Source organism: Xanthomonas sp. NCPPB 3442 (assembly GCF_056725145.1).
Window position 1 is genome coordinate 2,923,834 of record NZ_CM161514.1, and the last position, 56,728, is coordinate 2,980,561.

The 56,728-nt window shown below is 65.2% G+C and carries 48 protein-coding genes, 1 tRNA gene, 3 other RNA genes and 3 pseudogenes (2 of these 55 running past the window's edge); 24 read left to right on the forward strand and 31 right to left on the reverse strand.

Annotated elements, in window-relative coordinates; translation table 11 throughout:
• Together AC1POX_RS12745 and AC1POX_RS12750 are read right to left on the reverse strand one after the other, a co-directional pair.
• A protein-coding gene (locus AC1POX_RS12745) for an adenine phosphoribosyltransferase (RefSeq protein WP_014090366.1) crosses the window boundary here: on the reverse strand, window positions 1–284 show its 5' portion. The gene continues 277 nt to the left of window position 1, outside the view; 284 of the gene's 561 nt are visible here — the first part of the coding sequence; its start codon is at window positions 282–284; its stop codon lies beyond the left edge, outside the window.
• A gap of 94 nt (window positions 285–378) precedes the next feature.
• Window positions 379–1,935 (reverse strand): protein adenylyltransferase SelO, encoded by a 1,557-nt coding sequence (locus tag AC1POX_RS12750; protein ID WP_372356227.1) that lies wholly within the window; start codon window positions 1,933–1,935, stop codon window positions 379–381.
• A gap of 281 nt (window positions 1,936–2,216) precedes the next feature.
• Here AC1POX_RS12750 and AC1POX_RS12755 point away from each other — a divergent pair, with 281 nt between their 5' ends.
• The gene (locus tag AC1POX_RS12755) at window positions 2,217–3,092 is read left to right on the forward strand and encodes an alpha/beta hydrolase (protein WP_014090368.1); all 876 of its coding nucleotides are present in this window, start codon (window positions 2,217–2,219) and stop codon (window positions 3,090–3,092) included.
• Window positions 3,093–3,305: 213 nt separating this feature from the next.
• On the opposite strand, the gene AC1POX_RS12760 is transcribed toward AC1POX_RS12755, so the two are convergent.
• Entirely contained in the window at window positions 3,306–4,004 is a 699-nt protein-coding gene (locus tag AC1POX_RS12760) for a glutathione S-transferase (RefSeq protein WP_011347740.1), read from the reverse strand.
• A 171-nt stretch (window positions 4,005–4,175) separates the two neighbouring features.
• The gene (locus AC1POX_RS12765) at window positions 4,176–4,385 is read right to left on the reverse strand and encodes a cold-shock protein (protein WP_008576153.1); all 210 of its coding nucleotides are present in this window, start codon (window positions 4,383–4,385) and stop codon (window positions 4,176–4,178) included.
• Window positions 4,386–4,937: 552 nt separating this feature from the next.
• Here AC1POX_RS12765 and AC1POX_RS12770 point away from each other — a divergent pair.
• From AC1POX_RS12770 to AC1POX_RS12780, 3 genes are all read left to right on the forward strand, one after another.
• Window positions 4,938–5,486: a YaeQ family protein gene (locus tag AC1POX_RS12770; protein WP_005923173.1), complete on the forward strand. Its 549-nt coding sequence runs from the start codon at window positions 4,938–4,940 to the stop codon at window positions 5,484–5,486.
• Window positions 5,483–6,664 carry a BaiN/RdsA family NAD(P)/FAD-dependent oxidoreductase gene (locus AC1POX_RS12775; protein WP_008576149.1) on the forward strand — a complete coding sequence of 394 codons (1,182 nt, stop codon included), beginning with the start codon at window positions 5,483–5,485 and terminating at the stop codon, window positions 6,662–6,664. Before AC1POX_RS12770 ends, AC1POX_RS12775 begins: the two co-directional genes overlap by 4 nt.
• 216 nt (window positions 6,665–6,880) lie before the next feature.
• Complete coding sequence (locus AC1POX_RS12780) at window positions 6,881–8,950, forward strand: GGDEF/EAL domain-containing response regulator (protein ID WP_008576147.1); 2,070 nt, start codon at window positions 6,881–6,883, stop codon at window positions 8,948–8,950.
• A 99-nt stretch (window positions 8,951–9,049) separates the two neighbouring features.
• Here AC1POX_RS12780 and htpX read toward each other — a convergent pair whose 3' ends face one another.
• On the reverse strand, window positions 9,050–9,928 hold the full coding sequence (gene htpX / locus AC1POX_RS12785) for a protease HtpX (RefSeq protein ID WP_008576145.1): 879 nt from the start codon (window positions 9,926–9,928) through the stop codon (window positions 9,050–9,052).
• Window positions 9,929–10,025: 97 nt separating this feature from the next.
• Between htpX and gluQRS the strand changes: the two genes are divergently transcribed.
• From gluQRS to AC1POX_RS12805, 4 genes are all read left to right on the forward strand, one after another.
• Entirely contained in the window at window positions 10,026–10,925 is a 900-nt protein-coding gene (gluQRS, locus tag AC1POX_RS12790) for a tRNA glutamyl-Q(34) synthetase GluQRS (RefSeq protein ID WP_014090371.1), read from the forward strand.
• 82 nt (window positions 10,926–11,007) lie between these two features.
• Window positions 11,008–11,748, forward strand: a complete 741-nt coding sequence (gene phbB, locus AC1POX_RS12795; RefSeq protein WP_014090372.1) for a beta-ketoacyl-ACP reductase — start codon at window positions 11,008–11,010, stop codon at window positions 11,746–11,748.
• 159 nt (window positions 11,749–11,907) lie between these two features.
• Window positions 11,908–12,483 (forward strand): polyhydroxyalkanoate synthesis repressor PhaR, encoded by a 576-nt coding sequence (phaR, locus tag AC1POX_RS12800; protein WP_031423057.1) that lies wholly within the window; start codon window positions 11,908–11,910, stop codon window positions 12,481–12,483.
• A gap of 56 nt (window positions 12,484–12,539) precedes the next feature.
• Window positions 12,540–12,614, forward strand: a non-coding RNA gene (locus AC1POX_RS12805) — sX9 sRNA.
• Window positions 12,615–12,667: 53 nt separating this feature from the next.
• Here AC1POX_RS12805 and AC1POX_RS12810 read toward each other — a convergent pair.
• The 6 genes from AC1POX_RS12810 to AC1POX_RS12835 all read right to left on the reverse strand — a co-directional run bounded on the left by AC1POX_RS12810 (window position 12,668) and on the right by AC1POX_RS12835 (window position 20,364).
• Window positions 12,668–13,642, reverse strand: a complete 975-nt coding sequence (locus AC1POX_RS12810) for a TraB/GumN family protein (RefSeq protein ID WP_372356228.1) — start codon at window positions 13,640–13,642, stop codon at window positions 12,668–12,670.
• A 33-nt stretch (window positions 13,643–13,675) separates the two neighbouring features.
• Window positions 13,676–14,611, reverse strand: a complete 936-nt coding sequence (locus AC1POX_RS12815; protein WP_372356229.1) for a DUF1684 domain-containing protein — start codon at window positions 14,609–14,611, stop codon at window positions 13,676–13,678.
• Entirely contained in the window at window positions 14,611–16,488 is a 1,878-nt protein-coding gene (mutL, locus tag AC1POX_RS12820) for a DNA mismatch repair endonuclease MutL (RefSeq protein ID WP_014090376.1), read from the reverse strand. Before mutL ends, AC1POX_RS12815 begins: the two co-directional genes overlap by 1 nt.
• A gap of 138 nt (window positions 16,489–16,626) precedes the next feature.
• Window positions 16,627–18,309, reverse strand: coding sequence for an N-acetylmuramoyl-L-alanine amidase (locus AC1POX_RS12825; protein ID WP_372356230.1), 1,683 nt, complete (start codon window positions 18,307–18,309; stop codon window positions 16,627–16,629).
• Window positions 18,310–18,379: 70 nt separating this feature from the next.
• Window positions 18,380–18,880, reverse strand: coding sequence for a tRNA (adenosine(37)-N6)-threonylcarbamoyltransferase complex ATPase subunit type 1 TsaE (gene tsaE, locus AC1POX_RS12830; protein ID WP_218533656.1), 501 nt, complete (start codon window positions 18,878–18,880; stop codon window positions 18,380–18,382).
• Complete coding sequence (locus AC1POX_RS12835) at window positions 18,877–20,364, reverse strand: NAD(P)H-hydrate dehydratase (protein ID WP_372356231.1); 1,488 nt, start codon at window positions 20,362–20,364, stop codon at window positions 18,877–18,879. The genes tsaE and AC1POX_RS12835 overlap by 4 nt, the downstream gene beginning before the upstream one ends.
• 24 nt (window positions 20,365–20,388) lie before the next feature.
• On the opposite strand from AC1POX_RS12835, the gene queG reads away from it, so the two are divergent.
• Window positions 20,389–21,456 carry a tRNA epoxyqueuosine(34) reductase QueG gene (queG, locus tag AC1POX_RS12840; RefSeq protein ID WP_011347753.1) on the forward strand — a complete coding sequence of 356 codons (1,068 nt, stop codon included), beginning with the start codon at window positions 20,389–20,391 and terminating at the stop codon, window positions 21,454–21,456.
• 123 nt (window positions 21,457–21,579) lie between these two features.
• Window positions 21,580–22,917, forward strand: coding sequence for an exodeoxyribonuclease VII large subunit (gene xseA, locus AC1POX_RS12845; RefSeq protein WP_122273002.1), 1,338 nt, complete (start codon window positions 21,580–21,582; stop codon window positions 22,915–22,917).
• A gap of 292 nt (window positions 22,918–23,209) precedes the next feature.
• Here the strand turns inward: xseA and AC1POX_RS12850 are convergent, their stop codons facing one another.
• From AC1POX_RS12850 to AC1POX_RS12860, 3 genes are all read right to left on the reverse strand, one after another.
• Entirely contained in the window at window positions 23,210–24,472 is a 1,263-nt protein-coding gene (locus tag AC1POX_RS12850; RefSeq protein ID WP_014090381.1) for a virulence factor, read from the reverse strand.
• A 496-nt stretch (window positions 24,473–24,968) separates the two neighbouring features.
• The gene (locus tag AC1POX_RS12855; protein WP_228729617.1) at window positions 24,969–26,798 is read right to left on the reverse strand and encodes a formylglycine-generating enzyme family protein; all 1,830 of its coding nucleotides are present in this window, start codon (window positions 26,796–26,798) and stop codon (window positions 24,969–24,971) included.
• Window positions 26,790–26,865, reverse strand: a non-coding RNA gene (locus tag AC1POX_RS12860) — sX9 sRNA. Before AC1POX_RS12860 ends, AC1POX_RS12855 begins: the two co-directional genes overlap by 9 nt.
• Window positions 26,866–27,072: 207 nt before the next feature.
• Between AC1POX_RS12860 and rnd the strand changes: the two genes are divergently transcribed.
• Window positions 27,073–28,164, forward strand: a complete 1,092-nt coding sequence (rnd, locus tag AC1POX_RS12865; protein ID WP_046935119.1) for a ribonuclease D — start codon at window positions 27,073–27,075, stop codon at window positions 28,162–28,164.
• 201 nt (window positions 28,165–28,365) lie between these two features.
• On the opposite strand, the gene ligD is transcribed toward rnd, so the two are convergent.
• Both ligD and AC1POX_RS12875 read right to left on the reverse strand, forming a co-directional pair.
• On the reverse strand, window positions 28,366–30,984 hold the full coding sequence (gene ligD, locus AC1POX_RS12870; RefSeq protein ID WP_372356232.1) for a DNA ligase D: 2,619 nt from the start codon (window positions 30,982–30,984) through the stop codon (window positions 28,366–28,368).
• Window positions 30,985–30,998: 14 nt separating this feature from the next.
• The gene (locus tag AC1POX_RS12875; RefSeq protein WP_008576119.1) at window positions 30,999–31,175 is read right to left on the reverse strand and encodes a DUF3606 domain-containing protein; all 177 of its coding nucleotides are present in this window, start codon (window positions 31,173–31,175) and stop codon (window positions 30,999–31,001) included.
• Window positions 31,176–31,394: 219 nt separating this feature from the next.
• Here AC1POX_RS12875 and AC1POX_RS12880 point away from each other — a divergent pair, with 219 nt between their 5' ends.
• On the forward strand, window positions 31,395–31,796 hold the full coding sequence (locus AC1POX_RS12880; RefSeq protein WP_372356233.1) for an H-NS histone family protein: 402 nt from the start codon (window positions 31,395–31,397) through the stop codon (window positions 31,794–31,796).
• Window positions 31,797–31,888: 92 nt separating this feature from the next.
• Window positions 31,889–31,964: transfer RNA gene (locus AC1POX_RS12885), tRNA-Ala, on the forward strand.
• 263 nt (window positions 31,965–32,227) lie between these two features.
• Here AC1POX_RS12885 and AC1POX_RS12890 read toward each other — a convergent pair.
• Window positions 32,228–33,178 (reverse strand): hypothetical protein, encoded by a 951-nt coding sequence (locus AC1POX_RS12890; RefSeq protein ID WP_372356234.1) that lies wholly within the window; start codon window positions 33,176–33,178, stop codon window positions 32,228–32,230.
• 34 nt (window positions 33,179–33,212) lie between these two features.
• Window positions 33,213–33,716 (reverse strand): annotated as a pseudogene (locus tag AC1POX_RS12895) (IS3-like element ISXc8 family transposase); the annotation flags it as partial.
• Window positions 33,717–33,781: 65 nt separating this feature from the next.
• Between AC1POX_RS12895 and AC1POX_RS12900 the strand changes: the two are divergent.
• Together AC1POX_RS12900 and AC1POX_RS12905 are read left to right on the forward strand one after the other, a co-directional pair.
• Window positions 33,782–33,949, forward strand: a pseudogene (locus tag AC1POX_RS12900) (transposase); the annotation flags it as partial.
• Window positions 33,950–34,023: 74 nt separating this feature from the next.
• Window positions 34,024–35,132, forward strand: a pseudogene (locus AC1POX_RS12905) (IS3-like element ISXca2 family transposase).
• A 166-nt stretch (window positions 35,133–35,298) separates the two neighbouring features.
• Here AC1POX_RS12905 and AC1POX_RS12910 read toward each other — a convergent pair.
• Together AC1POX_RS12910 and AC1POX_RS12915 are read right to left on the reverse strand one after the other, a co-directional pair.
• Entirely contained in the window at window positions 35,299–36,162 is an 864-nt protein-coding gene (locus AC1POX_RS12910) for a nucleotidyl transferase AbiEii/AbiGii toxin family protein (protein ID WP_372356235.1), read from the reverse strand.
• Window positions 36,159–36,764 carry a type IV toxin-antitoxin system AbiEi family antitoxin domain-containing protein gene (locus AC1POX_RS12915; protein ID WP_062794306.1) on the reverse strand — a complete coding sequence of 202 codons (606 nt, stop codon included), beginning with the start codon at window positions 36,762–36,764 and terminating at the stop codon, window positions 36,159–36,161. The genes AC1POX_RS12910 and AC1POX_RS12915 overlap by 4 nt, the downstream gene beginning before the upstream one ends.
• A gap of 225 nt (window positions 36,765–36,989) precedes the next feature.
• Here AC1POX_RS12915 and AC1POX_RS12920 point away from each other — a divergent pair, with 225 nt between their 5' ends.
• The 6 genes from AC1POX_RS12920 to AC1POX_RS12945 all read left to right on the forward strand — a co-directional run bounded on the left by AC1POX_RS12920 (window position 36,990) and on the right by AC1POX_RS12945 (window position 41,454).
• A complete protein-coding gene (locus AC1POX_RS12920) occupies window positions 36,990–37,646 on the forward strand; it encodes a hypothetical protein (protein WP_372356236.1) in 657 nt (218 codons plus the stop codon).
• Window positions 37,643–38,848: an XRE family transcriptional regulator gene (locus AC1POX_RS12925; RefSeq protein ID WP_372356237.1), complete on the forward strand. Its 1,206-nt coding sequence runs from the start codon at window positions 37,643–37,645 to the stop codon at window positions 38,846–38,848. The genes AC1POX_RS12920 and AC1POX_RS12925 overlap by 4 nt, the downstream gene beginning before the upstream one ends.
• Before the next feature lie 16 nt (window positions 38,849–38,864).
• Window positions 38,865–39,113, forward strand: coding sequence for a hypothetical protein (locus AC1POX_RS12930; protein ID WP_372356238.1), 249 nt, complete (start codon window positions 38,865–38,867; stop codon window positions 39,111–39,113).
• A 20-nt stretch (window positions 39,114–39,133) separates the two neighbouring features.
• Window positions 39,134–39,595 carry a hypothetical protein gene (locus AC1POX_RS12935; protein WP_372356239.1) on the forward strand — a complete coding sequence of 154 codons (462 nt, stop codon included), beginning with the start codon at window positions 39,134–39,136 and terminating at the stop codon, window positions 39,593–39,595.
• Between the two features lie 293 nt (window positions 39,596–39,888).
• Window positions 39,889–40,065 carry a hypothetical protein gene (locus tag AC1POX_RS12940; protein WP_008576117.1) on the forward strand — a complete coding sequence of 59 codons (177 nt, stop codon included), beginning with the start codon at window positions 39,889–39,891 and terminating at the stop codon, window positions 40,063–40,065.
• Between the two features lie 282 nt (window positions 40,066–40,347).
• Entirely contained in the window at window positions 40,348–41,454 is a 1,107-nt protein-coding gene (locus tag AC1POX_RS12945) for a sensor domain-containing diguanylate cyclase (protein ID WP_031423069.1), read from the forward strand.
• A 42-nt stretch (window positions 41,455–41,496) separates the two neighbouring features.
• Here AC1POX_RS12945 and AC1POX_RS12950 read toward each other — a convergent pair whose 3' ends face one another.
• Together AC1POX_RS12950 and AC1POX_RS12955 are read right to left on the reverse strand one after the other, a co-directional pair.
• On the reverse strand, window positions 41,497–42,006 hold the full coding sequence (locus AC1POX_RS12950; protein WP_011347768.1) for a chemotaxis protein CheW: 510 nt from the start codon (window positions 42,004–42,006) through the stop codon (window positions 41,497–41,499).
• Window positions 42,007–42,017: 11 nt separating this feature from the next.
• On the reverse strand, window positions 42,018–43,676 hold the full coding sequence (locus AC1POX_RS12955; RefSeq protein ID WP_277572703.1) for a methyl-accepting chemotaxis protein: 1,659 nt from the start codon (window positions 43,674–43,676) through the stop codon (window positions 42,018–42,020).
• 312 nt (window positions 43,677–43,988) lie between these two features.
• Between AC1POX_RS12955 and AC1POX_RS12960 the strand changes: the two genes are divergently transcribed.
• Window positions 43,989–44,594 (forward strand): DNA-3-methyladenine glycosylase, encoded by a 606-nt coding sequence (locus AC1POX_RS12960; protein ID WP_372357176.1) that lies wholly within the window; start codon window positions 43,989–43,991, stop codon window positions 44,592–44,594.
• On the opposite strand, the gene AC1POX_RS12965 is transcribed toward AC1POX_RS12960, so the two are convergent.
• Window positions 44,534–48,928: a DEAD/DEAH box helicase gene (locus AC1POX_RS12965; protein ID WP_372356240.1), complete on the reverse strand. Its 4,395-nt coding sequence runs from the start codon at window positions 48,926–48,928 to the stop codon at window positions 44,534–44,536. The genes AC1POX_RS12960 and AC1POX_RS12965 overlap by 61 nt on opposite strands.
• 189 nt (window positions 48,929–49,117) lie before the next feature.
• Between AC1POX_RS12965 and AC1POX_RS12970 the strand changes: the two genes are divergently transcribed.
• Both AC1POX_RS12970 and AC1POX_RS12975 read left to right on the forward strand, forming a co-directional pair.
• Window positions 49,118–49,194: non-coding RNA, sX9 sRNA (locus tag AC1POX_RS12970), on the forward strand.
• 76 nt (window positions 49,195–49,270) lie between these two features.
• Window positions 49,271–49,651 carry a DUF3301 domain-containing protein gene (locus AC1POX_RS12975; RefSeq protein ID WP_008571309.1) on the forward strand — a complete coding sequence of 127 codons (381 nt, stop codon included), beginning with the start codon at window positions 49,271–49,273 and terminating at the stop codon, window positions 49,649–49,651.
• Between the two features lie 193 nt (window positions 49,652–49,844).
• Here the strand turns inward: AC1POX_RS12975 and AC1POX_RS12980 are convergent, their stop codons facing one another.
• The 8 genes from AC1POX_RS12980 to AC1POX_RS13015 form a co-directional block, all read right to left on the reverse strand.
• Entirely contained in the window at window positions 49,845–50,177 is a 333-nt protein-coding gene (locus tag AC1POX_RS12980) for a hypothetical protein (RefSeq protein ID WP_372357177.1), read from the reverse strand.
• A 190-nt stretch (window positions 50,178–50,367) separates the two neighbouring features.
• Entirely contained in the window at window positions 50,368–50,808 is a 441-nt protein-coding gene (locus AC1POX_RS12985; protein ID WP_008571311.1) for a ClpXP protease specificity-enhancing factor, read from the reverse strand.
• Between the two features lie 78 nt (window positions 50,809–50,886).
• Window positions 50,887–51,522, reverse strand: a complete 636-nt coding sequence (locus tag AC1POX_RS12990) for a glutathione S-transferase N-terminal domain-containing protein (RefSeq protein ID WP_005915265.1) — start codon at window positions 51,520–51,522, stop codon at window positions 50,887–50,889.
• A gap of 416 nt (window positions 51,523–51,938) precedes the next feature.
• The gene (locus AC1POX_RS12995) at window positions 51,939–52,697 is read right to left on the reverse strand and encodes a cytochrome c1 (RefSeq protein ID WP_014090392.1); all 759 of its coding nucleotides are present in this window, start codon (window positions 52,695–52,697) and stop codon (window positions 51,939–51,941) included.
• On the reverse strand, window positions 52,690–53,949 hold the full coding sequence (locus tag AC1POX_RS13000) for a cytochrome b (RefSeq protein ID WP_008571315.1): 1,260 nt from the start codon (window positions 53,947–53,949) through the stop codon (window positions 52,690–52,692). Before AC1POX_RS13000 ends, AC1POX_RS12995 begins: the two co-directional genes overlap by 8 nt.
• Window positions 53,949–54,593, reverse strand: coding sequence for a ubiquinol-cytochrome c reductase iron-sulfur subunit (gene petA / locus AC1POX_RS13005; RefSeq protein ID WP_011347774.1), 645 nt, complete (start codon window positions 54,591–54,593; stop codon window positions 53,949–53,951). Before petA ends, AC1POX_RS13000 begins: the two co-directional genes overlap by 1 nt.
• Before the next feature lie 506 nt (window positions 54,594–55,099).
• Window positions 55,100–56,083, reverse strand: a complete 984-nt coding sequence (locus AC1POX_RS13010) for a lytic transglycosylase domain-containing protein (protein ID WP_033478438.1) — start codon at window positions 56,081–56,083, stop codon at window positions 55,100–55,102.
• A gap of 190 nt (window positions 56,084–56,273) precedes the next feature.
• On the reverse strand, window positions 56,274–56,728 hold the 3' portion of the coding sequence (locus AC1POX_RS13015; protein WP_372356241.1) for a helix-turn-helix transcriptional regulator. Its footprint extends 511 nt past the window's final position; the window shows 455 of its 966 coding nt (coding positions 512–966); its start codon lies off the right edge, out of view; its stop codon occupies window positions 56,274–56,276.

The window sequence follows — 56,728 nt, forward strand, 5'->3', positions numbered from 1 at the left end:
GGCTTGCGCACCGGCACGAAGCCGGTCCGCAGTTCGCGCGCCAGGGCAGCGCCCAGAATGAAACCGCGCGCCTCGATACCCAGCACCGCATCCAGCGGCGTGGTGCGCCACGGCTGCGCCATTTCGTCCAGCGCAGAGGCGAAATCCGGGCCGTCCGACAGCAACGGGGTAATGTCCTTGAAGACGATGCCCGGCTTAGGGAAATCGGCGATGTCGCGAATCCGCTCTGACCAATGGTTGGGTCCGGAAGTCGTGGTGCCGGCGCAGCGGCTGCAGTCAGTCATGAGGGCGGTGGCGTGGTGGCCGGTGGAGTTGCGCCTATTCTAGGCTGCGCACGCCATCCACGCCGGATTTACGGCATACCTGCATCTGAGCGCGTCAGGAACTGCACGACAGCATCGAACACCCGGCGCGATCGCGTGCCCAGTCCGGCCGCCGCGCCGCAAATGCGTCGCGCCCGGGCTGATCGTCGTAAGGGCGGCGCATGACTTCCAGCAACTCCTGCACCCCGGACGGGTCACCCTGCTCGGCACGGTCGATCGCCTGCTGCGCCAGATAATTGCGCAACACATAGCGCGGGTTGGCCAGGCGCATGCGCGCGCGCCGCTCTTCCGGCAACAGCGGATCCTGCTGCAGGCGCGCGGCATAGCGCTGCAGCCATTGCTGCAGCTGCGGCGCATCCGCCAGGCGTTTGTCTTCGTCGTAAAAGGCGTCGCGCAGCTGCGCGGGGTCCGGATGTTCGGGCGACAGGTCGATGAGCCCACGGAAGGTCAGCGTCATGTCCATCTCGGATTCGCGCATCAGGGCGCGCAGCGCGTCGATCAGCTGCAGATCCTCGTCGCGACACTCTGCCAAGCCCAGCTTGGCGGCGGTGTCGCGCCGGTCGCACGCCAGGTAGGTATCGCGAAAACGATCCAGCCCATATTGCAGCAGGGCCTGGTCGGCAAACAGCGGCGCCAGCGCCTGGGCAAGCCGGCCCAGGTTCCAGTAGGCCACTTGTGGCTGGGTGCCGAAGCGATAGCGCCGCCCCTGCGCGTCGGTGGTGTTGGGCGTCCAGTCCGGGTCATAGTCGTCGACCCAGCCATACGGGCCGTAGTCGATGGTCAGACCGAGGATCGACATGTTGTCGGTATTCATCACCCCATGCACGAACCCGACCCGCATCCAGTGCGCCACCATCACCGCGGTACGCTCGCAGACCTGCGCAAACCAGTCGGCGTAGAGCGCCTCGCTGGCACCGGCCAACGCCGGGAAATCGCGGGCGATGGTGAAATCCACCCACTGCTTCAGCAATGCGATATCGCCGCGTGCGCTGGGCAATTCGAAGTTGCCGAAACGGATGAACGAAGGCGCCACCCGGCACACGATCGCGCCCGGCTCGCGCTGCGGGTGGCCGTCGTAGAACATGTCGCGCACCACCGCCTCACCAGTGCCGACCAGGCTCAATGCACGCGTGGTCGGCACGCCCAGATGATGCATGGCCTCGCTGCACAGGAATTCGCGGATCGACGAGCGCAATACGGCGCGCCCATCGGCACTGCGCGAATACGGCGTCGGGCCGGCACCCTTGAGCTGCAATTCGTAGCGCCCACCGTCAGTTCCGATCGCCTCGCCCAGCGAAATCGCCCGCCCGTCGCCAAGCTGTCCGGCCCAATGCCCGAATTGATGCCCACCGTAGTTGACCGCCCAAGGCTGCATTCCCGGGTACAGCGCGTTGCCGCCGAACACCTGGGCGAACTGCGCACTGGCGATCTCGGCCGCCTCCAGGCCCATCACCTGCGCCATCTCCGCCGAATGCGCGATCAGGTACGGAGCGGCGACCGGCGTCGGCAAGACTGACGACCAGGCCGCGCCCACCTCGCGCCGGCGCGCCCCCTCTTCCGGGTCGCCAGGCAGCTGTTGACGCAGACGATTATCGAAGTGCAAATGTGTCATGCCGGCAAGCCTAGGCCACCGGCGGTGAACCTGACATGGGCGAAGCCGCATCCGGCGCTGCGTGCGTACCGTATCTTCACTCGCTTGGCGTGTGCCGAGCGGGCTCGTCCTGCACATGCTTGCGACGTGCGATAGCGGCTAATGGCCGCCGGCTGCCGATCAGATGCGAACCAGACAGAGGCGAACGTTGCCGGGACGCCACTCTCTGGTCTGCACTTGCCGGCCTGTTGCGTCCGTGCCTGGTCCCCACCACCCTTCCTGCCCCCGTACCGATATTGCCCATGCCTTCGCGCGCTTCCCGCTGGTTCCGTCCTGCCCTCCTGTTGCTCGGTTCGTTGACCATGACGGCCTGCAGCAGCGTCTTTTTTGGTGGCATCAATGCCGCATCCAGCCGATCGGGCATCGTCGAGCATCGCGACCAGGTGTTCGATTCCGCGCACGGCCTGGCGCTGGATGTCTACCAGCCGCGCGGCGCAAGCGACGCGCCAGTGGTGGTGTTCTTCTACGGCGGCACCTGGAAGCGCGGTTCACGCGCCAACTATCGCTGGGTGGGGCGCGCACTTGCGCGCCAGGGCGTGGTGGCGATGGTGGCCGACTACCGCAAGTATCCGCAGGTCGGATTACACGGTTTCATGTCCGACGCGGCAGGCGCCACCGCATGGAGCTACCGCCACGCGCACGAGTACGGCGGCAACCCGAATCGCCTCGCGGTGATGGGTCATTCGGCAGGCGCGCATATGGCCGCGTTGCTTGGCACCGATGCCCGCTGGCTGCAGGCGCAAGGTCTCAAACCTCACCAGTTGTGCGGCGTGGTAGGCCTGGCCGGGCCGTACGACTTCATGCCGATGACCGATCCCGAATTGGTCGAAATCTTTGGCGATGCGCCGGCAGCGCAACGGCAATCGCAACCGGTGCGTTACGTCGGCGGCGACGAACCGCCCATGTTGCTGCTGCATGGCGATGCCGACCGCGTGGTCGAACTACAGAACAGCGTCTCGCTGCAGCAGGCGCTCAAGCGCGAAGGCGGCAGTGCCGAACTGAAGGTCTACCCCGGCATGGGCCATCTCGGCATCCTGCTGGCGCTGCGCAAATCGCCCGAGCGCTCGCAGGTGCTGAACGATACGCTGCAGTTTGTGCGCCAGTGCCGGGTGCCCTGAAGCGCAATCCGCCCTGACGTCGCTGGGGATTGAGTGACTGCTGCGAACGGCTGATGGGCAGCGATACCGACGACTGTGTCGCTGGGTAGCCATTCGGATCCGGAATGAGCGGAATACATCGCGATGAGAGACGCCATGTCGTAGCAGCAGACAGCGGGCGAAACACAGTCCCGCCCACCTACTCGCACCCCGCTCTCCCTACTCCCCGATGCCTCAATTGGCCGGCTTGCTTCCCATCAGCTCGAACGGGCCGCCTTTCTTCAACGCAGCCTGATACGCCGGACGCGCTTGGATCCGCTGCAGAAACGCGTGCAAACGCGGGTATTTCTCCAGACCGCCGCCGCGTGCGGCCGCCGCCTGTACGGGGAAGCTCATCTGGATGTCGGCGGCGGTGAAGCGTTCGCCAGCGAACCAGTTGCCGGCCTGCAACGACTGCTCCATCCAGTCCAGATGCAAGGTGAGCTGCGGCCCGACGAAGCCCGACATCGCCTTGTCCACGATCGCACGTGCGATGGGCTTGGCGAAGAACGGCATCGGCGCGCTGCGGATGCGACCGAAGATCAGCGTCATCAGCAACGGCGGCATCGCCGAGCCTTCGGCGTAATGCATCCAATAGCGAAACTGCAGGCGCTCGGGCGAATCCAGCGGCCGCGGCGATGGCGACAGCGCGCACTCGGTGTCGTAGCGCTCGGTCAGGTACTCCAGGATCGCCCCAGATTCGGCCACCACCAGATCGCCGTCGACCAGCACCGGCGATTTGCCCAGCGGATGGATCGCGCGCAGCGCCGGCGGCGCCAGCATGGTCTTGGGGTCGCGTTCATGGCGCACGATCTGGTAAGGCAGCGCCAGTTCTTCCAGCAGCCACAGCACGCGCTGGGAACGGGAATTATTGAGATGGTGGACAGTGATCATGAGATAGCTGCGCGCGGAAAGCGCACATCCTACCGATCCAGGCGTCGTCGCTGTGCGCAAGCAGCGCCTGGTGGACGCGCCAGCGAGGCTGACCGCCTGTCGTGCAGACAATAAAAAACGCCAGCCGCTTGCACGGCCGGCGTTTTTGGCAACCCTAAGGTTGCAGGCGGATTAGACCGCCTGCACCTGGTCAGCCTGCATGCCCTTCTGGCCCTGCACGGCGACGAAGGTGACCTTCTGGCCTTCCTGCAGCGACTTGAAGCCGGTGCCCTGGATGGCGCGGAAGTGCACGAACAGGTCCGGGCCGCTTTCCGGGGTGATGAAGCCGAAGCCCTTGGCATCGTTGAACCACTTCACGGTACCGCTCTGACGCTCTGACATTTACTAACTCCTGAACTATTGATGGATAAATCGCAGCGTCCGAAAAGCCGGAGCTGAGACTGAGTTGCAGGCGTTGGTAAAGCGGAACGATGAAGCGAGATCTGTAACGATCCGGCTGCACCAGGCCACGATTCACGGTGACCCTTGCAAACACAGTGCGTGCACAGTACTCGTGTTTTCTGCAAAAAGCGACACCCTGCGTCAAATCTTTTGCAGTCGGGTCCAATCCGACGGCCTGTCGGGACTGTCCCCATCCCAATTGGCCGGATGCCACTGCCTGACGCCCCCACAGCTGCGCAGATCATGGGGGCCGTTAACGACACCTGCCCGGCCATGGTCCGCGACGTCCTGGACCGCGCCTCAGCGCCTGTCGCCCCGCCGTGCCCCTTGCAGCCAACCGGCCTCTGAGCCAGGCCCACCCTGCCCTTGCTCGTACCATCCAGCTGTCAGCCAGCCCAGACCCGGCCGACAACGCACCTCTGCCAGATGCGGGCGACACCCGGCGCATGAACCGGCCGCGTATCATGAGCGCCCTTTGCAACCGGCATCCTGATGGCCCTCACCGCCACCGTCCGCAGGGCGGAACTTCAGATCAGCGACATGGACCGCGGCTATTACGCCAACCATTCGCTGACCCTGGCCCAGCACCCTTCCGAGACCGACGAGCGCCTGATGGTGCGGCTGCTGGCGTTCGCGCTATTTGCCGACGATCGTCTGGAATTCGGCCGTGGCCTCAGCAACGACGACGAGCCGGACCTATGGCGGCGCGACTACACCGGCGACCCGGATCTGTGGATCGACCTCGGCCAGCCGGACGAAAGCCGCGTGCGCAAGGCCTGCAACCGCTCGCGCGAGGCGGTGGTCATCGGCTACGGCGGCCAGGCCACCGAAACCTGGTGGAAAAAGCACGCCAACGCCATGGGCCGGTACCGCAATCTGCGCGTGATCGAGCTCGACTCGCAGGCCACCGAAGCGCTGGGCGCACTGATCCAGCGCGGCATGCGGTTCGACGTGATCATCCAGGACGGCGAAGTGCAGATGCTGGCCGACCACGGCAGCGTCACCCTGACCCCGATGGTGCGGCAAGCCCCGGCCGAATGAGCATGCGTTGCGACGTGCTGGTCATCGGCGCCGGCGCTGCCGGGCTGATGAGCGCCTTCACTGCCGGCCAGCGTGGCCGCAAGGTGGTGGTGATCGATCATGCCAACAAGGTCGGCAAGAAGATCCTGATGTCCGGTGGCGGGCGCTGCAATTTCACCAACACCGGCACCACGCCTGGCAACTTCATTTCGGCCAATCGGCATTTCTGCAAATCCGCCCTGGCGCGCTACAGCCCGGCGGATTTTGTGGAGATGGTCGAACGGCATGCCATCGCCTATCACGAGAAAGAGCTGGGCCAGTTGTTCTGCGACATCTCCTCCAAGCAGATCGTGCGCATGCTGCTGGACGAATGCGATGCGGCCGGCGTGCAGATCCGCACCCAGTGCGACGTGCTGTCGGTCCAGCGCGGCAGCGACGGCTTCCAGGTCCAGACCAGCCAGGGGTGCGTGCAGACGCACTCGTTGATCGTGGCGACCGGCGGGCTGTCGATTCCCAGCATGGGGGCCAGCGGCTTCGGCTATACCCTGGCCAAGCAGTTCGGCCATGCGCTGCTGCCCACCCGCGCCGGGCTGGTGCCACTCACATTGAGCGGCAAGCATCAGGAGCGTCTGCAAGCGCTGTCTGGGCTGGCGTTGCCGGTCCAGGCGCAGTGCAACGGAGTCAGCTTTCGCAATTCCATGCTGCTCACCCATCGTGGTGTCAGCGGCCCGGCGATCCTGCAGATCTCCTCGTATTGGCAGCCGGGCGACGATTTGCGGCTGGATCTGCTGCCCGGTCGCGATGCAGCGACGTGGCTGCGCGAACAAAAGCAGCAACGCGGCGCCACCGAGCTGCGCAACGTGCTGGCCGACGTGCTGCCGAAACGGTTTGCGCAACGCTTGTGCGAGCTCTGGCTGCCAGACAAGCCGGTGCGTCAGCTGGATCCGCCGCAGCTGACAGCCGCCGCCGAGCTGCTCGGCAGCTTTCCGCTGATCGCCAGCGGCACCGAAGGCTATCGGACAGCTGAAGTCACCCTGGGCGGGGTCGATACCCAACAGGTCTCCAGTGCGACCATGGAGTCGCGCCTGGTGGCAGGCCTGTACTTTGTCGGCGAGGTACTGGATGTCACCGGCTGGCTTGGCGGTTACAACTTTCAGTGGGCGTGGGCGTCCGGCCATGCAGCGGGGAGCGTGGCGTAACGGCGATGGCGGGGGGCTCGCCCACCGATCAGGTCAGGCGCCTTGAACGCGCCGTCGCGGCATGGACAGCACGCAGTGAAAACGGTCGATGCGCGCCAGAAGGCATCTTCCACGCGCAAATATTGTTCTACGTCTCACACTTGATGCGGCATGCTCCACACACATGGACGTGTCAAACCCCTTCGTGTATTAAAGCCCGTCTCTAGGGAGCCGCGCATGCAAAAAGGCAAAGATCTCACCCTCCGCCTGATGATCGTCGACGACAGCGTGGAGAGTGCGGAGACCATCGTCACCGCGCTGCGCAATGGCGGCATTGCGGTGCGTCCATCGCGACCGCAAAGCCAGGAGGAACTGGCCAGCATGCTGTCGGGCCAGATCGATCTGGCCATCTTGGGTCAGGCGCAGCAGATCCCCATGAGCGCCTTGCAGACCCAGATTGCGGGCAGCGGCAAGGACATCCCGATCATCTTGCTGGCCGAGCGGATCGAAGAGAACGCCCTGGTCGAGGCCGCTTCGCACGGGGTGCGCGCCATTGCATTGCGCCACCGCCCCGCGCATTTGCTTGCACTGGTGCGCTCGGAATGGGACGACCTGCAGGCCCGCCGCGGACTGCGCCGCATCGAAGCGCAGATGCGCGAGACCGAGCGCCGCTGCGACGCACTCATCGCATCCTCGCGCGACCCGATCGCCTACGTGCATGAAGGCATGCATATCCGCGCCAACGATGCCTATCTGGAAATGTTCGGCTTCGAGTCGTTCGACGATGTCGAAGGCATCTCGCTGCTGGACATGATCGCCGCGCAATACGTCGACGATTTCAAACAGCTGCTCAAGGCGATGTCCAAGGGCGAACCGCCGCCGGCACAGTACAAGCTCGATGCACGCCGCGTGGAAGGCGACACTTTCCCGGCCACGATGGAGTTCGCCACCGCCACCTATGAAGGCGAGCCGTGCATCCAGGTGGTGTTCCGGCGCCGCGAGGAGTTCGACCCGGAACTGGCGCGCGAGGTCGAAGACTTGCGTCAGCGCGACCAGGTCACCGGCCTGCTCAATCGCCCCACCTTCATGGTGGCGCTGGAACAGGCCGTGGCACAGGCCGGCCGCAGCGAGGGCCAATCCGGCTTCCTGTTGATCGAGCCGGATCACTACGCACGCATCCTGCCGGAGTTCGGGCTGGATTCGGCCGATGCGCTGATTGCAGCGCTCGCCGCGCACGTGGCGAGCGTACTGGACGACAGCGTGTTGGCCGCGCGTTTCGGCGAACACAGTTTCGCCCTGCTGTTGAACGGAAATTACGCGCGCACGCATGCGCTGGCCGAGACCGTGCGCAATGCGTTCGCGCAGCATGTCGTCAGCGTAGGGACGCGCTCGGCCACGGTGACGGTCAGCATCGGCGGCGTGCAGATCGGCGAAAAGATCGCCAGCATCGGCCAGGTACTCAATCGCGGCACCGAGGCGGTGCGCACCACTGCCGAGCTCGGTGGCAACGCGGTCAGCATCTACGACCCGGCTGCGGCGGATCGGGCCGAAGAAGAACGCATCGAACGTTGGGTCGAGCAGCTGCGCGAAGCGCTGGTCGGCGACGGTTTCCTGCTGCATTACCAGCCGGTGCTCAACCTGCAAGGCGAGCCGCTGGAGCTGTACCAGGCCTTCCTGCGCCTGGAACGCAATGGCGAAATGATGTCGCCGAACGCGTTCATGGCCATCGCCGAAGAGCACGACCTGGTCACCGAAATCGACCGCTGGGTGGTGGCGCGGGCCATCCGGCAACTGGGCGAACGCCAACGTGCCGGGCACAAGACCCATCTGCTGGTACGCATCGGGCCAAACTCGTTCTCGGACCCGCAGATGATCGACACCATCCGCGAGCAATTGGCGGTTTACGGTGTCCCCGGCGAACGGCTGTGGCTGCAGACGCCGGAGTCGAAGGTGTTTACGCACCTGCGCAACGCGCAGCAGTTCCTGGCGGCGGTGTCGGCGATGGATTGCAAGGTCGGGCTGGAGCAGTTCGGCTCGGGTCTGGATTCGTTCCAGTTGCTGGCGCATTTCCACCCGGCCTTCCTCAAACTGGATCGCGGCATCACCGGCGACATCGCCTCGGCGCGGGAGAGCCAGGAAAAGATTCGCGAAATCACCTCGCGGGCGCAGCCGGCCGGCATTCTGACAATGGCCGAGTTCGTCGCCGATGCGCAGTCGATGAGCAGCTTCTTCAGTGCCGGAGTGGACTACGTCCAGGGCGATTTCGTGGCACCGACCGGGCCATTGATGAATTACGAGTTCGGCTGAAAGCCGGCGCGCCCGCTCGTTCGCAACCTCGCTAAGCAACAAAAAACCCGCACTGCGCGGGTTTTTTGTTGTCTGCCAGGCAGCCGGAGACCCGACACCTTACATGGCACTACCGCTGGCGGCGCGCAGTGCAGCGATGCGCTCGGTGAGCGGCGGATGGCTCAGGAACAGCCGGCGCAAGCCCTCGCCCACCCCACCGGAGATGCCGAACGCCTGCACTTGCGAGGGCAAGGTGTTCTGGCCATGGTTGAGCGACAGCCGCTCCAGTGCAGCGATCATCTTGCTGCGGCCGGCCAACTGCGCGCCACCGGCATCGGCGCGGAATTCGCGGCGCCGCGAGAACCACATCGCAATCATGGTCGCGAACAGGCCGAACACCATCTCCAGCGCGAACACGATGATGTAGTACGCAAAGCCACGACCGCCCTCGCGGTTGCCCGACAAGGCGCTGTCGATAATGCCGCCGACCACGCGGGCGAGCACGATCACGAAGGTATTGAGGACGCCCTGCAGCAGCGCCATGGTGACCATATCGCCGTTGGCCACGTGGGCGATCTCGTGGCCAAGCACCGCCTCGGCTTCATCCTGGTCCATGTTCTGCAGCAGGCCGGTGGACACCGCCACCAGGGCGTTGTTGCGGTTGGCGCCGGTGGCGAACGCGTTGATTTCCGGGCCGTCGTAGACCGCTACTTCCGGCATGCCGATGCCGGCAGCCTGGGCCTGGCGGCGCACGGTCTCCAGCAACCAGCGCTCGGTCGGCGTGCGCGGCTCGGTGATGACCTGCGCACCGGTGCTGCGCTTGGCCATGAACTTGGACAGCAGCAAGGAAATGAACGAGCCGCCGAAACCGAAGATGGCGGCCATCACCAACAGGCCACTCATCTGCGCGGGATTGACGCCCAGCAACGACATGACGATGCCGGCGAGCATCAGCACCGCAAGATTGGTCAGCAGGAACAGGAAAATGCGGTTGAACATGGCGCGATGGCTCCACGGATGCGGGGTGAACTGGTGCGGATCTGCGGGTGTTGCGGCTTGAAATCAAGCAAGCACCTGACCGACGATTCAGCTGCCCATGCCATCGCCCCCTTATCTCGGCCGCTTCGCGCCCTCGCCCACCGGCCCCCTGCACTTCGGCTCCCTGCTGGCTGCATTCGGCAGCTGGCTGCTGGCCCGGCATGCCGGTGGGCAGTGGTGCGTACGCATCGAAGACATCGACCCGCCGCGTGCCGAACCCGGCGCCAGCGAACGTCAGCTGCGCACGCTGGCCGCATTCGGGCTGCACTCGGACCTGCCGGTGATGCGGCAGTCCGAGCGCGATGCGGCCTACACCGACGCTATCACTCAGCTGCTGGAATCCGGCCAGGCATTCGAATGCAGCTGCAGCCGGGCCGATCTGGCCGGCATGGGCGGCATCCACCACGCCTGCGTCGCGCCACTGGGCGAGCGCCGTGCGGTGCGCCTGCGGGTGCCGCCGCAATCGCCGGTCGGCTTCGAGGACGCCTTGCAAGGACCGGTGCTGCAGGATGTCTACGCCGAGGTGGGCGATGTGGTGCTGCGCCGCGCCGACGGGTATTGGGCGTACCAACTGGCAGTGGTGGTGGACGATGCGGCGCAGGGCATCACCGATGTGGTGCGCGGCGCCGACCTGCTCGACTCCACCCCGCGCCAGATGGTGCTGCAGCGCGCACTGGGCCTGCCGCAGCCGCGCTACCTGCACCTGCCGCTGATGCTGGATCGCGACGGCCGCAAGCTGTCCAAGTCACACGATGCACCCGCACTGGACGACGCCGATCCACTGCCGGCCCTGCACGCCGCCTGGGTCGCCTTGGGCCAACAGGCCGACGCGCTGCCGCGGCGTGCAGCCGTGGAAACCCTGCTGCAGCACGCCGTGCAGCATTTTTCGCCACGGCTGCTTCCACGCCAACGCCAGCTGGGCCTCGATGCGCGCGCATCCGGCCTCCAGCGTGACTAGAATTGCGGCCCAGCACCGGCGTCCGGGCGCAGCAGTCCCGCACCCGAATCGCCCTCAGCCTCACTTGTTGATTGGAGTCGTCATGACATCTCGCGTCGCATTGGTCACCGGCGGCACCGGCGGTATCGGTACTGCCATCTGCAAGCGCCTGGCCGACCAGGGCCACCGGGTCGCCAGCAACTTCCGCAACGAAGAAAAGGCACGCGACTGGCAGCAGCGCATGCAGGCGCAAGGGTACGAGGTCGCGCTGTTTCGCGGCGATGTCGCCTCGTCCGAGCATGCGCGCGCGCTGGTGGAAGACGTCGAATCATCGCTGGGGCCGGTCGAGGTGTTGGTCAACAACGCCGGCATCACCCGCGACACCACCTTCCACCGCATGAGTGCCGAGCAGTGGCACGAGGTCATCAACACCAACCTCAATTCGGTCTTCAACGTGACCCGCCCGGTGATCGAGGGCATGCGTAAACGCGGCTGGGGCCGGGTGATCCAGATCAGCTCGATCAACGGGCTCAAGGGCCAGTATGGCCAGGCCAACTACGCTGCCGCCAAGGCTGGCATGCACGGCTTCACCATCTCGCTGGCGCGCGAGAACGCGGCATTCGGGGTCACCGTCAACACGGTCTCGCCCGGTTATGTGGCTACCGACATGGTGATGGCCGTTCCGGAAGAAGTGCGCGCCAAGATCGTGGCCGATATCCCCACCGGACGCCTGGGCCGTCCGGAAGAGATCGCCTACGCGGTGGCGTTTCTGGTTGCGGAAGAGGCTGCCTGGATCACTGGCTCGAATCTGGACATCAACGGCGGCCACCACATGGGCTGGTAACGTTTGCTGCAACTTTGCGGTGCAGCATGGATTTTGCTCAAAAACCATGCTGCGCAACATTTTTAATGTGTCCGCTTAAGCAAATAAGGCCTTTTGGCTGTTGCAAGCGCTGCTGCGGTGCGCCATCCTGCGCGCACTATCAGTGTGGGTGAACGTTCCATGGCCGGACTTCGCATCATCAAGAAGTATCCCAATCGCCGTCTCTACGACACGGAAATCTCCAGCTACATCACCATCGAAGATGTGCGCCAATTGATCATCGATGGCGAAGAATTCGAAGTACGCGATGCCAAGAGCGGCGAGGACCTCAGCCGCGCAGTGCTGCTGCAAATCATCGCCGACCGCGAGCAGGACGGCGAGCCGATGCTCTCCACCCAGTTACTGAGCCAGATCATCCGGTTTTATGGCGACTCGCTGCAGGGCTTCATGGGCAATTACCTGGAGCGCAGCATGCAGGTGTTCCTGGATCAGCAGCAGCAGTTCCGTCAGCAAATGGGCAACCTGCTCGGGCAAACCCCGTGGGCGATGATGAACCAGTTGACCGAGCGCAACCTGGAGTTGTGGCAGGAGTTCCAGCGCAACTTCGGCGCCGGCTTCGGCCGCCCGGGTGGCCCGGGCACGCCGCCGAACCCGCCAGGGGCAAGCGGCCTGGGCAGCGGCCCGATGGGAACCGGCACGCATGGCTCGGCTGGCGGCAATCACGGCACGACCGGCAAGGCCCGCAACCGCGGCTAATAGACAACACGCCATTGCGCAGCCGCCAGGCAGGTGCGGCCGGTGCCGGCATCCTCAGGCGCTGTTCGGACACCCCGGCTCCGCTGCGCCGGCCATGCCAGCTGACGGCTGGTCGCGGTGTGATGTCGACCGCTTGAGATATCAAACGCTGCGCCAGGAGCCTCAGGCTCCCAGGCGCAGCCAATCAGTGGCCGGCCTGCGTTGTGCAGGCAGAGCAGATCCGCTCCACGTGGTAGCCGCGCGCACGCAGACGCTCCACTACCCCGTCATTGCCCAGCAAATGCAGCGCACCGACCACCACCAGCGTGGTTCCGCTGCCCTTGCCGAGCCGCTGCTCCAGCCGCGGCACCCAGCGCGCATTGCGCTCGACATTGATGTCCTGATACAGCGCCGGATACTGGCGGCGCATGTCTTCGGCCATCTGCGTGGACAGCGTATGCACATCGCCATTGCGCCAGGCTGCATGCAGCTGGCGTAGCTGGTCGGTGGCATCGGCCTCGTCCAGCGACTCTTCCAGCAACTGATGCTGCTCGGTCGGCGACATGCCGTCGAGCAAGGCGATTTGCTCGGCGGCGCGCTCCAGGCCGTCGGCCGGTTTGCCGCGCGCCTGCGCTTGTTCCATCAGGTAATGGTCCAGCCCCGCGTTCGGGTCCATGCCTTGCCGGGTCATCTCCGCCAGGCTGATCGTCAGCGCTACGAACCAGGGCTCGAGCGGCTGCAGGCTCGCCAGCGACATGCCGTACTTGCGCGCGTAGGCGCTCAGCGCCTGCCAGGTCTTCGCATCCAGCGTGTCCTGCAGCGTACGCCCGTCGGTGCGCTGCGCCGCCTGCAGCATGCGACTGGCCAGCTCGGGCGATTGCGCATCGTCAGGCGGCAATTCGAACAGCAGACGGTCGGCCTTGGCGAAGGCCTGCATCACATCCGGCGATAACGGGTAGTCGCTGGGCTTGAGCACATGAAACGAGCCCAGCAGATACAGCGTGCCGCCCTTGCCATCGACCTTCCACAGCAGCGGCACCGGCGGGCCTGCCGGCGCGTGGCCGGCACCGCGCGCCCACACCGGTACGAGCGCGCCGCTCCACAAGGCCAGGCCAAGCAGCGCGCTGCTGCACCAGGTGGCAATCCGCTGGCGCGTCAACGTGGTCCGTCGCCCGGTCACCAGGCTTCTCCGCACATGTGAATGGCGCGCATGTCAGTGCGGCACCTTGTAGGCCTTCTCGCCTGCCGACACCGCCAGATCGATGCGGTTTTCCGGCGGCGGCAGTGGGCAGGTGGCGAATGGGGTGAACGCGCATGGCGGGTTGTAGGCGCGGTTGAAATCGACGATGACATGCCCCGAGGCATCGGGCACGTCCAGATCCAGAAAACGTCCAGCCGGATAGCTGCCGTGACCGCTGGTGCGGTCGGCGAATACCACGAACATCGGCCGCCCTGGCTCGCCGATGGTTTCCAATCGGTAGGTCTTGCCGTCGCGCTCGAACTCGATCGCGCCCGCGTTCGGCTGCTCGCTGCTGATCCCGACGATGTCGACGATCGGGATGGTCTTGCCGACGGAGTTGGGCACATAGCGCGCGTTGATGCGCCAGGATGGATCCAAGGGCCAATAGTCCAGACCCGCGAAGTGCGTGCGCGAGCTCGCGTCGGCATGCTTGACCCGTAGCGCATACCGGTCGCCGCGATGGATCAGGCTCAACACGCCCTTGCCCTGGTCGAAATGGATCAGGGTGGGCTGCGGATCGCGATCGGACTGGAAGCGGATCCGGCTGGTCAGCGGCTTGCCATCGAGGGTCAGCGCGGCGCCACGCTCGGGCACGAACCAGACCGCGTTGTTCTCGGTGGACACCATGCCCATCTTCGGTGGGCCTACCGCGAGTCTGATACCGCTGTCGGCGCTGCTGCCGATGTAATGCGCCTTCAGCGACAGCCAATGCAGGCCAACCAGGCTGGTCCAGCCATCGGGCGCGCGCAGTTCCTTCAGCCGCGCTTCGCGCCAGGCGGCGGTGTCGGCCAGAAATGTCTTGTCGAGTGCGACCGGCGCAGCCGGCGGTGGCGCATCGCGCCCGCAACCGACTAACGCCGCTGCGACCAGCATGCCGAGCAGCCAGCCCTTCCCCCCGTGCACTGCCATCAACGCCCCCTCAGAAACCAACGATCGATATCGCTCAGCGTAAACCGCGCCCAGGTCGGTCGGCCATGGTTGCACTGGCCCGAGCGTTCGGTGGCTTCCATATCGCGCAGCAACGCGTTCATTTCAGGCACGGTGAGGCGGCGGTTGGCGCGCACTGCACCGTGGCACGCCATGGTGGAGAGCAGTTCGTCGCGTGCGCTGGCGATGCGGCGGCTTTGACCATGCTCGCGCAGATCGCCCAGCACATCGCGCAGCAGCGCCTCCGGCTCGGCATTGGCCAGCAGCGCGGGAATGCTGCGCACGTGCAGCGACTGCGGGCCGGCCCGGGTGATCTCGAAGCCGAGCGTGGCCAAGGTCTCCGCTTCGCGCTCGGCGGTGTCGGCTTCGCGCTCGCCCACTGCCAGCGTCATCGGCACCAGCAAGGGCTGCGCGTGCAGGCCGATGCTGTCGTGCGCATTTTTGAGCCGCTCATAGCCGATGCGCTCATGCGCCGCGTGCATGTCGACCACGATTAAGCCTTCGGCGTTTTCGGCCAGGATGTAGATGCCGTGCAACTGCGCGACGGCATAACCGAGCGGCGGAACACCGCTGTCTTGCGCAGTTGCCGGCAACCCGGTGCCGGCCATGCTCGGCATGCCTGCCGATTGCTGCGCACTGCTGGGCGGCGGCGCGTACAGCGCGCTGTAGGCGGCGCGCGCCTCGTCCACACGCAGTCCCAGCGGCGTTTGCGAAGGCGTCCAGCTCGGGTAGTTGTAGCCGCTACCGCTGCTGCCAGGTGCGTTGCCGTGGTTCGGAACACCGCTGCCAGCAATGTTGCCCAGCCCGCCAGCGGTCGCCCCTGGGTCGCCGGCACCATCGCTGCCGATACTGTTTGGCGTGACGCCGGCACGGGTATGCGCCAAGGCATCCTGCAGGGTGCGATAGACGAAATCGTGGATCAGCCGCGCTTCGCGGAAGCGCACCTCGTGTTTGGCAGGGTGCACATTGACGTCCACGCGTGCCGGGTCCAGCTCCAGAAACAGCACATACGCCGGCTGACGGCCATGAAACAGCACATCGCCGTAGGCCATCTTCACCGCATGCGCCACGCTGCGGTCCCTGACCGAACGGCCGTTGACGTAGAGGTACTGCTGGTCGGTGCTGGCACGCGAGTAATGCGGTTGCGCAACCCAGCCGTGCAGGCGCAGACCGGCGCCGCTGTGGTCCACGCGCAAGGCCTGGCGCGCAAAATCGTCGCCGAGGGTTTCGCCCAGCCGCGCGTCCGAATACAGATCGCCCGGCTTGTAGCGACGCGACGGCTTGCCGTTGTGCGAGACGCGCAATTCCACATCCGGCCGCGCCAATGCCAACGAACGCAACCACTCTTCGATGTGGCCGAGTTCGGTGCGTTCGGCACGCAGGAATTTGCGCCGCGCCGGCACGTTGAAGAACAGTTCGCGCACTTCGACCGTGGTGCCCGGCGCATGCGCGCGCGGCACCACCTCGCCCAGGCGACCGCCGTCGATTTCCAATGCGGAGCCGTGCTCGGCGTCGTGGCGACGCGAGGTCAGGGTAAAGCGGCTGACCGAGGCGATCGACGGCAAGGCTTCGCCACGGAAGCCCAGCGTGGCGACGGTTTCCAGGTCGTCCAGCGAAGCGATCTTGCTGGTGGCATGCCGCGACACGGCCAGCGGCAGTTCGTCCGGGGCGATGCCGCCCCCGTTGTCGCGGATGCGGATCAGCCGGACGCCGCCCTCCTCGAGCTCGATATCCACGCGCGTGGCGCCGGCGTCGAGTGCGTTTTCGACCAGTTCCTTGACCACCGATGCGGGCCGCTCGACGACTTCGCCGGCAGCGATCTGGTTGATCAGAATCTCGGGCAGCTGGCGGATCGCCATTAGCGCACGCTCCATTGCGGCACGCGCGAAACGCGGTAGATCGGCGGTGTGACAGGCAAGACAGACCTCGGCACGGCAATCCGGCGGCGCACAGGCGCCGTCATCTAAGGAATCAGTGCGGAATGATAGCCGAGCGGGTCAGCGACTGCCGCCGGCCACGGTGCCGACTGCATCGGCTTCGGCCTGCGCACGTGCTGCGAACAACGTGCCTGGCGGCGGTTGGCGGGTAAAGAAGGTATCGATGCCGTCCAGCACGGCGCCAGCGATCTTGCGCTGATAAGCCGGATCGATCAGGCGGCGTTCCTCGTCCGGATTGGAAATGAAGGCGGTTTCCACCAGCATCGCCGGCATGTCGGAGGTACGCAGCACCGCGAAGTTGGCGCGTTCCAGTTGCGGCTTGTGGTTGTTGCCGATGCGCTTCAATCCTCCAAGCACATGGCCGGCGGCATCTTCGGAGGCCTTCATATGGCCGCTCTGGGCCAGGTCCAGCAACACGTTGGCCAGGGTGCTCTCGGTTTGCTGCAGGCGCACGCCGCCAACCAGATCGGCCGCGTTTTCCTTGTCGGCCAGCCAGCGCGCACGTTGCGACGAGGCTCCCTTGGTCGACAGTACGTACACCGAGGAGCCGGTGGCGCTGCGGTTTTCGGCGGCGTCGGCGTGGATGGAAATGAAGATGTCGGCCTTGGCGGCGCGGGCTTTTTGCGCACGCATCGGCAACGGAATGAACACGTCGGTATCGCGGGTCAGGTAGGCCTTCATGCCTGGCGTGGCGTTGACCTGGCGTGCCAGCTCACGGCCGACCGCCAGGGTGACGTCCTTCTCGCGCTTGCCGGTGGGACCCATGGCGCCCGGGTCCTGGCCGCCGTGGCCTGGGTCGATCGCCACGATCAACGGCCGCATGCCCGGCCCCATCTTGACCCGCGACGCTTCGCTTGGCAGCACGGGGCGCGGCGGCAGGTCGTCGTCGCCTGCAGCAGCCACCGCGCTCGAGGCGCTATTGGGGGCATTTGCCGCGGCATTACCGGAGGTTGCGCCCATCGGTGCGCTGCCGCCATTCAAGATGGCAGCTGCAGATGCGCTGCTGCCCGCCACCACCGCGTCGGACGTGACGTTGGCAGCGGCCCCGGCGGCACGGTTCGGCGTATTGGCGGCAACGCCGGTCGGCGCTGGTGCACCGGAGGTGGCAGGCCGAGGCGTCGGCACACCGGTGGCGACAGTGGTCGGTACCGGGGCCTGAGTGACAGTGGGCAGCGCCGATGCCGGCACAGACGACGGCTGGGACGGCGGCACCGAGGAGGCACGTTGCGCAGATGCGGCCAGGGCGGCCGTTGCGCGTGCAGCTTCGGCCTGCGCATTGAGCGGACGCGGCGCCGGGGCTGCCGTCGGTGCAGCCGCAGCAACGGCGGAGGCCGCCGCCGGCGCCGGATCGCCAGGCCATTCGATCACCAATGTCGACACGCTACCCAGCGTCTGCATCTGCGGCTTGAGCGGCGTCACCGGCGTTGCCAGTTCGAACACCACACGGAATGTGCCAGGCACCGGCTGACCGGTGCGTACCGAGGTCACCAATCCGGCAGCGGACGGCAGCTTGAGACCGCGCATGCCCGAGGATTCGGGAAAATCGACAACCAGGCGCGTCGGGTTCGCCAGCGAGAGCGTTTTGAAGCCGCCGCTGCCGGCCAGTTGAATTTCTGCACGGGTCCCGGTGGCCCCGGTACTGACGCCAACCCCCTTGATTTCGCCGCCCCATGCAGCAAAAACCGCCAGGCTCAAGCTGGCGGTCAGGGCGGAAAGAAAGAACTGGCGGATCCCCGGTGTCATGGCGCTGGATTCAAGCATCCAACTGTGTGAATTGCAAGGCAATTTCCCTTAATAATCCATAACCTGGCGTTCATTCTTCTCGTGCGGCGGCAAAAAGGGCCTGCAACTGGGGCTGCTGGGACAACCTTTCCATCCAGGCATGCCCGATCGCACTGCGGCCCAGCAACCGAACACTGCGGCCTTCGCCAGCCACAGCCAGTTCAACGTCCAGATCGACTGGCGGCAGCACGCCAGCACCGCGCTCCGGCCATTCGACCAGCCACAAGCTCGCACTGCCCTCGTCGAGCCCGAGAAAATCCAGCTCGCCGGCATGGCCAATGCGGTACAGGTCCAGGTGCCAGGCTTCATCGCCGGTTGCCAGTGGATAGCGTTCGACCAAGGTGTAGGTGGGGCTGCGAATCGGCCCGGTGACACCGAGCGCACGCAGCAGCGCGCGCGCGAGCGTGGACTTGCCCGCGCCCAGGTCGCCATGCAGCTGCACCACCGCGCTGGCCGGTCGCACGGCGGCCAGCGCCTGGCCCAGGGTTTCGGTGGCCTGCACGTCGTGCAGCTGTCCGTTGAGGTCGATCATGCGATGGCTCCAGCGTTGGCGAGGCGGCGCAGCTCGGCAAGCAGGTCGGTGGGTAGCAGGCCGCGCTCGCCTGCGTGCGCGGCCGCATCGCCGGCACAGGCGTGCAACAAGGCGCCAAGGCTGGCGGCATCGAACGGCGAGAAGCCCTGCGCCAGCAATGCCGCGATGACGCCGGTCAACAGATCGCCCATCCCGCCAACCGCCATGCCGGGATTGCCCGCATCGATGATGCGCGGCAAGTGACCTGGCGACGCGACCACGGTGCCGGCGCCCTTGAGCACCACCACGGCGTCGTAGCGTTTTGCGAGTGCAGCGGCAGCAGCCGGACGATCGCGCTGAATCTGTCGGGTCGAAAGGCCAAGCAGACGACCGGCTTCGCCCGGATGTGGCGTCAAGATGCGCGGACCATGCGCTGCAACGTTGGTGGAGGCCAGCAGATTCAGCCCATCGGCATCGATCACCACTGCCTTAGCGGCGCCCAGCGCCGCACGCCACAACGCCTGCGCCCAGGCGTCCTGCCCTAGCCCGGGCCCGAGCGCGACTGCATCTGCCGTCTCGGCCAATGTGGCGATGTCGTCATCGGCCTGCACGGCACGCGCCATCGCTTCGGGGCAGCGCGCCAGCAGCGGCGTGACATGCTCGGCGCGCGTTGCGACCTGCACCAACCCGGCGCCACTGCGCAACGCCGCTTCGGCGGTCAGCATGATCGCGCCACCGCTGCCGAGATTGCCGCCCACGCACAGCACCCGCCCCGATTCGCCCTTGTGCGTGTTGCGGCGACGCGGGCGCAATTGCGCCGCAAGGGCCTCGCCATTCCAACTGTGTGCGGCTGGCGTGAGCCCGTCGAACGCTGAAACCGGCACCTCCAGCGCGGCGATCTGACGCTCGCCGGCATGTTCCAGCGCATCGCCGGTGTAGAGCCCCAGATGCGGCACGATGAACTGCAAGGTCAGTGCTGCGCGTACCGCCGCACCGAAGGCCACCCCATGGTCGGCATCGATGCCGCTGGGCACATCCAGCGCAAACACCGGCACGCCCGCCGCGTTGATGGCGTCGATCAGGGCGGCGGTTGCATCATCGGGTGCGCGATTCAGGCCGATGCCGAACAGCGCATCGACGATCACATCGGCCTGCGCCAGCGGATACGGAAACAATTCGATTGCCCCACCGACGGCGAGGTAGTCGGTACAGGCGCGCTGCGCCAGATCCGAGCCGGGGCCGTGTTCGGGCAGGTGCACCACGCGCACCTGACGCCCTGCGCGGTGTGCCAGGCGCGCCAGCACATAGCCGTCGCCCCCATTGTTGCCGGTGCCGCAGACCACCACGATGCGGCGCGCCTGCGGCCAGCGCTCCAGCAACCACTGCCAGGCCGCCTGCCCGGCGCGTTGCATCAGGGTGTAGCCGTCGCCGCCGAGCAGCGTGGTGGCCTGCGCATCGAGCGTGCGCGCGGCGGTGGTGTCGTAAAGATCGAGCGGTGCGTACATGCCGGGAATTCTATACTTGTCGCCATGTCTGCCGCCCTTGCCCACCCCGACCCTGCCGATGCCGCTGCGCGCATTCGCGTGCTTGCGCGCGAAGCCGGCTTTCAACGGTGCGGCATCACCGGCATTGAGCTGGGCGAGGACGAGGTGCATCTGCGCAGCTGGCTGGAGGAAGGCCTGTACGGGACCATGCACTGGATGGCCCAGCACGGCGACAAACGCTCGCGCCCGCAGGAACTGGTTCCCGGCACCCTGCGCGTGTTGTCGGTTGGCATGGATTACGGCCGCAAGGACGACACCGAAGCCTGGAACACCTTGCACGACGGCAACCGCGCCTATGTGGCGCGCTATGCGCTGGGGCGCGACTACCACAAGCTGATGCGCAACCGGCTGCAGAAGCTCGCCGAGCGCATCCAGGGCGAAATCGGCCCATTCGGGTTCCGCGTGTTCGTCGATTCGGCGCCGGTGCTGGAGCGCGCATTGGCACGCAATGCCGGCCTGGGCTGGATCGGCAAACACACCTGCCTGATCGATCGTCATGGCGGCTCGTGGTTCTTTCTCGGCGAGATCTACCTCGACCTGCCACTGCCGATCGACACGCCCGCCACCGCGCATTGCGGCACCTGCACGCGCTGCATCGATATCTGCCCGACGCAAGCCATCATCGCGCCCTACCGGCTGGATGCGCGCCGCTGCATCGCATACCTCACCATCGAACACGACGGCGCAATTCCCGAAGACATGCGCAAGCCGATCGGCAACCGCATCTTCGGCTGCGACGACTGCCAGCTGATCTGCCCCTGGAACAAGTTCGCCAAGCGCACCGACGAAGCCGATTTCCGCGCCCGCAACGACCTGGACGTGGCCACGCTGCCGCAGTTGTTCGCCTGGAACGAGGACGAATTCCTGCGCCGCACCGAGGGTAGCCCGATCCGCCGCAGCGGACACGAGCGCTGGTTGCGCAATATTGCCGTGGGCCTGGGCAATGCGCCTGGCACGCCAGAGGTCCTGGCCGCACTGCAAGCGCGTCGCCACGACGACTCGGCGCTGGTGCGCGAACACGTTGGCTGGGCGCTGGCGCAACACGACCTCTGACCCGCACGCGTCGCGCATGCAGCAGCTGCGGCCTGCACGTGCACGCGATCGGCGCAGCCACCGGCGGCATCGGCATTCGCAGCCGATCACCCATGACCGTCGTCGCTACGGGATAATGCAGCGATGGCCGACCGCAACGATCAGATCCTCACTCCCAGCCAGCTCAATTCACTGGCGCGCGACCTGCTGGAAGGCAGCTTCCCGCTGGTGTGGGTGGAAGCCGAACTGAGCAGCGTCACCCGTCCCGCGTCGGGACATCTGTATTTCACACTCAAGGATGCGCGCGCGCAGATCCGCTGCGCGATGTTCAAGCCCAAGAGCACCTGGCTGAAATTTCAGCCGCGCGAAGGCCTGCGCGTGCTCGCGCGCGGGCGCCTGACCCTGTACGAAGCACGCGGCGACTATCAGCTGGTGCTCGACCATATGGAAGAAGCCGGCGAAGGCGCCCTGCGTCGCGCCTTCGACGAACTGCGCGCGCGTCTTGCCGCCGAAGGCCTGTTCGATGCCGAACGCAAGCAGGCACTGCCTGCGCATGTGCAGCGGCTGGCGGTGATCACCTCGCCCAGCGGCGCGGCGGTGCGGGATGTGCTCAGCGTGCTGGCGCGGCGTTTTCCGCTGCTCGAAGTGGATCTACTGCCCTCGCTGGTGCAAGGCGACAGCGCTGCCGCACAGATCACCTCACTGCTGCAACGCGCCGATGCTTCCGGGCGCTACGACGTCATCCTGATCACCCGCGGTGGCGGCTCGCTGGAAGATCTGTGGGCCTTCAACGACGAACGCCTGGCGCGCGCGATCGCCGCCGCGCAGACGCCGGTGGTGTCTGCAGTCGGCCACGAGACCGACTTCAGCCTCAGCGATTTCGTGGCCGACGTGCGTGCGCCCACGCCCTCGGTCGCGGCCGAATTGCTGGTGCCCGATCAACGCGAGCTGGTCGCGCGCGTGCGGCGTGCGCAGGCACGCATGACCCAACTGCAGCAACACGCCTTGGGCAATGCCATGCAACGCGCAGACAGACTGGCACTGCGGCTGCGTGCGCAGAGCCCGCAGGCGCGCCTGCAACTGCTCCATCGCCGCCAGCAAGACGCCGGTCGCCAGCTGCGTGCGCGCATGACGCAGGTGCTCGAACGCTTGCAGGCGCGTGTACAGCGTGGGCAAGCGCAGCTGCAAGCACACAACCCGCAACGCCAGCTGGCCGGCTTGCAGCAACGCCTGCGGGCACTGCACCCGCAGGCGGCGATGCAACGCCGCCTGCAGCATGATCAGCTGCAACTGCGCAGCATTGCACGCTCGCTGGAAGCGGTCAGCCCGCTGGCCACAGTCGCGCGCGGCTACGCCATCGTGACCCGCCCTGCCGACGGCAGCGTGGTGCGCAGCGCCGCCGAGGTGGTCACGGGCGAACGCCTGCGCGCGCAGCTGGCCGATGGCAGCATCCAGGTGCGTGTGGAGTCTGGCGAAAGCTGACCGCAAGCCATGCGCAGCGCCGTCGCTCCTGCAGCAATGTCGGCGCTAAGCGCTGACATGAACTCTTCGAAGGTGCCCATTGCACGGAGTGCCACAAGGATAGGCGCGGTGCCAGAGAGCGCCTTCGAAACACGCCACAGGGTCGGGCGAGTCCGCGATTTCGCTGGAGCAGGGCCGCCAGCAGCACTTCAATGTTGAGCACCTTCGCAGGAAGGTGCTCATTGGCGATCACCGCTTGTCGATCAACCGATCCAGAAAACGTTATGCAACGCTTCGTCGATTGCAAGCGGCTTCAGGAGCGGCTTGCTGTTTCCGCGATCGGCGTCTGCGCTGCATGCTGCCAGCCCTCCATCAGCAGATTGGCCAGCACCACCGGATCGTGGTCGAAGTGATGCCCACCCGGACGCGCCAGCACCTGCACGCCACGTGCGCGCAGCTCCGGGCACAGCGTGTCCTTTTCTTCGTTGCCGTAGATGCATTGCAGGCGGTGCGCGTCCAGCGCCTGGATGGCCGGCTCCACATCGCGCTCGGCGTCGTTATGCCAGCCCAGCCAGCCACCGACGCGCACCTTGAAGTCGGCCTCGTGGCCCAGGCCGAGCAGGCTGACGAACTGCACCGAAGCGCGTTGCTGGGGCGACAGTTCCGGATAGGCGAACGGCAACACATCGGCACCGAACGAGTACCCAACAAGGGCAACGTGCTGGATATGCCAGCGCTGGCGATAGCTGGCGATCACCCGATCCAGATCCGCCCCGACCTGCTGCGGCGTGCGGCTGCCCCAGAAGTAGCGCAGGCTATTCCAGCCCACCACCGACACGCCCTGCTGCTGCAACTGCGCGGCAATGCCTTTATCCAGCTCGCGCCAGCCGCCATCGCCGGACAACATCACCACCAGACGGTCGCTGCCAGGTGCGTGGAGTTCCACTAGCGGCAGGTCGCCCAGGCCCTGCGACTGCGCAGCCAGGAAGTGCCCGCGTGTGGCCGCTGCGATCTGCATCGGGCTGGATGCATCGGCCAGATCGTCCAGGAAGCCCTGACTGGCATTGGGCAGATCGCGCGAGCACGCCAGGCCTGGATCCTTGGTGCCGGCGTCGGCAACCACCGCGCCGCCCAGCACGTCGGGCGCGGCCGAGGCCACCGCCTGACGCGCCAGCACCGCGCCATCGCCCTGCCCCACCAGCACCGGCGGCAGGAACGCATCGACGTGTTCGGCGCGCAACAATTTCTTGCCCAGTCGCTCGGCATCGTCGGCCAGCGAGCTGCAGGCGGCTTGGTGCGAGCGCACGTGTTCACGATAGTTGGCGGTGTCGACCACTGCCACCAGCGCGCCATCGTCGCTCAGCAGGTCGGCCAGCTTCTGGCTGTCTTGCGGATGAGCGCTGTCGGGCAGCAGGATCACCATCGCCTTGGGCGTCCCTTCCGGGCGGAGAACTTCGACCGAGCCGTAATGCCCAGCCGTATTACTGTCCTGCAGATGCCGCGCCACGGCATAGCCGCTGCCGCCGATCAGCAAGATCGCAATCACCCAACGAAACATTTTGATCCCCATGCCCATGACGGCAGTCCCTTGATAGCGGTTGCGATTTGACCACAGCAGACACGGCCGGTTTCACTGCGCATGCACGCGGTGTTCATCGCTGTTAAGCCAACTGAACCCCACCTTGCGCACAACGCTTGGTCAGCGCGGCGCATCGCCTGCAAGCGCCCACTGCACCGCTAACGGCCGGGGATTGCCGCCTCGGAAATTTCGCTTGCGTTCGTCGTCCTCGGAACGTTGCTGGATGGAAGCGCCCGCCGTCCGCGGGTCCTCGATCCCCAGAGGCGCTCGCGCGACTGCAGCGCTCTTTTGGCCGAGTTTCTCGTCGTGCACGACAGATGCCTGTCTCGCCTAGCCGCGCCCCGAGCCGACTCTGTCGGAGCGAACACGCCCCCGCCAAGGCGTCCCCAGATTTTAGGGCCGAGCCGAAAGCGCTCGCGGCGACAGCGACGGCAAGCCGAAGCCTGCAGTCACGAACCGCACGATCGACGCGCCCATCCGCCGTAGGTCGTCGCTAGATTCCGCGTGCCACGCGAAAGCCGATACGGGCACTGGTGGTGTCCGAATCCTGCGACTGCCGCCAAGCCGCGCGCGTCTGTTGCGGCGAATTGGCCCAGCTGCCGCCACGGATCATGCGTTGCCGGCAGCCCGGGTTGTACCAGGCAGCGCCATCGGCCGGTGCACGCCGGTAGCTGGCGTGCCAGCAGTCGGCCACCCATTCGCTCAGGTTGCCGCCCATATCGTGCAGACCCCAGGCGTTGGCGCGAAAACTGCCGACCGGCGCCGGACCCCAGAAGCCATCGCCGTAGCCGACGAAGCCGTTGTTCCAGTGCCGGCCGCTGCGCGAAACGTCGTTGCCGCCGGTGAAATTACCGGCGTCGGCCGGCGGCGAGCCCGCGTTGCCCCACGGGTAACGTCCGGTGGTGCCGGCACGGACCGCATACTCGAACTCGGCCTCGCTGGGCACGTGGTAATGGCGGCCGGTCTGTTCCGACAGCCAGCTCGCATACGCTTCGGCGTCGCGAATGCTGACGTGCATCACCGGGCTGTTGGGCGCGGCCTGGGCGCCGTTGTAGTCGGACTGCCAATCCACGCCGCTGCGGCGGATGAAGTTGCCGCTGCGCTCGTCGTAAACCACCGAATGCCCACGCCGGGTGGCACGCGGGCGTGCGCCGGTGGCATCGACGAACTGGCGGAACTCGGCAACCGTGACCTCGGTGATCGACAACGCAAAGCCGCGTGCGAAGCGCACGTAATGGGCGGGGCGCTCGTTGTCGGAAGCGCCCGGCTCCGCATCGCCGGCTCCCATCTGGAATGCGCCATGCGGCACCACGATCATCTGCGGCCCGCGCCCGCCGACCTTGAGCCCGTCGGTGAACACCTGCCCGGGACGGAAGCTGCCGTAATGCGTGGCCAGTTCCAGCCGGCGGCGCAGATCGCCGGCCACCGGATCTCCGGGGTCGGCGATGCGCAACACTTCGGCAAGCTTCTCGCCGGCCGCCTTGAGCCCGCGCGGCGAGGTCAGATCGTGCAGACCGGCGTCGTGCAACGCCGCGATCTGCGCCCGGCGCACGCGTTCCACCCGCGCGCGCGCATCGGCGATGGTGGGCGCACGATCGCGTACCTGCCCCGCCATCTGCAGCCAGTAACGTGCACCGATGAAGTCGCTCGCCTGCGCCGCCTGTTCGGCGCGCTCCAGCAGGCCGCTTTCCACGGCGGCCAGGCCCTGCCGGGTGCGCGGGTTGTCGGGATCCAATTGCGCGGCATCGCGAAAATTCACCAGCGCGCCATTGCCGTCTTCGCCCAGCCGCCCGCCGCGCAGGTCTTCTTCACCGGCGCGGTTGAACGCCAGCACGCGCTGCGCGGTTTCCACCTCGCGCTGCAGTGCGCGCACCTTCGGGTCCTGTGGCGCAAGGGCAAGCGCGACGAAGGCCACCTCACGCGCCTGCTCCAACGCGTCGTCCTGGCGCTCGGTTTGTGCGATCAGCGCCGCGCCGCGTTCGAGCAACCGGTCACGCGCCTGCTCCAGGCCACGCCGGCTGGCTGCATCCTTGCCACCGGCGCGCTGCTGGATCGCCAGATACAACGGGATCGCATCGCCGGCGTCGCGATACAGGCGGTCTTCCCGCAATGCCTGGTCGGCACGCTTGCGCACCTGCGCCAGGGGCTCGTCGCCCAACTCCACCACCGGCGGTTGCCATTGCGCCACGGTTTCGGCGGATTCTTCGCCACCGATGGAAACGTTCGGCTTGCTCGGCACGGCGGCAGGTGCCGGTTGCGGCGCAGCCGCAGGCGCGGGCGTCGGCGTGCGCGAACAGGCGCACAGGCTAAGAGCGGCCAACAAAACGCAGCGAGCAGCGCTCGGGCGGGCAAGGCGGGCGCGCAGGAACCGGAGCGTAGGCGTGCCAGATGCCGATTCCGCACCGCGGCCGCGCCCGCCTGCTGGCTGCGCAGGAATTTTGCCAGTCGCCCTCAGCGCGACCATTGCCCACGCTGCCATCCGGTCACCGCACTCACCCACCACCTGCTCCTTCCAGTGCTCTGCCGCACGACAGGCGATCGCGACGTTAGGCTATTCTGCGCGCTCTGCGCAAACCCTTGCCGCCGACGGAAATCACGTGCCCCATTGGATCATCCACCCCTCCGAGCTGACTGACCGCCTGCAGGCAGCGCGACCGTCGCGCATCGGCCTGGATACAGAATTCATTCGCGAGCGCACCTACTGGCCGCAGCTGGCCCTGGTGCAGATGGCCATCGGCGATGAGATCCTGCTGATCGACCCGCTGATCCCCGGCATGAACGCGGCGCTCAAGGAGTGGTTGACCGCCACCGACATCGTCAAGGTGATGCATAGCGCCAGCGAAGACCTGGTCACGTTCAAATGCGCGTGTGGCGCCTTGCCGCGGCCGTTGTTCGACACCCAGATCGCCGCGGCCCTGGCCGGTGTCGGCGGCGGCATGGGCTACCAGAAACTGGTGCAGGAAGTCACCGGCACCTTGCTGACCAAGGGCGAGACACGCTCGGACTGGATGCGTCGCCCGCTGTCGCCGGCGCAACTGGAATATGCCGCCGACGACGTGCGCTATCTGTTTGCGATCCACGACGCGCTCACCCGCCGCCTCGCCGAGCAGGGCCGTCTGGAGTGGCTGGCCGAAGATGCCGAGCGCCTGCTCGCCACGGTGGAGCACGACGATGGCGAGCGCTGGCCGCATGTGAGCCTGCGTGCCGCACAGTTCCTGGAACCGGCCGCGCAACGACGCCTGCTGCGCCTGCTGCGTTGGCGCGACCTGCAGGCGCGGCAGAGCGATCGACCGCGCAGCTGGATCCTGGACAACGAACTGGCCAGCCAGCTGGCGCGGTTTCCGCCCGCCGACCTGGAAGCCTTGCTGCGCCAGTTCGATAAATTCCCCAAGGCGCCGCGCAAGCTTGCCAACGCGGTGTGGGATGCGCTCAACATCCCGCTGCCGGATGAAGAGCACGCGCCGCTGGCGCAGGCCGCCACCGACGGCAACAAGGCCGTACTCAAACGGCTGCAGGACGCCGTGGCGCAGCGTAGCCGCGAACTCGGCCTGCCGGACGGCCTGCTGGCCTCGCGCCGCCACCTGGAAACCCTGATGGAACAACGCAGCTGGCCTGCGGCGCTGGGCCAATGGCGTCGTGCCCTGCTGGAATCACAGCTGATGCCGCTGCTGGACGACACTGCGGCTTAGGATTGCCGCGGTGATGGCGCGGAGCCTGCAGCGATGCGGGCTCTTCGTCAGGTACAGGCGAGCGGCGCCGAACCGGCGAAGACCGCCTCGCAAGCAGTATTGGAATGCGTGAGGACCTTGCGAAGCGCCTGCGTCGCACGGCGATTTCGCTACCGGTCGCGCCGCGCGGCGGCACGCCGGAATTCTCTGCGTCGCATCACATCAGTCCTGGTCCTGTTCTGCCCAGCGCGCCAGGTTTTGCCGGATGCCGTCCATGTCTGCCCAGGGGTCCTTGCGCCGACGGCGCAGCTTCTCCGGGACATCGCGCAAGGTGAATGCATCGGCGCGCTGCAGCTTGGACAGGTCCGACCACGCCAGCGGCAACGCGACTGGCGCCCCGGGGCGGCCGCGTAACGAATAGGACGCAACCGCAGTGGCGCCACGGCCGTTGCGCAGGTAGTCCACGAAGATGCGCTTGTTGCGCAGCCGCTTGGTGGCAGTGGCGATGAACCGCTGCGGCTGCGCCTGCGCCAGGGCATCGGCAAATCCCTTGGCGAAACGCTTGGTCACCTCCCAATCGCAGCCGGGGTTCAGGGGCACCACCACGTGCAGCCCCTTGCCGCCAGACACACGCAGGAACGATTCCAGCTCCAGCTGCGCCAGCAGCTTGCGAATATCGTTGGCCGCGCGTTTGACCTCGGCAAACGGCACGTCCGGGCCCGGATCGAGATCGAAGACCACCCGGTCGGCCACGTCCGGGCGGTCCGCATGCGAGCCCCAGGGGTGGAATTCCAACGCATTGAATTGCACCAGTTCCAGCAGGCCAGGCGCGTCTTCGACCACCAGGTAATACGCGTTGGTTCCGGTCTCTTCGGTCAGCTTGACCGAGCTCACACGCTCGAGGCCGGCAGTATGGTGCTTCTGGAAAAAACACGGTTTTTCCGCGCCGCTGGGGCAGCGGATGATGGACAGCGGCCGTCCCACGATCTGCGGCAACAGGTGGTCCATCACCGCCTGGTAATAGTCCCAGACATCGCCCTTGGTCGCGCGGATATCCGGGTAGATCAGCTTGGTCGGGCTGGACAGCGTCGGCAGCGCAGCCGAGGAAGGTGTGGCAACCGCAGATTTGCGCGCAGGCGCTGTTGCCCGCGTCGCTGCACGTTTGGGCACCTGCGTTGCTGCGTCTTTGGCAGCACGCGTTGTTGCCGAACGCCTGGCAGAGAACGGTGTAGCCGGGCCATTTCCGGCATCGCTGTCGGCCAGATCGGCAATGCGCTTATCCGGGCGCAGCGCCTTGAACGATGCCTGGCGCAACAACTGTTGCCCACCAATGCCGCGATAGAACACCTCCACCACAAAGCGCGGCGCAAACCAGGTGGCGCCGCGCAGGTCGGTGTCTTCGGTGGGAATATGCGCGGTGGGTTTGCGCCCGCCACCTTCCAGTTGCGGGGTGACCTCGCGCATCAAGGCATCGGAGAACCCGGAGCCCACACGGCCCACATACAACCAGCCATGCACCGGATCCGGCGCGGCCAGCAACAGCGAGCCGAAGCCACTGCGGCTGCCCTTGGGCGCGGTGTAGCCGACCACCGCATACTCCTGGCTGGCCAGTTGTTTGGTCTTGCGCCAATCGTCGCTACGCCCATCGCGATACGGGCGATCTGCGCGCTTGGAAATGATGCCTTCGAAGTGCTGTTGCCCGGCCACCCGGAACGCCTCGGTGCCATCGCCTTCGACGTGCGAGCTATAGGCCAGATGCGTGTGAGGTGCAGCCTCCAGCACCTGCTGCAACAGCCGCTTGCGTTCGCGCAGCGGCGCCTCGCTGATGTCCACCCCGTCCACATGCAACAGGTCGAATACCGCCAGCGCCAGCGGCACCTGGCGCTCGCCGGACAAGGTGGCCTGCAGCAGGTTGAAGTCGTCCTTGGTGCCGCGTCCGGCGATCAGTTCGCCATCGATCTGCGCGCTGCGCAGGCCCAGCGACCGGATGGCATCGGCAATTTCCGGCGTCTTGTCGGTCCACTCCAATGCATTGCGCGACCATAGCCTCACCTTGCCGTTGGTCACGGTGGCCAGGATGCGATAACCGTCCCATTTGATTTCATGCAGCCACTGCGCCCCTTCTGGCGGGGACTGCCCCAGCTTGGCCAGCTGCGGTGCAAACGGGGCATCTTCCATCTCGGCGCGACGTGCATTGCTCAGCGCCAGCGCCTGTTTCGCCCAGGTACCACGCCTCTTCGCCGCCGGCGGCGGCACGGTCGTCAGCGCCTTGCGCTGGGTCTTGCCGGCGCCTGCGCGGCGTACATCCTCGGCAGGCGCGGCAGCGACGTCGGCCAGCAGGTCATCGGCCTCCAACGTGCCGGCGTAGGCATCGTCGTCCTTGAACAACAGCCACTGCGGCTGCCGCGCCGGCTTGCCCGAGCGCACCAGATGCCAACCGCCCTTGAGCTTGTTGCCGAACAACTCAAAGCGCAGATGTCCCTTGGCTAATTGCGCTTCGGGGTCGCCCGCGGTGGCCCACACGCCATGATCGAACTGCGCCACATGCCCGCCGCCGTATTCGCCTTTGGGAATCTCGCCCTCGAAACTGGCGTAATCGACCGGGTGGTCTTCCACCTCCACTGCCATGCGCTTGACCTTGGGGTCGTAACTGGGACCCTTCGGCACCGCCCAGCTCTTGAGCGCATCGCCCACCTGCAGGCGAAAGTCGTAATGGCGGCGGCTGGCGTGGTGCAGTTGCACCACGAAGAGCGCACGCTGCCCCGGCGGCAGGGCCTTGCCCGGCTCCGGCTCGCGGGTCTTGTTAAAGCTGCGCTTGCGGCGATATTCGCTCAGGCTCATGACGGACCTTCCGCTTATTTGCCCAGGTGCTGGCGTACGCTGGCGGCCATTGGCCCCACCTTCTGCACGGCCGCGCGCAACTCCTCGGCGCTGACGCCCAGGGTCTTGGTCCAGTACTGCAGCTCATAGGCTTCATTGACGTTGATGCGGTCGCGGTCTGGCGAACCGACGTTGCGTTTGTCGTCACTCATGACATGCTCCTGTATCGTCGTGGTCGGGTCTGCTAACGTGAGCCTTCGGCCCAGCAGCGCCCGTAGCGACAATGCGAAAGCGTTCGAACAGGCGTCGTGAAAAGCCTGTTCACGCCATGTGCAAGCCCCTGTTCCACAACGGCCGCTCCCGGGCCACATGCCATAATGCCGCGCGCCCTTCGGGCGGCGTGTCCACTCTTATTCCGAGGCCATACCTCTGTGAGCAATACCTCTTCGAAACTGGATTCCATCGCGCAAGCCAAAGCCAAGCTGCTGGACGAATTGCAGAAGCTGGAAGAACAGGAGAAAACCGAGCGCGCGAGCGAGGCATCCTCTGCGCATGCCACCATCGTTTCGCTGCTCGAGCAGTTCGCCGGTCACTTCAACACCAAGCAGCGCAACGACATTGCCGCTTACCTGGGCACCACTACCGCGCGCAAGGAAGTGGTCAAGAGCGGCCGCAGCGAAGTGAAGCCCAAGTACGAGCTACCGCACACCGGCGAAACCTGGTCCGGTCGTGGCCGCACGCCGAAGGCTTTCGCTGCCTGGGAAGGGTCGGCGTCGTACAAGGAATGGAAGGCCAAGAACCCGGACCTCAAGTTTCCGCTGGTTCGCGAGTAAGGCGATAGCCCGCACGACAGTGCCGCCTCGCACCGTCGGCCGCGCCCTTCGCTTGGCGAACCGCGCGGCTTGTGGGTAGAATCGAAGCACGTGGGGCGGTAGCTCAGCTGGGAGAGCGTCGCGTTCGCATCGCGAAGGTCGAGGGTTCGATCCCCTTCCGCTCCACCAAAATTCAGCGCCCAACTGTTCTCAGTTGGGCGTTTTCATTTGTGCTTCCCGCATGACACGCGGGGTTCCCGCACATTCTGCGTGTGCGACCGAGGTCCTATGGCCTGGCAGGGGCATCCCCGGTTGCCCTCCGTTCCGCCCTCTCTTCTCTCGAAATCGGCGCTAACTTCTTCGCCGTGGCACACGCACATGGCCATTTGCGACCATGATTTGTGCGCGTGCCATTGCCATTCGTTGTCGGGCTTGCTTGGAGCAGCAGTCCGTCACGCCAACACTGCCGCCGCGCAAGGCATGGAATACAAGCCTGCGCGTTGCTGCGTGACGACGAGTGCTCCGTAGGCCGCCAGTCGAGCCTCGTGCTCCGGCTTGCCCTTGTCCTTCGACTTGATCTTGAACAGGTCAATCGGCTTGTCGCTCTTCTGGCCAGCGCGCTGCATGATCCTTTCTCCGTCCACCTCGACTCCCTTGAACGACCACAGCGACTCGAAGACCTTAGCCTGACCATCGGTGAACCGGATCGGCGTGGCCTGCACGTCCGGCAGCGTCGCCCACTTGAAGTCCGCCGAGAATGGCCCGTTCACAGGTGCGGCCGGATCGACCACTGCTGGCGCTGCAGACGGTGCCGAAGGGATGAACGAGATCCCGCCGCCATAGAACGTGAATCGTTCTTCCAGCGCCAGCCATTCCACTCCTGAGCCGAAAGGCGATCCACGCGTCGTGCGCGGCCTGGGAGTGATGACCCGGATGTTGCTTCCCGCCACCCGAATACGATCCAGCAAGGTCGGCTCATGCAGCACTCTCGTCAGATCTCGGGCCAGCACGACCGGAGAGCTGCGGGCATTACCGAGCCGCCAAGCACAGTCGCCCAAGTCATCGATGTCGTCGCGGCTCTCGATGTCGAGCGCGAGGCGCATTTTCTGCCGCAGCCAGTCTTCATCCAGGGCCAACGCCGCACCGTCGCTTGCCTCCACAGGCACCTGGCCACACTCCGGGCACCGGCAGATCCGACCGCCCCGTCCATCGCCCCAGACCTGTGCCCGATGCTGCTGACAGTGGGGGCAGAGCACAAAAGATTGATCCACCACTGTTGGCCTGACGGCTTTGCCGAGCGCAGACAAAGCAGATACCTCGCGTGGCGAGAGCGTGGCCCGCAGCACCGGCGTGCCGCCTGCGAACAGCCGGCAAATCAGGGCCCAGGCATCGTGCGTCGCCATTGATCAGTCCTCGAAGGCCGATGATGAACGGGTTCTACCCCGATATCACGGACGGTTGTAAAAGAGCTGCAACCTTCTGATCCTGCTTGGCCGCCCTTCGCCGCATCCTTGGGTTGTGGCGTCGCTCGATGTAGTCAAACACATCCGCTCTTGCTCCATCCAGTGTGGTGTAGCTCGTTCGATAGATCCGCTCACGCTTGAGTAGTCCAAAAAAGCCTTCGCAGGCCGCGTTGTCGCCGCAATGCCCCACAGCGCTCATTGAACAGATCAGCCCGTTAGCCGCCAGATACCTCTGGTAGTCACCGCTGCGGAACTGACTGCCACGATCCGAATGCACAATCACCTCATCGCTTCCTTGCCGCTGCCAGACCGCCATCTGCACAGCCCGGATCACCATCTGACGGTCCTGCCGAGCGTGCATTGACCAGCCAACAATGCGCTGGTCGTACAGATCCAATACGATGCACAGATACAGCTTGCCCTGCTGGGTCTTGATCTCGGTGATATCGGTCACCCACTTGGTTTCCGGCTCCAGCGACGCCCCCCCGATTTTGAGTAGCACCTCAGTTTGGAGTCCAATTCCCTAACTCGAGGAGATTGGACGTGAAGAAGCGTTTTTCTGAAGAACAGATCATCGGCTTCCTGCGCGAAGCTGATGCCGGTGTGGCGATCAAGGACCTGTGCCGGCGGCATGGCTTCAGCGAGGCTTCCTATTATCTGTGGCGCAGCAAGTTCGGCGGGATGAGCGTGCCCGATGCCAAGCGGCTCAAGTGTCGACTCCCCGTAAACTTGATCCAGCCATAACTAGAGGTCTCCGGGCACACTAGCCATCAAGGAGACCACCAATGCGCAAGAGCAAGTTCACCGATAGCCAGATCGTCGCCACGCTGAAGCAGGTCGAGGGTGGCCGCCAAGTCAAGGATGTGTGTCGTGAGCTAGGGATTTCCGATGCGACGTACTACGTCTGGAAATCCAAGTACGGCGGCATGGAGGCCGCTGATGTGCAGCGCCTTCGCGACCTGGAGACCGAGCACAACAAGCTCAAACGCATGTACGCCGAGCTGGCGATGGAAAACCATGCATTGAAGGATGTCATCGCAAAAAAACTGTAGACCCGGCGCACAAGCGCCCGCTTCTGGCCTGGCTCATCGAGCAGCATGGCTGGAGCGAGCGCCGGGCCTGTTCGGTGGTTGGCGTGGCGCGCTCGACGATGCGCTATCAGCGTCGTCCCGATCGGGATGATGAGGTTATCGCGCTGTTGTCCGAGTTGGCCGAGCGTTTTCCTGAGCGTGGATTTGGAAAACTTTTTCAAATCATCCGCCGTCGCGGACATGTGTGGAACCACAAGAGGGTCTGGCGCGTGTATTGCCTGATGAAGCTCAATCAACGTCGTCGCAGCAGGCGCCGGGTACCGACGCGTCATCCACAGCCGCTGGCCTGCGGTGATCGCCCCAATGCTGGATGGTCGATCGACTTCATGTCCGATGCGTTATGGGACGGTCGGCGTTTTCGCACGTTCAATGTCATCGACGATTTCAGTCTGGAAGCCTTGGCGATCGAAGTGGACCTGAATCTTCCGGCCGCCCGCGTCATCCGCACGTTGGAACGCATCGCAGCTTGGCGCGGCTATCCGAACAAGCTACGTTTGGACAACGGGCCGGAATTTGTCGCGCTGGCCTTGTCCGAGTGGGCCGAGCGTAAGGGCATCGCCTTGGACTTCATTGAACCGGGGCGTCCGATGCAGAACGGTTTTATCGAACGCTTCAACGGCAGCTACAGGCGCGGCGTGCTGGACATGCATCTCTTCCGCACGCTGAGCGAGGTCCGCGAACAGACCGAACACTGACTTGCCGACTACAACCAACAGATCCCGCACGACAGCCTGGGCGGACTAACGCCCGCTGAGTTCCGTGATCAACATCAACCGCAGACCTCTAGTTTTAGCTGGCATTGAATTGCGGGGAGTCGACACTTGGTCGGGAACCTGTGGGCGGGGTTCGAAGGGTTGGCCGCAGTGCGCGCAAAGTCGAGTAGTCATCGTGGTCTCCATGCAAAGTCCGTATGGAGACCGCCACTGACCGTGGCGAAGGGCGCGAAGCGGCTGCCCTATGAAGGGATATTCAACGAGCGACGGTGTTCAGCGCGGGTGCCAATGCCACGCTCAAGCGGCCAACGATGGCGGGCAAGGGTTCTGGCGGAAGTTCGTTCTTCTTGAGAAATGCCAGCCACAGCGCCTGGCGCGAAGCGTCGTGCGCAAACTCGTCCGTCAGGCCGACTGGCAGCGCGTCAGGAACCGCCATGCCGCGTCTTTCGAATGTGGCCTTGATCGCTTGGGCCAGCAGATCAGTGTCCAGAGTTTCCCGTTCCACCAGCACCGACAGATCGAAGTAGTCCTTCAGGCGGCTGTTGGTCATGCCCAGCAACGCGATGGCGTGGAGCTTTTCCGCGATGACGGTGTACGTTGGGTAGGCCCGCAGTCGTGGCGCGGGCATTTCCTCCAGCAGTACTGGGTAGACCGAATCAACAGGCGCTGGGGTGACGGCGTCGCCGAAGCCGACATCGATTTGGGTCTTGCAGCGTGCTCTGGCCAGATCGCCTGCAATCATCACGCGAACGCCGCCGTAGCCAGCTTCCTTGCGGATCTCCTCGACCGTGACGGAGGCTGGGTCGAACACGATGCCGTCGTCGACCGGTACAGCTGCGATGTCCCGGAATACTTGGGCCACTGACTCCAGATCACTGGCACCGAAACCCAACAGATCGGCGTCGCGTGTGGCCCGGTGTGGCATGTCGTACCAGAGCGTGAACAGCAGCGCACCTTTGAGCAGAAAACGGTCCGCGTGCGGCGACTGGGTCAGCCGATAGAGGATGCGCTCCAAGGCAAAGCGCACCAGCACCTGATTGAAATCGACGCCTTGCGCCTTGGCGACATTGAGCAGACGCGCACGGACGGACGCCGCAACATTTGGGGCGGCAGTACTCATCCAACGCTCTCCAGATAGGGGCGCATCACATTGGCAACGCGGCATATCTTGGCGAAACGCCAGATGTCGTCGACGGATGCCTTGCTGCGCGCCCGAGCGTCCTTCAGCGCCTCCAGCGCCACATCCAGCCCGATCTTGTTGCGGTGCTTGAAGCAGTCCGCCACGGTCTTGGCCACGCCGTACACCCGAAGCCTGACACCGTCGCGTTCGACTTCCTCAATCCCTGCCGAGTAGGCATCACCCGTGAACTGCACCATCTTGACGGGCGGGTAGTCGACCCGGGGCGGGTGGCTGCCCCGAGGCATGGCGATCCAGATCTGACGCGGCAGCTGTGTGGTCAGCTCATGAAACTGCAGCGCCGTAAGCAGGCAGAACACCGCTTGAGGTACCTTGGTGGCGATGGTGCCAAGGCTCTCGAATTCCGAAACCTGCGCATCCGGCAGACGGTAAAGGCCACGCCCCACCTTCTCTAGTAGACCCGCAGCGGTCAGGCGCGTCAGAACGACCCGAGGCGCACTGATGGCGTCCAGATCGCTGGCGCGCAGTAGCCCCTTCTGGCTGGCCAGATCGAGGACGCGTTGATTGTGGGTACTGGAGAGCATGGGTGGAGTATGTTCCGTTATTTCGTCGAATGCAACTTCCGGAAGACAAAACGAAACATTTAGCCCACGTTCTCCCGTTATCGCTGTTGGCAAACGATCCGCTGGGCGCGCTACAAATCGGGGGTGTTGCCGCTTCAATCGCAGCATCCCCCACACGAAAACCTTTTAAGCGAAATTATTTGATGATAGAATCCGCTTGAACGAAATCCGATGACGGAGTTGCCAATGGCCCAGCCGAACCAAGAAACGATCCATGACCTGCTTGTGAGGAATATCCCGCGTGAGCTTGTCATGGGCCTCGAAGAAGCCAAGCTGGTCGGCGCTCAACGTGCCTATGCTGCGGCGCGAGGGATGGATGACGGGCACTTGCCCAGCGTGGTGGGGCAGTTGCGCCATTTCCATATGAACGAGTCCTTCCATCGCGCTCTCGCCGTTGCAGACGCATCTCCCTCACCGCTACGCGGCAATCAGATCGTCACAGGCCGGTCTGGGATATTCACCTTGGCACGGTTCAACACCAAGTATGGGGTCTGGAACAGCGGGCGGCGTAGCGAAACCCGAAAACAGATGTCCCTGGCGAACGCAGCCATCGAGCCGCTGGTTCAACCCGGACTCTTTTCAGGCTACGTGGAGCCATCCCAAGCGGTTGTGTTCGTCGTGGCCTGCTTTGCAGGATCGCTGCACAGCCAGCCGGACACACCCGTCTCCATCGAAATCGCGGTTCCAGATCGCCACATGCAAGGCTGGCTTTTCCGGGAACCCATTGAAGCATTCATCAAGCGCTACGACCAGCAGCCGACAGCAGGCCAGGACGATTTGGCTGTGCCGAAGCTGAAGAAGAACATTGGCAAACAACAAGACAAAGACGGAACAGGATCATGAGTAGGGGTGTACAAGGATTTCAGAAAGATCGACTTAGCCAAATTCTTGCGGCCCGTCGTCTGACTCAAGTCCAGCTGGCCTCAATGGTCGACGTGTCTCCGGCGACCGTCAGTAAGTGGCGCGCAGGAACGCAAGCACCCGAGCGTGACGCGCTTGAACGCCTTGCTGGCGTGGTCAACGTCACGCCGGAATGGTTTACGCGTGCGCCCGGGGCAAAGTTGTCGTTGCCGCTTTTTCGCAGCAACGCGTCAGCGCACGTCGCTGCACGCGCCATGCTGGAGGCCCGCCTTGAGTGGGCCCAAGACGTGGCGGCTGCCCTGATGGAGTACGTTGACTACCCCGATGTCAATTTGCCCTCTCGTGATTACACCGAGCCGGAGCAGATCACAAACGAGGATATCGAGAAGGCTGCCTGCGAATGCCGGGATCTGTGGCGTCTGGGCCGCTCGGCGATTCAAGACTTGGCACTGGCCGTGGAAGGCGCTGGGGTAATCCTCGTTCGGGAAGAAACCGGCGTGGCCCAGATTGAAGGGCTGTCGGCTTGGAGCGAGGTATTGGGCCGACCGTTGATCCTCCTGTCCGCCGACAAGGACAATGGTTACCGCAGTCGCTTCGACCTTGCCCACGAAATCGGGCATCTTGTTCTGCATCGTCACATTCAGCGCACGACTGACAGCGCACGCCACAAACTGATGGAGCAGCAGGCGCACCGCTTCGCAGGCGCTTTTTTGCTGCCCGCCGAAACGTTCGCAAGCGAAGTTCGTGTGCCACCGACTCTGGATGACTTGTTGCTGTTGAAGCGCCGTTGGGGCGTGTCGGCAGCGGCGATCATCATGCGGCTCAAGGCACTTGAGATGCTGGATGAAGATGGTGCTCTGATGCTTTTCAAGCGTCGCTCTGCTCGGTGGGGTGCGAAATCGGAACCCGGAGACGAGGACCGTCGCCCAGAGCAGCCACGTCTGCTTCGTCGCACCATCGATCTGTTGGTCGAAGAGAAGGTCATGCCTTTGGACGCCATCCCGAGACACATCGGACTGGCTGCGGGCGACGTGGAAGCACTCGCCGGATTGCCCGAAGGCTACTTCCAGGGCAAAACCAATGTCGTGGAGTTTGCGCGACTGAAAGCAACCCAGAAGCAGGTTGATGACCAACCAGCCCAAGGCAATAAGGTGGTGCCATTCCGGCCCGTCTCCAAATCCTGATGTGAAAGGAACAGCGATGTCCAAGAACACAAAGCAGACGTCCTCACGAATTGGTCGGCTGGCGTCGGAAACGCTGCAAAGCAGCAGTTCATCGCAAGTGGCCAAGAGTCTGGCCGCCTCGGCACTGTCTCAGCGCAGCGGCGACAAACAGACGGGTGCCGAGATGGAAGACAAGGCCGCACGCGTTTTGGCCAGCGACCGGTACGCCAAAGAGACGAAAGAACTGGCGGCTTCGGTTCTGTCCCAGGCCAACAAGCAGCGCTGAGCCAGGCAGTCGAGTCCCTCATGTCACAGGATCTGAGCGACTCGCAACTGAAGGAGCTTTGGCGTCAGGGAAAAATCCCGGTCATTTTCAAGCGCAATAAGCCACTCCCGGTCTTGGCGCGCATTCCGTTTGCCGAAGGGAACATGGAGTGGCTGCGGGATGGCCGACGCCTGAAGCCAGATTGGTGTGCGCAGTTCAAAGCCTGGGAAATTCCGACGGCGTGGTTCGACAGCGTGATCAAACTTGCGCTGAGGCGACACCAAGAGGTCTACGTGATCCAGTTGTACCGGGAGCACCAGAAATGCGCTCCGGCATGCTGGAACGCTGAGGGCTTTCACTGCGAATGCTCCTGCATGGGGGAGAACCACGGCGGTGGTCATCCAGGCGGCAACTGGTACGAGGTTTCCGAAACCTTTGCCGTGTCCTGGGGGCAGCAGCGCTATTCATGCCGCCATCTGAAGGTCAAGAACCCCGGGCGCTGACCGTGGCCGAGCAAGCTATCGAAGGTCGGAAATGCGCGGAGACAGCCAAAGTCCACCCGGACCTCCGCATCGTATATAATCCCGCCTACGGTGTCCTCGCCGGTGAGGCAGGAAGGTTCTCTCTAGTAGGGGACTACACCACCATCGAGTCAAACGCACAAGCCCTGGAGACGTCATGTTTCCGGGGCTTGCGCGTTTTGAGGGTGTTGCGGTGCAGGGCCGGCCGGTCGCCGTGGCGTGGGGATCACATCGCGCGCGCTAACGTCCGGCTTCACTCCACAGCGGACCACACCATGAGCAAGAAAGACCAGCAGCCCGATGACGTCGCCGACGATGCGCACGGCGTGACCGAGAGCCAGCAAGACCGCAAGCACGACGATGCCGCCAAGCAACGCCCGGGCCAGGAAGATCTGAAGGTCCACGACGAGCAAAGCCGTCGCCCCACTGGCAAGGCTGGCCAGGGAGAGTGAGTTGGCCAAGCATGCTGCCGGGCATCGGGCAGCGCCGCGGCACGCCGATGCGGTGAACTTCCGTGCTGCATCGCCGGAGGCGCGTTGCACCCTGTCGTGCAGCTGAGACCGCTGCATCTGTGGGACTGAAAACCTGGCACCGGCCAGCCACGCGTTCCTGTGGCAAGATCCGGACAGGCGCTCGCCGATATGCCGCTGCCCTGGGAAGCAGTGCCTTGCCAAGGTTGCAGTCGCATCGGCCAGTGCGTTGTCGCGTCAACCCCTCATCGCCTTGATGGCGCCTTGTTCCCGGTGGTGCTTTGCATGCAGATACCCGATGCACCCGCGTTGAACCTGATCCAGGCAACGTTACTGCCAGGCGGCGTCAACGCCATTCCCGGGGCGCGCCTGCCGGCCAACGAAGATGAGCGCGTGGAGGCACTGCATGCCTACCGCCTGCTGGACACCGCACCGGAGCCGAGCTACGACGCGTTCACCTCGATCGCAGCCGCGCTCTGCCGGATGCCGATGGCGCTGATCTCGCTGGTCGATACCCATCGGCAATGGTTCAAATCCAGGCTCGGCATGCAGCAGAGCGAGACGCCGCGTGAATTGTCGTTTTGCGCGCATGCCATCCTCGAACCCGATCAGGTGATGGAAGTCGGCGATACCCACCTGGACAAGCGGTTTGCGCGCAACGCGCTGGTGACAGGCGAGCCGCAGATCCGCTTCTATGCAGGCGCGCCGTTATTGACCCCGGACGGCATCGCACTGGGAACCCTGTGCGTGCTGGATCGCGTTCCGCGGCGCCTGTCGGTAACCGAGCGCGACGCGCTGCAAGCCTTGGCCAGGCAAGTCGTCAGCACCATCGAACTGCAACAGGCCGCGCGGCTGGTGGAGCTGGATGCACTGCGCGATGCGCTCACCGGGCGATGGAATCGCGCCGGGCTGGAGCACGCTTTGCACGCGCTTGCCGACGCGCCCAGCTCTGCCGCCGATGCGCCCCTGGGTTTCATGCTGCTCGAACTGGACGGCTTCAAGCGGCAAAAATTGCAGGCCGGCGCGGCAGCGGCCGATGCCACCTTGCTTCAGGTGGCTGCATTGCTGGAAGCGCAGCTTCCGGCTGACGCACTCGTGGCGCGTCTGGCCTGCGATCAATTCTGCGTGGCGCTGCCGGAGACCGCTGCATCTGCAGCCCTTGCCACTGCCGAAGACTTGCGCAAGGCAGTGGAAGACGCGCACTGGCCCACCGGCCCGTTGACGCTCAGCGCAGGTGTGGTGGACGTTGCCACGCCAACCGCGCTCGACAGCAATACCCTGCTTGCCCGTGCGCGACACGCGTTGCAGCAGGCGCGTGGCGATGGCCGCAACCGCGTGCACGGCTTCGACGGTTGGCAGCTGCGGGCCTGATCGACGCAGACTGCGCCGATCGCCCTGCTGCACGGCTGTCGCTCAGGCCGCCAGTGCGTCGGTGTTTCCGGCGATCTCGTCCACCTGCAGCACCTGCTCCATCTCCAGCAGTACCACGAAGCGCTCGCCGACCTTGCCCATGCCGCGCAGCAGATCGCGGCGGATATGCGTGCCGAACGACGGCGCCGCTTCGATGTCCTGATCGGCCAGTTCGATCACTGCATTGACCGCATCGACCAGCACGCCAATCACCTGCGTGCCCTGCGCCTGTTCGGTGGCCACAATCACGATGCAGCTGCGTTTGCCGATCGTGCTGTCTGCGCGCCCCAGCCGCGATTGCAGGTCCACCACCGGCACCACCGCGCCGCGTAGATTGATCACCCCGCGCACGCAATCCGGCATCGACGGCACCGGTGTGGGAGCGCGGTATTGAATGATCTCGCGGATGCCGAGAATGCTGGTGGCGAAGGTTTCGCCATCCAGTTGAAAGGTCAGATATTGCGCGGCGACATCGGCATCGCCGGGCATCACATCAAGCGTCGGTGCGGTCATTGGTCGCTCTCTCAGAAACGCGCGAACTGGCCTTCGTCCGGGCCCTCGGACATCGCATACGCCGGCGCTGCGTTGCTGCGCCAGCCACGCGTACCCGCCGCACGCGCCGGACGCGCAGCGACCTGCTTGCGGCGCTTGGGCGGCGGAGTCGGCGCGCCCTGCCCGCCCAGCCGGAAGAACGCCATGCTCTGCTGCAGCTGTTCGGCCTGCGCGCTCATTTCCTCGGCAGTGGCGGCCAGCTCTTCGGATGCGCTGGCGTTCTGCTGGGTGGTCTGGCTCAACTGCACGACCGCCGAATTGATCTGGCTGACGCCGGAAGATTGCTCCTCGGAGGCGGCGGAAATTTCCTGCACCAGGTCGGAGGTGCGCTTGATGCTGGGCACGATCGAATCCAGCAAACGACCGGCGCGGTCGGCCAATTCCACGCTGGAACTGGCCACCTCGCCGATTTCCTGCGCGGCCACCTGGCTGCGTTCGGCCAGCTTGCGCACCTCGGCGGCGACCACGGCAAACCCCTTGCCATGTTCGCCGGCGCGCGCGGCTTCGATCGCGGCATTGAGCGCAAGCAGGTTGGTCTGGTACGCGATGTCGTCAATGATGCCGATCTTCTGCGCGATCTGCTTCATCGCCTGGGTGGTGGCCACCACCGCTTCGCCGCCTTCCACGGTTTCTTTCGCGGCCTGGGTGGCCATGCCGTCGGTGACGCGCGCGTTCTCGGTGTTCTGGCTGATCGATGCGGTCATCTGCTCCAGCGACGCACTGGTTTCTTCCACACCGGCGGCCTGTTCGCTGGCCGCCTGCGACAGCGACTGCGCAGTGGCGCTGACTTCCTCCGACGCGCTGGCAAGGGTTTCGGCACTGGTATTGACCTCGCCGACCACCTGCGACAACTTTTGCACCATGGTGCGCATCGCTTCGAGCAGTTGCGCGGTTTCGTCGCGGCCATGCACATCGATGCGCATGGTGAGATCGCCTTCCGACAAGCCGTTGGCCACCGCCACCGCGCGGCGGATCGGCCCGGTGACGCTGCGGCTGATCACCACGCCGAGAATGGCACCGAGCAACACGCCGCTGCAGATGATGGCCACCAACAGCCTGGAACTGCGTGTGTGGATCGCGTCGGCTTCGGCGTTGGCCGCCGCGGCGCTGCGCTCGCGCAGGCCGCTCAGGTCGGTCATCAGGTTATCCACTTCGTCCGAACTGGCACGTACCGCGCGCGAGAGCGCGGCCAGTTCCGGATTGGCCTCGCGCAAGGCTTCGCGGTTGGCGACTTCGATGAAGCGGCCGCGCTCGTCCAGATACTTCTGCCAGGCGCGATCGAATTGCGCCAGCTTGTTCTTGCCTTCCTCGCTCTGGAAGCTCTCCCGCGCACGGGCCATGTGATCGACCACCTTGGCGGTGTATTTGTCGATGTTCTGCACATGCGACTGGCGCTCTTCTGCACTGCTGGCCAACAACAGGTTGGCGCGCGCGCGGCCGGCATAGATGAGGTTGATGTTGGCTTCCTTGACGTGGGACATGCCGAGCAACTCGCGCTCGTACAACGACGTCGACAGCGCGCTGATGCGGCCGGAGTTGGAATAGCCCACCCACCCGATGCATGCGCCGATGGCCGAGACGATCAGGAATGCCACGATCAGTCTGGTTCCGATTCTGAAGTTGCCTAACATTGGGGAGTTCTCTCAAGAAGGATGCGTGGGCGACATGCGCTACAGGAAGGCGATGGCGCTGCGCGTACCGCGCATGGCGATACGGCGGGTCTAACCCATCGCTAATGGCTATCGGCGACGACAAAACGCGCTTGAGATGCATCCAGAGCCGGAGTGCCTATTCATCAAATCGAATCTGCGCTTTTGTGACAGATCACGCGCTCATCACCGCCCATATTCGGAAAAACCCTACCCCCGCCCGTGCGCTGTCCAGGCCACACCGCTGGGACATCACGTCTGCGCAGCTATGCTTTGGCCATGCCTGCAAAGCCCTTGCCCCGCACGTTCTATGCCCACGATGCCCGCCACGTCGCGCCGCAATTGCTCAACAAGGTGCTGGTCAGTGCGGACGGACGCCGCGGGCGCATCACCGAAGTGGAAGCCTACTGCGGCAGCGACGACCCGGCCGCGCACTCGTTTCGCGGCATGACTCCGCGCACGCGGGTGATGTTCGGTGCGCCGGGGCACCTGTATGTGTATTTCATCTATGGCATGCATTGGGCAATCAATGCGGTCTGCGGCGGTGCGCCCGGGCATGCGGTGCTGATCCGCGCACTGGAACCGCTGGACGGAATCGACCGCATGCAGGCCGCGCGCGGCGCCGCGCCGGTCACTGCCTTGACCACCGGCCCAGGCCGCCTGGCGCAGGCGTTCGGCGTGACCGCCGCCGACAATGGGCTGGATCTCAGCACTGCGGCCGCGCGGCTCTGGATCGAAGACGACGGCGTGCCGCCCCCCTCCCATCCAGTGGCAACGCCGCGCATCGGCATCCGCAAGGCCGTGGACGCGCCATGGCGCTGGGTGGTTGCAGATAGCCGCTATGTGTCGCGTCCGCTTCCGCGCGTGACCGGAAAAGGCACGCCGCCCGCGGGCGATTGAGCCAACCAGCGCTCCATCGGCGATTGCTCGGCCGCGCCCGGTCCGCGCTGTAGCAGACGCAACGCCTGCTCGGCCTGCTCGGGGGTGAGCTCCTGCAAGGCCTGGAAGCGGTCTGCCGCCCAGACCGCCATCGGTAGCCCATCCAGCGAAGCGACGCGATTGCCCGGCACGCGCGCGACCCGCTCGCCGGGCAGCAGACTGCCGAGCAGGTTGCTTGGGTCGCTGGCACTGACGCAGATCCATTGCTGCGGCAACGGCTGCGCGCGCACACGGCGCAGGGCCGCAATCGCGTCCGGCAACGCAAACTGCTCGCCGGACAGCCCGGCGATAAACCGCCCGCCGCGGATTTCGCCACGGGCTTCCAGCCGTTGATACATGCGCAGCAATTCCCGCCATGGCGGCAGCCATGCGGCCTCGCGTTCGAGCAGCCGCCAGCACACCACGCCGTAGCGCCGCAGCAGCGTGCGCGCGACGTGTTCGAGCGTGTCCTGATGGCGCTGCGCGGCTTCGGCAAGCGGCAGGTCGGGCAGCGCCCGCACCGGCGCCCAGCGGCCCGCATCGCGGATGCCCAGTGCGCTGGCACGGCGACGCTGCCGCGACAGTGCCGACGGCCGCTTGGACGCCGGCACCAGCAGCGCGCGCAGGCCGGCATAGCTGTCGCAATGCGCGCGGCCACGCATCACCAGCTCGCTCAAGGCATCTTCCAGCTCGGTGTTCATCAGATGTGCCGCGTCGGCGATTTCGTCGAAGAACAGCGCGCCTTGCTGCTGCAGCACCTGCATGACCCGTTGCGCGCGGGAGCCCAATGGCGCGTCGTCGGCATCGCGCGCCAACGCGCTCCAACGCTGCGCTTCGCGTCGTGGCAGCAGCACGATCGGCGTACTGCGCAGTGCAGCGCCGCTGCGGCCGCCGCCGGGCCGCAGGCGTGCCCACAGCGTGCGCCCGGCAGTGCACAACTCATCCAGCCAGGCCGGTTGATAGTCGCGGATGCGCGCCGGCAATAGCTCGCTCTCCCACAGCACCGCAGGCGCCTCGAAGCCCTCGAGTTGCCCCACCACACCGGCCAGCGCATCCGGCCCGGCCACCCGGCTGCTGCTGTCCACGTGCTGCCACTCGAACAGAAAACGCGCGTAATCGCGTTGCGATACCGGTTCGATCTCGCGGCGCAGGCGCCCCAGCGTGTAGCGGTGGATGCGTGCCAACAGATGGCGCTCGCACCACTCTTCGCCCTGCACATGCGCATTGAACTGCCCGGCCATGACGTAGCCCTCGCGTTGCAAGGCCGCCAGTGCGAGCGCGATTTCTGCTTCCGGTACCTGCAATGCGTGGGACAAGGCCGGCACCTGTGCCGGGCCGACCGCGGACAAGCGCCCGCGCAGCAGTTCGCGCACCGCCCAGTCGCGCTGCCAGTCGGCAACGCGGCAATCGGCCGGCGCCTGCAACGGCGGCTGCACAGTTGCTTGCCGATACAACGGCAAGAACCAGTCGATACGCTCGGCGCTGACCCACAGCGCCGGGCTGCCGTGCAAGGCAATGCAGCTGGCACGACCCGCTGCGGCCAGCGCGGCCAACCATGCCTGCCACTGCGCGTCGGTAGCCTCTGCGACCGGCAACACGCCCAGCCCCACCAATGCCTCGTGCATTTCTTCGGCATCGCGCGGCTGTGGCCAGGCCTCTTCGCACACTGCGGCAATCGCCTGCGGATCGAGCTGGCCCAGGTCGTCGCTGGTCTGCGGCGTGTAGCGGCGACTTTGCACGGCCTGGGTACGGCGTTCTTCCAGCGGCGCATCGTCGAGAAATGCATACGGACGCGCATTCAAGGCTTCGGCGGCCAGCGGCGACGGCGCGGCCAGGTCGCGCGCGACCAGCGTCACCGCGCCCGATTCCAGGCCGCGCAAAACCTGCAGCCAGCCGTCGCTATCCATGGCGTGATGCAGGCAATCTTCCAGGGTCTGTGCCACCAACGGGTGGTCGGGCACCTCGCGTTCGCCGACCAGATTCTCCGCACAGGCCACCTGGTCCGGGAATACCGTGGCGAGCAAATCTTCGGACTTCATGCGTTGCAACTGCGGCGCCACCTTGTTGCCGCCACTGAAGCGCGGCAGCGCCATCGCGTTGGTGGCGTTCCAGCGCCAGCGCACGCCGAATAGTGGTGCGTCCAGCAATGCCTGGATCAATACATGCTCGGCCGACGACGAATGCAGGTAACGGCCAACCTCTTCCAGCGCAAAGCTATGACTGGTCGACAGCGACAACACAATCGCATCTTCGGTGGCCGCCGCCTGCAATTCGAAATTGAAGGTGCGGCAGAAGCGCTTGCGCAGCGCCAGCCCCCACGCACGATTGATGCGGCTGCCGTACGGCGAATGGATGACCAGCTGGGTACCGCCGCTGGCATCGAAGAAGCGCTCCATCACCAGGCACTGCTGGGTGGGCATCGCGCCCAATGCCGTGCAAGCGTTTGCCAGATAATCCACCAGTTGCCGCGCCGCTTCGGCGGACATCTCCAGCTCGCGCTGCAGCCAGTCGCGCGCGGCTTGGTGCGGCGCGGTGTCCAGCCGCGCGGCAATCTCGCCACGCAGGCGCGACACCGCCGCAGACAGCTCATCGCTGCGGCCCGGCGCTTCGCCCAGCCAGAACGGAATGTTCGGCGGCGCGCCCTTGGCATCTTCCACGCGCACGCGCCCGGCCTCCACGCGCAGGATGCGGTAGCTCGCATTGCCGAGCTGGAACACATCGCCGGTGAGGCTTTCAACGGCGAAATCCTCGTTCACCGTGCCGATCTTTTCGGCCTGCGGTTCCAGCACCACGCTGTAGTCGCCGGTTTCGGGAATGGTGCCGCCGGAAGTGAGCGCCGTCATGCGCGCACCGCGCCGTGCATGCAGGCGCCGGTGCACGGCATCGCGATGCAGATACCCGGCGCGCGGACCGAGGCGGGTGCTGAAGCCATCGCACAACATGCGCACCACGCTGTCGAAGGTGGCACGGCTCAACCCGGCGAACGGCCACGCGCGCCGCACCAGCGCGAACAGCGCATCTTCGTCCCAGTCTTCGCATGCGGCTTCGGCAACGATCTGCTGCGCCAGCACATCCACCGGCGCCGTCACAATGCGCAAGGCATCCAGTTCGCCGCGGCGGATGCTGTCCAGCAGCGCGGCGCATTCGACCAGTTCGTCGCGGGTCTGCGGAAACAGGCGCGCCTTGGGCGTACCGCCGACCTTGTGTCCGGAACGCCCGGCGCGTTGCAGGAAGGTGGCGATCGAGCGCGGCGAACCGAGCTGGCAGACCAGATCGACATCGCCGATATCCAGTCCCAGTTCCAGCGATGCGGTCGCCACCAACACGGTGAGATCGCCGGCCTTGAGCCGTTGCTCGGCCAGCAGGCGCGTCTCGCGCGACAGGCTGCCGTGATGCGCCGACACGCGCTGCTTGCCGAGCAGATCGCCCAGATGCCGCGCCGCGCGTTCGGCCATGCGCCGTGTGTTGACGAACACCAGCGTGGTGCGATGTTGCTGCGCCAGTGCGGCCACATCGGCATACACCTGCAGCCACTGGTCGTTGGACATCACCACGCTCAGCGGCGTGGGCGGCAACGCCAGGGCCAGATCACGCTTGCGGGTGTAGCCGATATCGACGATCTCGCACGGCGGCGGCACGCCGTCTGCGTCGACACCGACCAGGAATTGCGCCACCGTTTCGATGGGCTTCTGGGTGGCCGACAGCCCCACCCGCGTGATCGGCTGCGCGACCAGCCGCTGCAAGCGCTCCAGCGTCAGGCTCAGGTGGCTGCCGCGCTTGTCCGACGCCACCGCGTGGATTTCATCGACGATCACGGTGCGCACATGCTGCAGCGACGCGCGCCCGGATGCCGACCCCAACAGTACGTACAGCGACTCCGGGGTGGTCACCAGAATATGCGGCGGCGTGCGACGCGCCTGCGCGCGCTCGCGCTGCGGGGTATCGCCGGTACGCACCGCGGTACGAATCGGCACATCCGGCAAGCCGCCGGCGACCAGCGCCGCACGGATGCCCTGCAAGGGCGCGTCCAGGTTGAGGTGGATGTCGTTGGACAAGGCCTTCAACGGCGAGACGTAGACCACACGGGTTTCGTCGGGCAACGCACCGCCATTGGCCAGCCCGTCGCGAATCAATGCATCGATGGCGGCGAAGAAGGCCGTCAGCGTCTTGCCCGAGCCGGTCGGCGCGGCCACCAGCGTGTGGCGTCCGGCCTGGATCGCCGGCCACGCGGCGACCTGCGCCGGTGTCGGCGCAGCGAAGGTCTGCGCGAACCACGCAGCGACCACAGGATGGAAGTGTTGCAGGACAGGATGCATTGGCAATGCCCGACACCATTGCTCATCATGACGGCAAGGCGCGCGGATATAACTCGGCGTGAACCATAATCAATGGGGCTGCGCAGCGGTCCAGACAAGCCACGGGCCAGGCCGGCAGTGAACGATTTAGCGCGGCTACAAAACGACTGCACAGCCGCCAGGCGGGCGCGGCCGGTGCTCGGAATCGGCATGTACCGCTCGTACACTCCGGTTCTGAGCGCGCCGTCTGCGCCCACCCGACAGCTGCTCGCTACGTTTTGTTAGCCGCTGTTAGCGCAATGGTGGCGGCCTCTGCCGTCGGCAAGGCGACGCCTTCGCAACGTTGCGGCACCGGCCCGGCGATTGTCCGCCGGCCACGTGCCGTGGCACATTGGCGGCATGCCCAGCCTGATTCTTTTCATGATCGCCGGCGCCGCGCTGTTCGCGTTCTGGAACTCCTCGCGCGCGGCTGCCGAACGCGCCGACATTCTTGGCCGCAATGCCTGCCGCGCGGCCGACGTGCAATGGCTGGACCAGAGCGTGCATTCCACCAATATCCGCGTGTGCAGGATGCCCAGCGGCTGGCTGGGCTTCGAGCGCACCTTCCGCTTCGACTATTCCTACGACGGCGTGGATCGCCATAGCGGCAAGCTGGTGCTGCGCGGCGATCAACTGATTGCCTTCACCGGGCCGCAGGTCGCTACCGTCAGGGCATTGCACCCGGAGCATGAGCGTCTGGAGTGAGGCGCGCAGCTGCGGGTCACCCGCACGCTGACACCTGACATACCTGCAGCTTCACCTGTCTGGGTTACAGTGATTGGCCGGCCAGCTTCCCTCTGGATTCCAGCAATCATCGAGCTGTTGCTGCGCGCTGTCGCCGTCTGTGCACGCGGCTGGCCATTGCATCAGTCGGCGGCACTCCACACAGCCGGCCACTTCATTCCAAAGACGTCGAATCCGCGGGAACGGGCTCGTAGCCATTGTCCCTGCCGCTCAGCCAGCACAATTGCAGCTTGCCCTCTCGACGCAGCTGCGCCTGGGCGAACAGCCACAGCGGATCCAGCAGGTCGGCATCCTTCAATAGACGCGACTTGCCGGCAATTTCCATGCTGAGAAAATGCGCCTCACGCGGCGTGCCGATGAAGCTGCGCGCAATCAGACAACGCTCGCCATCCACGAAGCGATAGATGTCGTACTCGTACGCGTCGTCGAGTGCGCCGGACGGATCCGGCGCGCTGCAATCGACATGACGGGTGCGCTCTACGTGCAATCGAACCCTCCACTTGGCGAGTCTGCAGGTCATACGCTTGCCGCTTTCAGCGCAGCCAACAGAACCTGGGACGCCGTCACCGGTAGCCGTGGACGGCACGCAGGAACTTCAGCTTACACGTGGTCCCTGCTGATTCCGCGCACCGGCCTGCACTCGCCTTGCGGCGGCGCAGGCGTGTGGTGTGCTGTCCTTACTTCACCACGCGAAGATGCGGGCGCTTGCCACCGCTGGACGGTTCGTCCGGCGTCGGCGCACTCGGTGGGGGCGAGCCCGGATCCGGCGGCTCGCTGTTGGTGCCGGGGATGTCGTCCGGCAGCGCCATGCCCTGCCCGGTTTCGCGCGCATAGACCGCCAGTACGGCGGCCATCGGCACCATCACCGGGTGGCTCACGCCACCGAAGCGCGCGGTAAAGCTCACGCTTTCGTTGTCCACCTGCAGGCCGACCACGGCACGCTCGGCGATATTCAACACGACGCGACCGTCCTTGACGGCACTGGCAGGCACCTGCACACCGGGCAGGCCGGCATCCACCAAAACGTGCGGCGTCATGCCGTTGTCGTTGATCCATTCGACCAAGGCCCGCAACAGGTACGGGCGATGGCTGGTCATGCGGGGGAAATCTTCGCTCATTGCGTCATTTTACCCGCACATGGCCCGTCGCGGCGGCCACGCGATCGGAAGTCCGTCTGTTGGCATACAGCCGTCGCATCAGCCCGGCAGATCGCGCAGCTTCTTTTCCTGATCGGTCAGGCTGCGGATAAAGCCCGGGTTGCGGAAGATCCGGTTGCCGTAATCCTCGATCGCCTTACCGTCCTTGGGCAGGCTGATTTCCAACGCGTCCAGTCGCCAGATGATCGGCGCCATCGCGCAATCGGCCAGACTCATTTCCGGATTGAGGAAGAATTTGCTGGCTTTGAACAACGGCACCGAGGCGGTAAGCAGTTCTTTCAGACGCTTGCGGCCGGCCTCGGCCTGCGTCTTGTTGCCGAGCTGGATCGCCTGCACTTGCGGCACCCAGTCATGCTCGATGCGCAACATCGCCAGGCGCAGACGCGCGCGCGAAAGCGGGTCGACCGGCATCAGCGGCGGATGCGGATAGCGCTCGTCCAGGTATTCGCTGACCACCGAGGCGGCGTACAGCACCAGGTCGCGTTCGACCAGCGTCGGCACCGAATGATAGGGATTGAGATCGATCAGATCTTCGGGAGGATTTTGCGGGTCGACCGGCACCAGGTCGTAGGTCACCCCTTTTGCCGCCAGGACCAGACGGACCCGGTGGCACAACACGTCGTCGTTGGACGAAAACAAAGTCAAGGTATTCCGCATACGCACACTCGTCGCCATTCAAGGCTCTCCGACGACCGGAATCCGCCGGCCGCATCGGCGCGGCCGGCCCAACGCCGACAGTCACCACGGTCTATCGAGTGTGCAATCACGTCACGCAAAAGCCAAGAGTGATAGGGCTTATTAATGTTCCGATAAGCCGGTTGCTGCGCTGCTCCCCCGAGACCGCAGGACATGTAGGCGCTGCAACCCTGTTGCAGGGATCTACGCTGACGGCCCCGATCGACATGCCGACATGCTGTTCGCTTGCCAACCATCAGCCCGCCCCCTCTCCGCACGGGAGGTGGGGGCTAGCGCTTTCTGTTGGGAGCGCCCGCAAGGCTCGGCGACAAATAGAGGTATCCAAGCACCTGCGATACCTGCCTGCCCTGCATTGCATTGTTCGCTTCCGCAGCCGATGACGGCCTACGCAGCGTTCAGTGCACGTCCTTCCAGTATTCCTTCTTCAACAAATAAGCGATGAAGGTGAGCAGCGCCAGGAACAGGACCACCCACACGCCCATGCTCTGGCGCTTCAATGCGGCCGGCTCGCCGGCATACTCGAGGAAGTTGGCGATATCGCGCACGGTCTGGTCGAATTCCACCGGTGTTTGACGCCCTGGCTGCCCAAGCTTCAATGCCTCCACCGGCTTGTCGCCGGTGGCCTTGTCGGCCGGGCCGAATTGCGCCTGCTGCAGGCCTTGCAACTCCCATAGCGGGTTGGGCATGGAGGCGTTCGGAAACAGCTTGTTGTTCCAGCCCAGCGGGCGTGTCTGGTCCAGATAGAACGACTTGAGATAGGTGTAGACCCAGTCCGTACCGCGCACGCGTGCAATCAAGGTCAGATCCGGCGGCGCCTTGCCGAACCACTTGGTCGCCGCGTCGTGCGGCATGGTGCCTTCGATATGTTCGCCGACTTTGGCGCCGGTGAAGTTGAGATTGGTCATGACCTCCTCTTCGCTCAGGCCCAAATCGCTGGCCATGCGCGAATAGCGCAGGTACTTCAACGAATGGCAGCCGGAGCAGTAGTTCATGAACAACTGCGCACCACGTTGCAGCGATGCGCGATCGCTCAGGTCATTACCTGCTTGCTGCACCGCCCCGCCTTCGGCCGCCATTGCACCACCAGCGATTACCAGGCCGCAGAGCAAGGCGACCACGCGCGACTTCCATGACGTCACGTTGGAATTAGTCATGGGTCGTCACCCGCTCCGGAACCGGCTTGGTCTTGTCCAGCCGCGTCCACACCGGCATGGTGATGAAGAAGGCGAAGTACAGGAAGGTCAGCACGCGCCCGACATAGGTTTCATGCGCGTCGGTGCCGGGGCCGGAACCGATCACGCCCAGCCAGACGAAGCACACCACCAGCACGCCCAACGCCAGCTTGGAAATCCAGCCGCGGTAGCGCACCGAGCGCACCCTGGCGCGATCCAGCCAGGGCACCAGGAACAGGATCGCGATGGCCGAGAACATCACCAGCACCCCGCCCAGCTTGTTGGGCACCACGCGCAACATGGCGTAGTACGGCGTGTAGTACCACACCGGCTTGATGTGCTCCGGCGTCACCAGCCGGTTGGCTTCGGTGAAGTTGTCGTGCTCCAGGAACAGGCCGCCGAACGCCGGCGCGAAGAAGATGATGAAGGCAGCGATCAACAGCAGGAATCCAACGCCGACCAGGTCCTTGACCGTGTAATACGGATGAAACGGAATGCCGTCGGCCGGCTTGTGCGCATCCCAGCGATTGCCCTTTGGACCTTTCTTGATGTCCACCCCGTCCGGGTTATTGGAACCCACTTCGTGCAGCGCACCGATGTGCAGCACGATCAATAGCAGCAACACCAACGGCAATGCGATCACGTGCAAGGCGAAGAAGCGATTGAGCGTGGCATCGCCGGGCAGGTAGTCGCCCATGATCCATTCGGTCAGCCCATTGCCGATCACCGGAATGGCGCCGAACAGCGAGATGATCACCTTCGCGCCCCAGAACGACATCTGCCCCCACGGCAACACGTAGCCCATGAAGGCTTCGGCCATCAGCACCAGGTAGATCAGCATGCCGAGAATCCACACCAGCTCGCGCGGCTTCTGGTAACTGCCGTACATCAAGCCGCGGAACATGTGCAGATACACCACGATGAAGAACAGCGAGGCACCGGTGCTGTGCATGTAGCGGATCAGCCAGCCCCACTCCACGTCGCGCATGATGTATTCGATCGAAGCGAATGCATCGGCGGCGCTGGTCTTGTAGTGCATCGTCAGGAAGATGCCGGTGACGATCTGGTTGACCAGCACCACGATGGCCAGCGAGCCAAAGTAGTACCAGAGGTTGAAGTTCTTAGGCGCGTAGTACTCGCTGATGTGCTTGCGGTACATGGGCATCAGCCCGGGCGCGCGCTCGTTGACCCAATCAAACACGCCATTGGCGGTACGGACCAGAACATTGCTCATCAGGCAGCCCCCGTGGTTTTGGCCGACGCACCGGCATCGTCAGGATCGACGCCGATCACCAAGGTGTTGTCGTCCACGTAGTGGTGTGGGGGCACCAGCAGATTGATCGGTGCCGGCACGCCGTCGAAGACGCGGCCGGACATGTCGAAGCGCGACTTGTGGCAAGGGCAGAAGTAACCGCCCTTCCACTGCGGGTCGTAAGGCTCGGGGCGGATTTCGGCGACCATCTCCGGCGAGCAACCCAGATGCGTACACAGCCCCACCAGCACCGAAATGTCGGACTTGATCGAGCGATATTCCGGGTTTTTCAGCACGTACTCCGGCTGCTGATCCTTGTTCTCGGACTTGGGGTCCTTGAGCCGGTCGTCCAGCGACGGGAGCGCGTCGAGCATGGCCTTGGAGCGCTTGACGATCCAGATTGGCTGACCGCGCCATTCAAGGACCATGCGCTGGCCTTCCTGCAAGGCGCTGATGTCGGCGGTGACCGGTGCGCCAGCCAACTTGGCACGCGCACTGGGATTCCACGACTTCACGAACGGAACTGCAACGAATCCTGCTCCGACCGCACCGACCACGGCCGTTGTCGCGGTTAAAAACCGACGACGCCCGATATCAGCAGGTGCGTTAACCCCATCGTTGGCCATCCGGCTCTCCGATCTTGATTAGGTAGCGTGAGGCTGCCAACGGCTGGCGGGGGGTCCAGCCGCGATGAATCGACCGCAGTGTAGCGGAACGCTTAATGCACAGACAACGCAATGTACGCAGTCGGCCCTATGCGATGCAACGGCCCATGCAAGCGGCAGCCGCTCCGATGGAGTTCAACGCGCGTGGGAGACGGATGGCTGTGACGTAGTGCCCTTGCGTGGGCTGCAACGGCAATGCGCGCGTGCGGTGGATGCGTGGATATGGTGCAAGCGCAGCAATACGCTCGTTCGCGACTGGCTATGGGCGCTGCAACCGATGTTGCGGAGACCGAAGCACTTGCCCCACCGCACTCGGCGCAGCGCCGTGGCAAAGATTCCCAAGAGCAGAGACCACGACGTCAAGCGGGGGGCCGGGAATGGATCGCGCAGACGCCGCGGTGCTTATGACATGCCAGGAGCACCGGCCGCGCCCGCCGGGCGGCTGCACGGGCGTTTTGCCAGCCGCTTTAGTTGGCTGCTGTGGCCTGGCCACGATAGCGGCCGGCCAATACGCCCACGCGTTGCACGTAACGCTGGGTTTCGCTATACGGCGGTACGCCGCCGTAACGGTCGACTGCGCCCTCGCCGGCGTTGTAGCCGGCAGCGGCCAGGGTGAGGTCGCCATTGAAGCGTTTCAGCAGCCAGGACAGATACTGCACGCCGCCACGAATATTTTGCGTTGCATCATAGGCATCGCTGACACCGAAGCGGCGCGCGGTGCCCGGCATCAACTGCATCAGGCCTTGCGCGCCGGCACGACTGAGCGCGAGCGGGTTGTAGGCCGATTCGGCGTGGATGATTGCGCGCACGATCGATTCTTCCACCCCGAACTCGCGCGCCGCCGCTGCGATTTCCTGCTGATAGGCGTTGGTGTTGAGTCGGATCGCACCAAAATTGACCCCCGGCTTGGCACCGCAGGCGTAGCAGGTTTCGATAAAGCTGTAATGGATGGTGCGCAGGCCTTCGATGCTGGCGACCTGGCGCGGCCGGGCGCTGGTGTAGTGGCGCACGCCGTCCTTCATATAAGAGTACACCTGCCCGCTGACGACCCGGCGCGGATTGGTTGCTGCTGCCGCTAGCGGCGTGACGACAGAGACGGACGACTCCGGCAAGGCACGCGGAGCCGGCGCCGAAGCGACCTCGGCAGCGTGCCGCGGCGGCTGGCTGACTGGCTGGCTGATAATGGTGGCCGGCGCGCCGCTGTCGATACTGGCCATGCGGGGCGCGGGGCTGACGGCCAGACGCCCGGCCGAGGGAGATGACGGCAGGCGGCGGGCCGCACGATCGGGGGTATAGCTGCTGATGACGCTGCAGGTGGAGCCGCTCTGGCGCTTGCTCAGGTAACTGGTGATACCGTCAGCGCCGACGCACTTGTACAGCGTGCCGGCGCTGACCGGCGCAGCCGACAACGTGACGAGCATCAGCCCCAGCAATCTTGACATCCCCTTCATGCGCGGAGTGTCCCAGCTTGCCCAGGGCTTGCCAAGTGTCGGCCAGCGTCTGGAGTAGCCCGCAAGGCGCCCGCGCCGCGGCCAGGCGTGCGGGACCGGTGCTCGAAATCCTCAAGTACCCATCCCGCACTCCCGATAACGCGTTCGCCGCGCCCACCTGACGCCCACGCGCGATGGCCTGTTGGCCGCCTCACTGGGGCAGCCGGTCCAGCTGCGTGCGCAACGTGTCCAGCGCCTGCGTCAAGGTGTGGCGGGCTTGGGCCGGCGCAATCGCGTCGAACGGCAGGTCCAGCAACAACAGGTTGGCCGCCAGCGCAGGCATGCTCGGGGCGCCAAGACCCAGCCAGCAATGTGCGGGACCATCGGCCTGCAAGGCACCCAGCCAGGGCGGAATGCGCGCTGCCAATGCCTCGACCGTGCCGGCCAGACGCACCCGCGCCCGGCACGGAAACGGCGCTTCGCCGATCGCCTTGCGCAATAGCTGTAGCGGCTCTTCGGGCAATGCGCGGGGGGCGAACCGCGCGCCGGTGGCGACCGCCTGATCGATCCGGTCCGCGCGCAGGCTGCGCCAGTCCTGGCGTTCGCAGTCCCAGACCAGCAGGTACCAACGCCGCCCGTAGTTCACCAGCAGCGCCGGCTCGATGT

Excerpts from the sequence above, each read along its gene's own strand:
- AC1POX_RS12750 (WP_372356227.1), bottom strand. The coding sequence starts at position 1,935 with ATGACACATTTGCACTTCGATAATCGTCTGCGTCAACAGCTGCCTGGC.
- AC1POX_RS12755 (WP_014090368.1), top strand. The coding sequence starts at position 2,217 with ATGCCTTCGCGCGCTTCCCGCTGGTTCCGTCCTGCCCTCCTGTTGCTC.
- AC1POX_RS12760 (WP_011347740.1), bottom strand. The coding sequence starts at position 4,004 with ATGATCACTGTCCACCATCTCAATAATTCCCGTTCCCAGCGCGTGCTG.
- AC1POX_RS12765 (WP_008576153.1), bottom strand. The coding sequence starts at position 4,385 with ATGTCAGAGCGTCAGAGCGGTACCGTGAAGTGGTTCAACGATGCCAAG.
- AC1POX_RS12770 (WP_005923173.1), top strand. The coding sequence starts at position 4,938 with ATGGCCCTCACCGCCACCGTCCGCAGGGCGGAACTTCAGATCAGCGAC.
- AC1POX_RS12775 (WP_008576149.1), top strand. The coding sequence starts at position 5,483 with ATGAGCATGCGTTGCGACGTGCTGGTCATCGGCGCCGGCGCTGCCGGG.
- AC1POX_RS12780 (WP_008576147.1), top strand. The coding sequence starts at position 6,881 with ATGCAAAAAGGCAAAGATCTCACCCTCCGCCTGATGATCGTCGACGAC.
- htpX (WP_008576145.1), bottom strand. The coding sequence starts at position 9,928 with ATGTTCAACCGCATTTTCCTGTTCCTGCTGACCAATCTTGCGGTGCTG.
- gluQRS (WP_014090371.1), top strand. The coding sequence starts at position 10,026 with ATGCCATCGCCCCCTTATCTCGGCCGCTTCGCGCCCTCGCCCACCGGC.
- phbB (WP_014090372.1), top strand. The coding sequence starts at position 11,008 with ATGACATCTCGCGTCGCATTGGTCACCGGCGGCACCGGCGGTATCGGT.
- phaR (WP_031423057.1), top strand. The coding sequence starts at position 11,908 with ATGGCCGGACTTCGCATCATCAAGAAGTATCCCAATCGCCGTCTCTAC.
- AC1POX_RS12815 (WP_372356229.1), bottom strand. The coding sequence starts at position 14,611 with ATGGCAGTGCACGGGGGGAAGGGCTGGCTGCTCGGCATGCTGGTCGCA.
- mutL (WP_014090376.1), bottom strand. The coding sequence starts at position 16,488 with ATGGCGATCCGCCAGCTGCCCGAGATTCTGATCAACCAGATCGCTGCC.
- AC1POX_RS12825 (WP_372356230.1), bottom strand. The coding sequence starts at position 18,309 with ATGACACCGGGGATCCGCCAGTTCTTTCTTTCCGCCCTGACCGCCAGC.
- tsaE (WP_218533656.1), bottom strand. The coding sequence starts at position 18,880 with ATGATCGACCTCAACGGACAGCTGCACGACGTGCAGGCCACCGAAACC.
- AC1POX_RS12835 (WP_372356231.1), bottom strand. The coding sequence starts at position 20,364 with ATGTACGCACCGCTCGATCTTTACGACACCACCGCCGCGCGCACGCTC.
- queG (WP_011347753.1), top strand. The coding sequence starts at position 20,389 with ATGTCTGCCGCCCTTGCCCACCCCGACCCTGCCGATGCCGCTGCGCGC.
- xseA (WP_122273002.1), top strand. The coding sequence starts at position 21,580 with ATGGCCGACCGCAACGATCAGATCCTCACTCCCAGCCAGCTCAATTCA.
- AC1POX_RS12850 (WP_014090381.1), bottom strand. The coding sequence starts at position 24,472 with ATGGGCATGGGGATCAAAATGTTTCGTTGGGTGATTGCGATCTTGCTG.
- ligD (WP_372356232.1), bottom strand. The coding sequence starts at position 30,984 with ATGAGCCTGAGCGAATATCGCCGCAAGCGCAGCTTTAACAAGACCCGC.
- AC1POX_RS12875 (WP_008576119.1), bottom strand. The coding sequence starts at position 31,175 with ATGAGTGACGACAAACGCAACGTCGGTTCGCCAGACCGCGACCGCATC.
- AC1POX_RS12890 (WP_372356234.1), bottom strand. The coding sequence starts at position 33,178 with ATGGCGACGCACGATGCCTGGGCCCTGATTTGCCGGCTGTTCGCAGGC.
- AC1POX_RS12910 (WP_372356235.1), bottom strand. The coding sequence starts at position 36,162 with ATGAGTACTGCCGCCCCAAATGTTGCGGCGTCCGTCCGTGCGCGTCTG.
- AC1POX_RS12915 (WP_062794306.1), bottom strand. The coding sequence starts at position 36,764 with ATGCTCTCCAGTACCCACAATCAACGCGTCCTCGATCTGGCCAGCCAG.
- AC1POX_RS12920 (WP_372356236.1), top strand. The coding sequence starts at position 36,990 with ATGGCCCAGCCGAACCAAGAAACGATCCATGACCTGCTTGTGAGGAAT.
- AC1POX_RS12925 (WP_372356237.1), top strand. The coding sequence starts at position 37,643 with ATGAGTAGGGGTGTACAAGGATTTCAGAAAGATCGACTTAGCCAAATT.
- AC1POX_RS12930 (WP_372356238.1), top strand. The coding sequence starts at position 38,865 with ATGTCCAAGAACACAAAGCAGACGTCCTCACGAATTGGTCGGCTGGCG.
- AC1POX_RS12935 (WP_372356239.1), top strand. The coding sequence starts at position 39,134 with ATGTCACAGGATCTGAGCGACTCGCAACTGAAGGAGCTTTGGCGTCAG.
- AC1POX_RS12940 (WP_008576117.1), top strand. The coding sequence starts at position 39,889 with ATGAGCAAGAAAGACCAGCAGCCCGATGACGTCGCCGACGATGCGCAC.
- AC1POX_RS12950 (WP_011347768.1), bottom strand. The coding sequence starts at position 42,006 with ATGACCGCACCGACGCTTGATGTGATGCCCGGCGATGCCGATGTCGCC.
- AC1POX_RS12955 (WP_277572703.1), bottom strand. The coding sequence starts at position 43,676 with ATGTTAGGCAACTTCAGAATCGGAACCAGACTGATCGTGGCATTCCTG.
- AC1POX_RS12965 (WP_372356240.1), bottom strand. The coding sequence starts at position 48,928 with ATGCATCCTGTCCTGCAACACTTCCATCCTGTGGTCGCTGCGTGGTTC.
- AC1POX_RS12985 (WP_008571311.1), bottom strand. The coding sequence starts at position 50,808 with ATGAGCGAAGATTTCCCCCGCATGACCAGCCATCGCCCGTACCTGTTG.
- AC1POX_RS12990 (WP_005915265.1), bottom strand. The coding sequence starts at position 51,522 with ATGGCGACGAGTGTGCGTATGCGGAATACCTTGACTTTGTTTTCGTCC.
- AC1POX_RS12995 (WP_014090392.1), bottom strand. The coding sequence starts at position 52,697 with ATGACTAATTCCAACGTGACGTCATGGAAGTCGCGCGTGGTCGCCTTG.
- AC1POX_RS13000 (WP_008571315.1), bottom strand. The coding sequence starts at position 53,949 with ATGAGCAATGTTCTGGTCCGTACCGCCAATGGCGTGTTTGATTGGGTC.
- petA (WP_011347774.1), bottom strand. The coding sequence starts at position 54,593 with ATGGCCAACGATGGGGTTAACGCACCTGCTGATATCGGGCGTCGTCGG.
- AC1POX_RS13010 (WP_033478438.1), bottom strand. The coding sequence starts at position 56,083 with ATGAAGGGGATGTCAAGATTGCTGGGGCTGATGCTCGTCACGTTGTCG.